Origin of the sequence: Emticicia sp. 21SJ11W-3, assembly GCF_024138715.1 — a bacterium.
Lineage (GTDB): Bacteria > Bacteroidota > Bacteroidia > Cytophagales > Spirosomataceae > Emticicia > Emticicia fluvialis.
Map to the genome: position 1 here is coordinate 1,845,490 of NZ_CP092074.1, position 56,888 is coordinate 1,902,377.

The following is a 56,888-nucleotide window of genomic DNA, read 5'->3' on the forward strand; positions in this document are numbered from 1 at the left end:
AAAGTTTTTCCAGTACATCAGGCTGAAAAAGTACAGGTCTGTTTTGGTGTAGTAGTCGAGATTAACTCTTCTGGAAGCTGTTCGGCGAAAATCCAGCAGGCGTAGATAAGAGTTGAAATTGAGCCAGTAATAACCAACTGTAACCTGATTTCTTTTTTTTCCGAATATAATTCCGGAATTAACACCCCATATATTTACCCGCTGCTGTTTGATAATTGAGTTGCGGGCGTCCCAGTTAAGCGCAAATCCCACACTTTTTCTTGGGGCTTCGGTTGGCTTAACAAGTACCGAATCGGGTAATTCAAGAGTACTTTGTGCAAAAGATTCAGCCATTGGCAGCCATACAGGAATAACAATCATCATGATGCAATTCCTTATAATTTGGCTATTTTTTATGGCAAGGCTGAAGCACATCTACTCACATTACGTACACTTTATATGGCTGTCTTTACTGTCTCGATTTTTTCTTTACATCTTCTTTTTTGTCGATGTAAGCCTTATACTGTTCGGGCGTAAGTATTTTCTCTAACTCTTTGTTCTGTTTTTCGTCAAGTGCAGCCATTTTGGCTTTGGCATCTATTATTTGCTGCGGGGTGGGTTTGGTTTGCCCAAAATCTTTTTTTATCCGCTCATACATATCCTTTCTCTGATAAGCATAGTCTTCATTCAGTGACGATACCAGGACTTCCTGCTCTTCTGTTAATTTTAGCTTTTTTACCATCCATTTGGTTTCTTCTTTGGCCACTTCGTCAGGGTCAAGCGGAGCCTTAGGTTTGGGATTATCAAAATCACTGCCGAATCTGCTAAATCCACCACCATATCCCGAGTTTCGTCCGTACCCCGGATAATACTGTGCTTCAGCATAAGAAGCAGAGAACAATAAAAAAACAACCAGAAAGAGAGCGAAATTTATGGTTTTTGAAGCGCTAGACATCATAGAATAAGGTTTTAAAGAATACAAAATTAAGAGTTTTTAGTAAAACGCAATCTTTAGCCACCGTATTTTATAACAATTGTCCTTTATAAGCTGGTAGTATGTGCAACCTCAGCAGGCAATTGGTACGTCTATCTTGATGCTACGCTTGTTGTGTTTTTTAAAATCCGTACAACCTTAGAATCATAAGGCATGAAATATCTACAATTTACAACGTTATGTCTTTTGCTTTTTTTTTATAAATCTGCCACGGCACAGTTCTCAACCAGAAAAAGCGCATCGAATGCTTTTTATATAGAGGCCCTCGGCATGGGCGGCTATGGGTCAATTAATTATGAGCGGTTACTTCTCAATAAAAAGCAATGGCATGTGGGTGTAAGGCTTGGGGCCGGCACTTACCGCCTCAGAGATTTTGAAACTAATCTGAATCCTGATATCACCATCCCCTTGGCTTTTAATGCCTATTATGGTTATGTGCATCACTTTGAGATAGGTTTGGGTCAGACAATTACAAGTATTGTTAAGGCCAGCCCTGTGAATTTTAAAGTGATGAGAGAGAATTCTGTCAGTTCTAATTTTAATGTCGGATACCGCTACCAGAAAAACGCCGGAGGCCTGGTTTTCAGGGTTAACTATAACCCGATAATTTCAAGAGACAGACTTTTCAAAAACTGGTATGGCGTATCTTTTGGTTATGCTTTCTGACACCCAAACTTAAGGTTATGAAGAAAATCTGCACAATGCTGTTCATGCTGAACCTTGTTTCATGTAAGGACGACAACGTTATTTTTGAAATTGACAACCTGAACCGTGACATGATTACAGTTTTAGGCCACGGAGGAATGGGGATTGGGTCTACTTATCCAATGAATACCTTTGAGTCAATAATTAACTGTATAAATCTGGGGAGTGACGGTTCTGAAATAGATGTGCAAATGACAAGCGACGGAGTATTGGTGGCTTTTCATGATTTTGACTTATCGGTAAAGACTAATCTGCAAGGGGTTGTTAATGCCCATACCTGGGAAGAACTCAGGAATGGATACTATAATGAAACGCCGTATATGAGGTATGCACTGGTGTCGCTCGACCAGATTTTTAGTAACATTGAAATCGTAGAAAATTATAAATTTACATTTGACTGCAAGTTGTACCGAGAAACAACAGCCGATGATGCCTATTTTGCCAGGTTTGCTGATGCCATCATTGCCATTGCCGAAAAGTATGGGTTGCAGCGCAGAATTTGTATTGAGTCGAACGATAAGAACTTTCTTGGAATTCTACAGCAGAAGGCAGTCCGCTACAAGCTGTTTATTTATCCTGACGATTTTAATGAAGGGTTGGCTATTGCCAAATCAATGGGGTTGTATGGTATTACGGTTTCTACCAATCAGATTTCGGCCGAAGACGTGAAAGCAGCGCATGAGGCAGGTGTAAGAGTAGCGGTGTGGGATGCCCGGAGCGAACAGGAAAACCGGGATGCAGTGCAGAAGAATCCGGATTTTATACAGACCGACAACGTAAAGTATCTGGTGAATTTGCTCGGCCCGACAATTGACCTGGCACTGGAAAGAAAAGCCGCCAGACAAGACTCATTACTTAACAGAAAAAAACTGACACCGGCAGATACTTCAAGCCAGATTATCAGCATGCAGCCCATTCTTTAGCCTGCTTTTTTTTCTATAAACTCCTTAAAGGCTTTTCGGTAGGTATCACTAATAGGCAGAAAACTACGGGCAGGGCTGCCTGTCTGGTATAAAACGGGTAGAATCTGCACTTTTTCTTTTTCTATGGCCTCAATGGCATCAAAAGACACAATATATGAATTATGAATACGAATAAACTGGTCGGCAGGTAATTGGCTCTCAAACGATTTCAGCGTTTGAAGCGGTACAATTCGTTTGTCTTTCGTATAAATAATTATATAGTCTTTAAGACCTTCTACATACACAATTTCGCTTAGTTTTATTTTTACCAGTTTGGTTCTGTCTTTAACAAAAATAAACTGCCGGGTAGTGGGTGTATTGTCCGGCACGGTAAGTCTGGCGGTTTGCAGGCGGTTTTCGGCTTTTTCAATTGCCTGCAAAAATCTTTCAAAGGTTACGGGTTTCAGCAGGTAATCCATTACATCAAGCTCATAACCTTCCAGCGCATACTCCGGATACGCCGTCGTGAGTATTATCAACGGTTTTACCGGTAGTACTTTCAAAAGGCTTATGCCGGTCAGCTCCGGCATCTGAATATCAGAAATCAGTAAATCAATGGTATTACCTCTCAAAAAAGCAAGCGCTTCCAGAGGGCTGGCAAAAGACTGCACAAGCTCCAGGTAAGAAATTTTTTGTACATATTGCTCCAGCAAGTGCCGGGCAAGGGGTTCGTCTTCTACTATTATGCACCTAATTGTCATCACAAATCAATCTTTAGCTGAATACTATGCATTTTGTTTTTATTTTCAACACTTAGCTTATGTTTGCCCGGGTAACTCAACTCAAGGCGCCTTCTCAGATTCTGCAGGCCAATGCCAGAACTCTCCTTTATTGTATTAATGGAATGCAGCCTGCTGTTTTCAACGGTATAAATGCAGGTATTCCCTTCAATTTGTAATAATACTTTTACCCATGAGCTCGGGTCGTTGCCGTTTACGCCATGTTTAAAAGCATTTTCAAGAAAAGTAATCAATACCAAAGGTACAATCATAACCTGGCTTGTGTTGCCTTCAACAATAAAATCAATAGGTATCTGCTGGTTTAGCCTGAGTTTTTCAAGGCTGATATAGTTTTCTATATATTCTATTTCTTTGGTGAGCGGCACCTGTGCATGGTTGGAGTCATACAACATATACCGCATCATTTTTGATAATTTAGCTATAACCTCAGTTGTATTAGGCGAATTTGAAAAAGCCAGTGAATAAAGATTATTAAGCGTGTTGAACAAGAAATGAGGGTTGATCTGTGCTTTTAAAAACCTTAGTTCGGTAACCAGTTTTTCATTTTCTACCTCTTTTTTCTGGCCTTCCAGTTTAAACCAGTCTTCCAGAAACTTAAGCATACCAACAAAAATAACTATGAATATGGCGCTGATAAAACTCTTTACAAAAAACTTTGAGCTATTGACTACTTCAATTCTGCGGATGTCGCCGCTATCGGCATAAATTTCTCGTTTAATGTAAATCAGAAAAATATGTAGAAATACAAACGGTATAATAAACTCAATGATATAACGCCAGAAGTTTTTATGTTTCAGAAACCGCGGTAAAAAGTAAAAGTAATTCATATAGCTGGCTGCAGCAATAACCGACACATGCGCTATGGCATCGGCCAGCAGGCGCAGATAACTCCCTTGTTCGTCGTCCTGAAAACTGATCTGGTAAAAGAAAAATGAGAAATAAGCACACCAAAAAGCCAGATGGACTATCAGGATTCGATGACGTTGTACAAAAGACTGAAAGGGCATGTTATTTTGCTAAAATTTAAACGAAATAAATGCTTATTCATTAATTATCAAACGCAATTGCCTGCTTTAGCGCATCCTTTTATATAGTTGAGCCACAATAAACGACCTACTGTAAAAAAAACTCGATAAAATTGCTCACTTGTCGACCAAATCTGCCCAATGGTATAATATGTGTTTGAACATACACTTAATGTTATTTTTTTTGTCCCAGAGTTAAGAGTAAATCAACTTTCAAAAAAATTAAATAGTTATTAAAACTTAATTCAGTTGAAACCTGTTTAAGTATTTTTGCGTCTTTATAAGAAATCAGATGGCGTGGGCCAACTGAGTCTGATACTTTTTAATGAGATTTTCCGTGTCTTTTTCTTAAAAACAGGATAAAGATTTTTAATATAAAATTAGGTTAATAAAAAGGCTTGTTGCTTTGCGACAAGCTTCTTTTTTGTAATTTTGATTACAGTGCTATTGACTTTCTTCCACACGTACCGAATCCGATTGTGATTCAGTTTTTACTTCAGGTTGACTTTATTCAATTCAAAAATTAAACAAAACTTTTATGAATCAGGAGATTATTAATTTGTTTGATGAATACACCCACAAGCCCCTTAGCCGTGAGGTTTTTATGAAGCGCCTGGCAAAACTGACTGGCAGCACTGCCGCGGCTTTGGCCGTATTGCCATTGCTGGAGGTAAACTATGCACACGCTGCCACCGTGAGTGAAAATGAAGAAGATTTAATAATTGAAAATATTACCTACACCGGCGAGGATGCCACTATGAGGGGTTATATGGCAAAACCTAAAGCAACCAATAGTAAGCTAGGTGCCGTGGTGGTTATTCATGAAAACAGAGGGTTGAATCCGCACATAAAAGATGTGGCCCGGCGTGTAGCCAAAGCAGGTTACCTGGCAATGGCTATTGATGCTTTGTCGCCTTTTGGGGGTACTCCGCCCAACGAAGATGAGGCACGGGCATTGTTTGCAAAATTAGATAATCAGAAAAATATTAGTAATTTTTTGAAAGGGCTGGAGTACCTGCGTGCAAGACCTGAAAGCAACGGGAAAGTTGCTTGTGTAGGTTTTTGCTGGGGTGGCGGATTAGCCAATCAACTGGCTGTGCACGACCCAAAGCTGAATGCCGCGGTTGCCTATTACGGCAGGCAGGCTGATGCCGCCGATGTACCTAAAATTAAAGCCAGACTACAGTTGCATTATGGTGGATTGGATGAAAGAGTGAATGCCGGAATACCTGCCTACGAAACTGCTCTGAAAGCAGCGGGTACCCAATATGAGCTTTACGTATATGAAGGGGCGAATCATGCCTTTAATAATGATACCGCACCTACACGGTATAGCCCCGAAGCTGCGAAACTTGCCTGGGAACGAACGCTGAGATTATTTAAAGAGACCTTGTAATGAAATGCCTTACAGGGTTTTGAGCGAAGATTCGCGGATAAGTAATTCAGGGGGGAGTATGATTTTTTCAAATTTTGCTTCCCCATCTTTTTCTACGTTTTGTGTGTTCAGAAAAAGTTGGGCGGCTTCTCTGCCAATTTCGAAACTTGGCTGCGAAATAGTGGTGAGCGAAGGCGTAATATAGGCAGATGAAGGGTCGTTGTCAAAACCAACCACTGCGATATCACCGGGAATTTGTAACCCTACAGAGCGGATTACCGAGATGGCGCCAATAGCCGCACGGTCGTTTACGGCAAAGATGCCATCAGGCCGATTGGGGTTGTCTAATAGCGTTTTTGTTGGAAAAATGGCCCGGTCTGACAGAAAACCTGCCGTTTGTATCAGGTCTTCATCAATGGATATGTTATGGTTTTTTAAGGCGTCAAGATAACCGGCCAGTCTTTTCTCTGAAACCGAGGTGCCACTTGGGCCTTTCAGATGGGCAATTCTTTTACAACCCATTTTTATCAGGTGCTCAACTGCAATGTAGGCGCCTTTGTAATCGTCAATCACAACACGGCTCGACTTAAAACCCTCGTAGTCGCGGTCTATAAAAATCAGACTTTTGTTGGCATTTATGATTTTGTCGAAATGCCCGTAAAAGCCCAGGTTATAGGTCTCCTGGCTCACAGACAGAAAAATGGCATCTACCCGGCTTGCCAGCAACTGCTCAACATTCTGGGCTTCAATTTCATGGCTTTCCTGCGATATAAAAATACTGATGCTATACCCCAGCGGTTGTAATACAGACTGAAGCCCCTCAATAACTGAGGCTTCAAGGTTACTATATTTAAGCGAGGGGATAATAACACCTAAGGAGTAGGTCTTTTTGTTGAGAAGGCTTAGCGAAACCTGATTCCGCTGATAATTCATTTTTTTTGCGTATTCCTGAATGGTTTTACGCGTTTCAATATTGATGGCGTCGTGGTCATTCAGCGCCCTCGACACGGTCGAGGGCGAACATTTGAATTTTCTGGCAATATCTTTAATGGTAATTTGAGACTGTCCACTCATATACCGAGGTTCTTTTTTATGTAATTTCTTGCAATCAGGGCATACTCTAAAGGATTGGCCTTGGCAGGGTCTTGTTCAGCCTCTACTATTGCCCAGCCTTTATAGTTATTCTCTTGCAAGATAGAGAATATTGCCGGAAAATTAATACATCCTTCAATATCTCCCGGCACAGTGAACGCACCGTTTTTAACAGCCGTCAGAAAACTCCACTTTTCATCATGTACCTGCTGCAATACTTTTGGGCGGATGTCTTTCAGGTGCACATGGCCTACACGACCAATATACTTCTTCAGTGCTGTAACCGGGTCTTCACCTGCAAAGTAAAAGTGTCCGCAATCATAATTCAGATGCACGTAGTCAGGATTGGTATTTTCCAGAAATTTATCTGTTTCATCAATTGTCTGGATGATAGTACCCATGTGATGATGAAAAGATAGCTTAAAGCCTCTGTCTGATGCTATCTTGCCCAGCTCGTTCATATTTTCGCCGTATTTTTTCCAGTCGGCTGCCGAATGGAGCATGCCTTTACCTTCAAAAACAGGTACATTTTTACCCTGGCAGCTATTGCCTGTTTCTCCACCACCTACAATGGTGCAACCCATTGCTGCCAGAAAATCGAGCAGTTTATTGAACTCAACCACGTTTTCCTGTAACGATCTGGTGGTGAGTTCATAACTGAACCACTGGTTGGCAATCTGCAGATTACGCAGATTCAGCGCTTTTTTAAGCACTTCTGTATCGCGCGGGTATTTATTGCCGACTTCGCAGCCCTCAAAGCCTGCAAGGGCCATTTCGCTGATACACTGTTCAAATGTATTTTCTGCGCCCAACTCAGGCAAATCGTCGTTGGTCCAGTTAATGGGGGCTACTCCTAATTTTATGTTACTGTTACTCATTGCCTTTACAGATTATTACGTTGAGCTGCAACGTTTAATGGTTTTATAGATAAATTTTCTGGGTCTTTTTGTTGGTTTGGTAGGTCTCATACGCCTTTTGAACGCTTTCAGACTCCGACACCTCTGCAATCGGTACTTCCCACCAGGCGTTATAACCTTTCACGGTTCTGTAAAGGCTGGTTTCAATGTATATAACTGTTACCCTGTCTTGCGTTTTTGAATCTGCCAACGCTTTTTCTAAAGAGGCCTTATCGGTTGCTTTAATAACAACTGCACCCAGGCTTTCTGCATTCTTGGCTAAGTCAACCGGAAGAAAATCACCAGCCAACTGGCCAGAGTGCTCATCACGATAAACATATCTTGTACCGAAGCGCTCGCCACCAATACTTTCAGACAAGCCACCAATACTGGCAAACCCATTATTGTTTAATAATAAAATTGTGAAACGATACCCCTCCTGAATGGCAGTGATAATCTCGTGGTTATTCATCAGATAACCTCCATCGCCGCACAGTACATAAATCTCACGCGAGGTATCGGCCATCTTGGCACCCAAACCAGCGGCAATTTCATAGCCCATAGTTGAGTAACCGTATTCCAGGTGGAAGTTTTTAGGGTCTGTGGCACGCCATAGTTTATGTAAGTCGCCTGGAGCAGAGCCAGAGGCATTAATCATGATGTCGCGGTCTTCCATAAAACTATTCAGAGTGCCTATTACCACTGCCTGATCAATTGGCGGCACAGTACCGTTACCTTCGGCATAAATCTGGGTTACTTCTTCATCCCATGCCTTGTTCATTTGGGCTATGCGCTCTCTATATGTAGCCTCAACTTCGTAATCACCGAGTAAATCTGCCAGTTCTTCCAATGTTACTTTGGCATCGCCTACCAAAGGCAAGGCAGCATGCTTGAAAGCATCAAAATCAGAAATATTTATGTTGATGAAATGTACCTCAGGGTTCTGGAAAATAGATTTAGAAGCCGTGGTGAAGTCGCTGTAACGTGTACCTATACCAATTACAACATCGGCTTCATTGGCTATCTCAATGGCATATTTGGTGCCGGTTGCGCCTAAACCTCCTAATGCGTAAGGAGCATCGTAACGCACTGCCCCTTTGCCTGCAAAGGTTTCGCCTACGGGTATGCCTGTTTTGGTAGCAAACTGGTGCAAAACTGCATTGGCATCGCTGTAAGTAGCACCACCACCAGCCACTATCACTGGGGCTTTGGCATTTTTAATCAGCTCTGCCGCTTTTTGCAAGGCGGTTTTATCTGGTCTTGGGCGTGCAATGTGCCATATCCGCTTTTTGAACAGTTCTTCCTGATAATCGTAGGCGTGCGTCTGAATATCCTGCGGCATAGAAAGGGTAACCGTGCCCATTTCTGCCTGAGAGGTAAGCACACGCATTACTTCAGGTAATGAGTAAATCAATTGCTCTGGTCTGCTGATTCTGTCCCAGTATTTAGAAACCGGTTTAAAACAATCATTAACCGAAATATCCTGCGTGCTGGTGCTTTCTAATTGCTGTAAAACCGGATTTGGTTCGCGGGTTGCAAAGATATCGCCGGGTAATAAAAGCACCGGCAGACGATTGATGGTTGCTAAAGCTGCGCCCGTAAGCATATTGGTAGCGCCCGGCCCGATAGAACTGGTGCAAACCATAGCGCCCAGGCGGTTTTTGACTTTTGCATACGCCACAGCGGTATGCACCATCGATTGCTCGTTTCGACACTGATAATACCTGAAATCAGGATTTTGGTGCAAAGCCTGACCTAATCCGGCTACGTTTCCATGTCCGAAAATGCCGAAACAGCCGCCGAAGTAGGGTTGTTCAACGCCGTCTCTTTCTATGTATTGATTCTTTAAGAATTTTATAGTTGCCTGGGCAACGGTTAGTTTAATAGTATTTGCCATGTCTGTAATTAATTAGTGATTGAGTGAATTAGTGATTGAGTGATTATTTTTTATCGCACAATTATCTAATTCCAAAATCTACACCTTTGCCTGTGGTGCCAAAATCGTCAAATTTATTCAGCATGAATTTTACGTATTCTTCCATTAACACTTTACCCGGTGTTGTAGGAGCAAACTGGTCGGGGGTGTCTCTGAAAAACTCTCTTACTACCCTTGTCCATAGCAAACGGGTATCAGTAGCAATGTTAATTTTACAAACGCCCAACGTTATGGCTTTCTGAATTTCGGCCATTGATACACCCTGTGCATCATCTTTCAGGGCGCCACCAGCATTATTAATACGACGGATTTCATCAGGGTTAACAGAAGAACCACCGTGCAATACCAGCGGAAACTCCGGCAGGCGTCTTTGTATTTCTTCCAGAATATGAAATTGAATGCCTTGTTTGCCTTTAAACTTATAGGCGCCGTGGCTGGTGCCAACCGCAATGGCCAGGCAGTCGCAGTCGGTAGCATTTACAAACCTTTCTACATCGTAAGGGTTGGTGTACGAAGATTTACCGGCTTCAACAATAAGGTCATCTTCAATACCTGCCAATACACCCAACTCTGCTTCTACGCTAATGCCTTTGGCGTGGGCTCTTTCCACTACTGCCTTTGTTCGGGCTACGTTGGTATCAAAATCATCGTGCGAGGCATCTATCATTACAGAAGTGTAGCCTCCGCTGTCAATGGCGTCGTAAATATGGTCTTCCACGCCGTGGTCTACGTGCACGGCATACACTACTTTAGGGTATATTCTGGCTGCGGCCTCTATCATGGCCAGCAACATTTTGGGGTGCGCGTAGTCGCGGGCAAAAGGGGTGGTTTGCACAATAAAAGGCGCATTGGCTTTTTCGGCAGCTGCAAAGAGGCCGTGGACTTCTTCCATAAAAAACACGTTTACGGCCGGAATCCCGTATTTGCCATAGCTCTTCCTGAATATCTCTTTGGTTGTCAGAAGCATTGTAATAATATTTAATTATGGGGCGAACTTTCAGTTCGCCTATTGTAAATAAATCAATCTTACCAGAAAGCCGTGTATAAAGCTGTTAAAACACCGCAAATAATAACACTGTAAATGATAAAGCCAACTGTAAAGTCTGGTTTAGGAATACCTACGTCCATGCCTTTTGAGTTGTCTTTATTTTTAGACATCAGGCTAAGAATAACCATGATGGCTACGAGTATCAGAAATATGATTCCCATGCGGTCAAGGAACGGGATTTCTTCAAACCAGATTTTAGAAGCCAGCGATAAAGGGATAGTCAGCAAAGCAGCAACCAATGCAGCTGTACCGGTGGTGCGTTTCCAGAATAAACCTAAAAAGAAAATGGCAAAAACACCCGGAGTTATAAAGCTGGAATACTCCTGCACAAACTGATAGGCCTGGTCTAGTACCCTGAGTTGGGGCGCAATCAGCACGGCTATGCCCATGGCTACCCAAACTGCTATGCGGCCCACCCGAACCAGGTGTTTATCTGTGGCATCGGGCTTGATATAAATCTTATAAATATCTAAAGAGAAAATGGTTGAAATACTATTGGCTTTACCTGCCAGCGAAGCCACAATGGCAGCGGTAAGAGCCGCAAAGGCAATGCCTTTTAAGCCGGAAGGTAGCAGGTTCAACAATACAGGGTAGGCGTGGTCTGGTTTTACTACGCCTGCTGCATCGAGCATTTCTTTCTGAAAAACGCCGTTCTGGTACAGCACAAATGCGGCAATACCCGGTATTACTACAATTAACGGAATCAGTAATTTCAGAAAGGCGGCAAAGACAATACCCTGACGGGCCGTTTTTAGGTCGGCTCCTAAGGTACGCTGCACAATGTATTGGTTACAGCCCCAGTAATTGAGGTTGTTAATCCACATGGCACCTATAATTACAGTTAAACCCGGAAGATCTTTGTAATAAGGGCTTGATTTGGGCAGAATCATGTGAAAGTGCGAGTCTGCCTGAGTTTTTAAGGTACCAAACGCACTTAAAAGATTGGGTGTGTTGAAATGCTTGGCCACCATATCCATAGCCAGGTAAGTAGTAATTAAACCACCTAGCACCAGCACCACTACCTGAATAACATCTGTATACCCAATTACTTTCATGCCACCAATAGTAATAACAATGGCGAACACTGCCAGTGCAATGATTGACACATTAAAATTAACCCCTGCGGTTACTTCCAACGCCAAAGCACCCAGATAAAGAATTGAGGTAAGGTTTACAAAAACATACAGCAACAACCAGAAAATGGCCATGGTAGTGGCTACCAGTGGATTATATCTCTGGCGCAGAAACTGCGGCATTGTGAATATTTTGTTTTTAAGATACACGGGTAGAAAGAAAACAGCCACTACCAGCAGGGTAGCAGCCGACATCCATTCATAAGAGGAAATGGCGAGGCCAATGGCAAAGCCAGACCCCGACATACCTATAAAGTGTTCTGCAGAAATGTTTGACGCAATCAGCGATGCCCCAATGGCCCAGAACGTGAGCGACCCTTCAGCCAGGAAGTATCCGTTTGCGGTGTTGTTATCAGCGCTTTTTTTACGATACACCCAGTAGCCATAGCCACTTATCAGCACAAAGTAAAAAAAGAAAACCACGTAATCGAGCGTATGCAAGCCGGGAGATTCCATTCGAATAATAGTAAAGGTTTAGGGGTGAATCAGGTGATTGGTGTTCTTCAGAATTAAGCCGTAATGGCGCTTAGTATCTCTTCTATTTTTACGGGTCTGTCTTCCATATAAGATTGCTTGGCAGCCATGGCAATAGCGGTGGCCATCAGGCCATCATGTGCATTAACCGGCACGTTTTCGCCTGCCAAAACGCTAGAAACAAACACATTTATTTCATTTACATAGGCCTCGGCATATCTTTCAAGAAAGAAATTCAACGGCAACGATAAATGACCACCTTTGTCGTTGTAGTATTCGTGGGTATCTGGTGTGTTATTCTTGGTTTGTGTCATACCGCCCGAGCCGAAAACCTCAATACGCTGGTCGTATCCATAAACGGCTTTTCGGCTGTTATCAATAACACCTATTGCCCCATTGGCAAAGGTTAGTGTGGTAATGGCCGTGTCGATATCACCCTCTGCGCCAATGCGTGGGTCTACCAGCACCTTTGCTTTGGCGTAAACCTCGGTCACTTCGCTATTCATTACATAACGGGCCATGTCAAAATCATGAATGGCCATATCAAGAAAAAGTCCGCCCGAAGACTTTACATATTCAATTTGCGGCGGGTTAGGGTCACGGCTGGTTATTTTAAGAATGTGAGGGTCGCCCACCAAACCTTCGTGCACCATTTCTTTTACTTTCAGAAAATTGGCATCAAATCGTCTGTTGAAGCCCAGCATTAACTGAACGTTAGCCAACTCAACGGCCTCTTTTGCTACCAGAATCTGTTCAATGCTCAGGTCAAGCGGTTTTTCACAAAAAATATGCTTGCCGTGTTGTGCTGCCAGTATGGTGTAAGGCACATGGGTAGGGGTAGGTGTACAGATAACCACGGCCTCTACATCCGGATGGGTCAATACATACTCAGGGTTGGTAGATACATTCTCAACGCCATGTCTTCTGGCAAAATCTAACAGACTCTCGGTTATATCGGCAGCAGCAACTACTTCTGCGTTTTTTACCCGGGTGGCAATATTGGCTAAATGGATTTGCCCGATACGACCCAGACCTACGATGCCGATTTTTAAGGTATTCTTCATTCAGTTTTAATAGGTAAGTATATGAATAGTAAAGTTTTATAATATAAAATCAGAATTTACGTGTCCATTCTTTCAGCCATCGTTCAATTACTACCTTGGTTTGGGTAAAGAACTCAACCGAGTGCATACCTTGGCCGTGCAGGTCTCCGAAGAAACTGTCTTTCCAGCCTGAGAACGGAAACTGCGCCATTGGAGCCGCTACGCCAATATTGATACCAATGTTTCCGGCATCTGCATCATGTCTGAATTTTCTGGCACTGGCGCCACTACTGGTAAAGATACAGGCCGCATTGCCGTAGTTGCCGCTATTAATAAACCGGATAGCCTCGTCTACATCATTTATGTGCATTAATGACATAACAGGGCCAAAAATTTCGGTTTGTGCCACATGGCTGGTCAGCGGTATATCTTCAATAATGGTAGGCAAAATAAAGTTACCGTTTTCATAACCGGCCACTTTTGCATGGCTGCCGTCTACCAACAGGCGGCCACCATCCTGCACACTTTGCTGAATCAGCTGTTCAATACGGTTTTTGCTTTCAGGGGTTATAACTGGCCCCATCAGGCTTTTATCATCCAGTCCAAAACCGGTGGTGCGTGCTTTGGCGGCTTCAACCAGGCTTTCTGTAATATCTTTGTGGTCGCCGACAGTAATGATGGTCGACGCCGCCAGGCAGCGTTGGCCTGCACAACCATATACACTGTCGGTAATAATCTGAGTGGTCATTTCAATATCGGCATCAGGCAGTACCAGTACCGGGTTTTTTGCCCCGCCCTGTGCCTGCACTCTTTTGCCATACAAGGCCCCTTGCGAATACACGTAGCGCGCTACATTACTTGAGCCAACAAAGCTGATGGCTCTGATAACCGGATGCTGCAACAGGCCATCTACTACTTCTTTTGTGCCATTTACAAGGTTAACCACTCCGTTCGGCAAGTCCAGCTTTTCCATTAGTTCTACAACTTTGGTCATGGTAAGTGGTACTTTCTCAGAAGGTTTAATGATATAGGTATTACCGCAGGCAATGGCGTAAGGCAGAAACCAGAAAGGAATCATACCCGGAAAATTAAATGGTGCAATACAGGCACAAACCCCTACCGGCTGGCGAATCATGAATTCGTCTACCCCTCTGGCTATATCTTCCGAGAAACTGCCCTGCATCATAGTTGGTATGCCGCAGGCGTTTTCAACGTTTTCAATAGCACGCTGCATTTCTGCTTTGGCTTCGCCGAAAGTCTTGCCACTTTCTAATACTATAGTTCTTGAGATATCGTCAATGTTATCTTCAAGCAGGGTTTTCAGCTTGAACAAATATTGCACGCGACGATGCGCCGGAACGTTTCTCCATTCAGGAAAAGCCTTCGCTGCGGCTTCAGCAGCTTGTTGCACATCCTGCACCGAACCTTGCGGTACTAGCGCTATTACCTCCTGGCTGGCAGGGTTTACTACATTCAGTGTGGCATCTGAGCTGCTGTTTACCCACTGTCCGTTTATATAGTTCCTTAATTTTGTCATTATGTTTTAATAGAATTTTTCTGATTATTATAAACCTCCTTTGCTGTCGGCGAAAGCCATCGCTTCTTCAAGTGTTGCCATAAAGTTGGCGCACCCATGTTTGGTTACCATTATGGCCCCTGTGGCGTTGGCCATACGAACTGCTTTGTACAAACTCCAGCCTTGCAGGTAGCCGTACATAAATCCGGCTGCAAAAGAATCTCCTGCCCCCAGCACATTAATTACCTCAACAGGAAAACCCGGTACTTTCACTTCTTCTTTACCAGGTTCAAAAATAGAAGCGCCATCGGCTCCGCGTTTTACTATCAGGGTTTTTACCCCTTTGTTCAGAATCTCCTGAATGGCGTTGTCTATATTACCTCTGATTTCAGGCGCTGAAATCTGCTGATGTTTAATTTCTAATTGTTTTGGGTCGGTCATAAACGCAGCCAGTATCTCTTCTTCAGTGCCCAATACATAGTCCATGTAAGGCAGTGCGGCTCTGATGGTTACGCCAAAGGCGAGTGGGTCAAACCACTGGTCGGCTCTGAAGTCAATATCCAGTGCAGTTACGGCATTGTTCTTTTTTGCCTCTTCAATAGCATAAAACATGGCTGTGCGGCTGGGGTCTTTGCTAAAGGCGGTACCTGAAAACATTACCGAGCGATATTGTGAAATATCGGCCTGCCGTATATGCTCCAGATTAATGTTGATATCGGCACAATTTTCACGGTAATAAACCAGCGGGAATCTGTCCGGGGGTTCAATACCCAGAATAACTGCCGAACTTCGCGGGCCTGTTAAAGTTGGAATGACGGAGGTATCTATACCTTCTTTTTCCAGAAAATGAAGAATAAATTTACCAACCTGGTCATTACCAACGGCTGTCAGAAAACGGGTTTTCAGGCCGAGCCTCTGGCAACCTACCGCAATATTTAAAGGCGAGCCGCCAACAAATGCACCAAATGAAGTGATATCAACAAAAGGAGAACCAATATCGTTAGAATATAAATCAATTGACGAACGCCCGATTGTCAGAATATCATATTTTTTAATAGTATCTTGCATGTAGAGTTTGGTTAAACGTTCATGTCGGCGGTTACAAGTGGTAGCCTGGTATCCTGTGTTTTCCAGGTGCCGTAAATCCACTCGTGGTCAGGGTCGTTGGTAGCAGTCAGAACCTGGTCGCTTCCTGCCAGAAAATTAAGGTAATAGGCATGGTAGCCATGACACGCAGCCACCGGATGGTAACCCTTCGGAACCAGAACGGCTTCGTTGTTTTTTGCTCTTACAATTTCATCAAGGCTGCGGTCATAGGTATAAACCTGCTGAATAGCGTACGCCTGTGGCGACTGAAACTTGTAAAAATAAATTTCTTCCAGTTCGGCCTCTATTAATTTGCCGTCTGCATCAATAATCCTTTCGTCATGCTTGTGAGCAGGGAAAGAACTCCAGTTGCCTGAAGGGGTGTACACCTCAACACAAACAATTTTATCGCAGGCAAAACCGGGCTGGATAAGACTGTTTATCTGCCGATTGGCGTTATCGCCTCCGCGAAGCTCAATGGCTGCTTCATGCGGTTGTTTCAGGTAAGGCGGAAAATCTCTTTCACTTGCTACCCATGAATAAGCAATATCTAATGTTTCGCTGGTAGCAGTAAGTGTGAATTTAGTATGACGGGATAAGTAAAGCGTATGAGCAATACCACTGAAAACATCTTTGCGCCCGTTGGATATTTCCCAGTTGCCTTTGTCAGATTCAACCCTGAAATTACCGCCAAGCACAACTATGGCCATTTCATGTTCTGTGGTATCAAATTGCCAGGTTTCACCTTTCTGCATCAGGCGGGCACCAAAGTTGAGGTGTTTCCAGCCGGCTTCTTCTGCGGTAAAATTCTGATATACCGGGTTTTGTTGCGGTTTAACTAAAAGGTTGCTGATTTTCATACTCCACACTACAGCTAAGAAAATTTATAAGATTATATTTATAAGAACTTGTATAGACAAGTGGCACTAAATTTAATGTATCTGCCTTGTATAGACAAGCGACTGCACCAGAATAATTGTTGCCATTACAAATGCCCGATGCAATAGTATTATATAAAGACTTAATATAAAAATATTTATTTTTGCAAACGTTTCAAATTGTCATGCAAACGTTTTAAATTGTTAAAAATAAAAGCTCCTCTATTGTTGGTATGTGTCAGATTTCTGGTGGCAGGCTTTTAAACATATCTTTAAAGCCATAATCTTCGTATTATTGAAAAATGCCGAGAAAATTTTGGTTTATGTCTACTCATTTTTTTCTGTCACAGATTGCATTACATATTTGTCTGGCCAAGGGCTTGTTTATTGTTATGTTAATTCAGTAAAAATCCCTTGCAGATAAAATAAATGTATATACATTTGTTATAATCAATTCACTATTATTAATTTAATCATTTAAGACTAATGAAAAAAGCAGTTGTTTTGGTACTATGCCTATTTGTTTCAATAGGTTCATTTGCACAAAAGTGGGTAGCAGACAAAGCCCACGCAAAAGTGAACTTTACTGTAACACACTTAATGTTGTCTGAAGTGGATGGCACTTTCAGAAATTTTGATGCCAGCATTACCTCTTCTAAAGAGGATTTTTCTGATGCAGTATTTGAATTGACAATTGACGCCAAAAGCGTTAATACTAATCAGGATAACAGAGATGCACACTTGCAAAAAGCTGATATGTTTGATACTGAAAAGTACCCGACCATTACCTTTAAAAGCACATCTATTAAAAGTGTAGGGGCTAAAAAATACCAATTGGGTGGTAACCTTACTATGAAAGGTGTAACCAAGCCTGTTACTATTGACCTGACTTTAATTGGAACAACCACTAACCGTCAGGGTAAAAAAGTAGTAGGTTTCAAAGCCGCAGGTACCATCAACCGTACTGACTTTGGTGTGGGCGCTATGCCGTCAGCAGTGGTGAGCGAAGAAGTTGAACTAAGAGCCAGTGGCGAATTTGTAGCTAACTGATACCTATAAATTTTAAAAGAGACTTTCTGAATACCGGAAAGTCTCTTTTTTATTACATTTACTTTTAGAATTATAAATCTATTACAAACATCTATAACAATGAAAAAAACATCTTTACTAGTATCTCTACTGGCAATGCTTGTCTTTAGTTTCAGTAGTGCCTTTGCACTTGATAAAGACCAGATGCTGAAAGAATGGGAGCGGGCCAAAGCCTATACCAAAGTATATCTGGAAACCATGCCGGAAGACGGATACGACTTTAAGGCTTCTCCGGATATCCGTTCTTTTGCACAGCAATTGTTGCACCTGGCCGACGCCAACTATAGTTTTGGCTCTTTGGCCAGTGGCGTAAAAAGCCCGGTAGAAAGAGGCGCCTGCGAAAAAGCAGAAGATAAATCGAAAGCGGCTACTACCAAAATGGTTTTAGACAGCTACGACTTTGTTATCAATGCCCTTAAAGGTATGACAGACGCACAGCTGAAAGAAATGGTAACCTTTGGCAACAGAGGTGAAATGAGCAAAGAACTGGTATTTGCCAAGGCGTTTGAGCACCAGACTCATCATCGCGGACAAACCACCATTTACATCCGTCTGAAAGGTATAAAACCACCAAATGAAATGTTGTTTTAACGATTAGCGAACCCGTTCAGAAACTAGCCTGAACGGGTTTTGTTTTTTTTAAGATGCCCGAATAATTCTAAATATTGCTGAACAAAAACGGCTTTCCGGGCGTTCTGTTATTAGAAAAATACAAAACGGCTTCGGCTATTGATATACTATGGAACCTAATATTCCGGATACTTCTCAGAAACGCATCGTAATTGTAGGCGCTGGTTTTGGAGGCCTGGCATTGGCACAGAAACTCGAAAAAAACGATGTTCAAATCGTATTAATTGACAAAAATAATTACCACCAGTTTCAACCACTCTTTTACCAGGTGGCTATGGCAGGGTTAGAGCCCAGCTCTATATCTTTTCCGCTCCGGAAAATATTCCAGAAGAAAAAAAACATTCATATCCGTATTACAAGCGTAACAAGAGTAGTGCCGTCAGAACAGAAAATAGAAACAGAACTGGGCGATGTGCATTACGATTACCTGGTTTTGGCAATGGGTGCAGGTACCAATTTTTTTGGTATGCAAAACATGATAAACAATGCCATACCCATGAAATCGGTGTCGGAGGCAATCTACTTAAGAAACCGGGTATTGCAGAATTTTGAAGATGCCTTAACCGCCGAAGACGCCGAAACCCGTGAAGGCCTGATGAACATGGTGGTGGTAGGTGGCGGCCCGACAGGTGTGGAGGTATCCGGGACATTGGCAGAAATGAAAAAAATGATTTTGCCAAAAGATTATCCCGAGCTTGATTTCAACATGATGAAAATCTATCTGTTTGAGTCTTCGCCTCATGTATTAGAAGTGATGTCTGACGAGGCCTCGGTTAAAGGAAAAGAATATCTTGAGCGGTTAGGTGTAATTGTAAGGGCTGGTGAAAGAATTGTAGATTTTGACGGGCAATTTGCTTACACGAGTAACAATGAGAAAATCAGAACCCATAATGTGGTTTGGGCTGCGGGTGTAAAAGGCAATACTATTGAAGGTTTTGCTCCGGAAGTGTATGGAAGAGGCGGGAGAATGAAAGTTAATCAGTTTAACCAGGTAGACGGCTATCAGAATATTTTTGCGGTGGGCGATATTGCTTTAATGAGCGGAGATGAGAAATTTCCGAACGGGCACCCACAGGTAGCGCAACCGGCTATTCAACAAGGTAAACTACTGGCAAAGAATATCCTTAACCTGATGAAAGGCGAAGATTTGAAACCATTCAGTTATAAAGACCTGGGTTCAATGGCAACAGTGGGCAGAAACCTGGCGGTGGTAGATTTACCTTTCTGGAAGTTCCAGGGGGCATTTGCCTGGTACGTCTGGATGTTTGTGCATCTGATGTCTATTCTCGGCGTTAAGAACAAAGTGATGGTATTTATTAATTGGGTTTGGAGCTATATTACTTACGATCAGTCGCTGCGATTAATCATCAGGCCTAAAACCAAAGTCAGTAATTAGCGAATCATCAGATATCACAAGGGAGAATGAGAATTCTCTCTTTTTTTATTATAAATTTGCTTTAATCGAAAGGCGCAAGGATGTTAAGGTTTAAGGCATTATGAAAATAAACAGATATTCCATAACTTTCAAACTCATATTCAACTATATAACCTGTCTAAAACTACCTATGATGAAAAAGACGTTTCTACTGCTTTTTCTGAGCGTGTATGTATTCGCTCAGAAAAATACTTCTTTGCCCAGAAGCACCCCTGAAGCTGAAGGGGTTTCAAGCGAGGGCATTATTCAGTTTCTGGAAGCCGCCGGAAAAAGCAAACTTGAGTTTCACAGCTATATGATTCTACGTCATGGGAAAGTGGTGGCTGAGGGCTGGTGGAATCCGTACAGAGCAGACTTAAAACATACTATGTATTCGTGCAGCAAAAGTTTTACAGCCACCGCTGTAGGTTTTGCAGTTGCCGAGAAACGGTTAACGGTTGACGATAAAGTGATTTCCTTCTTCCCGGATGATTTGCCAAAAACAATAAGCGCTAATCTGGCTGAGCTACGCGTAAAAGACCTGCTAAGCATGAGTGCCGGACAAGCCCCAGACCCCACCGGCCCTGTTGCAATTAGCGACAATTGGGTAAAAACTTTTCTCAGTACTCCTATTGTTAATAAGCCCGGTACTAAGTTTCTGTACAACTCTGTAGCAACTTACATGCTCTCAGCTATTGTACAGAAAGTGACAGGGGATAAAATAGTAGATTACCTGAAACCCAGGTTGTTTGACCCACTTGGTATTGAGGGCATAGACTGGGAGGTTGACCCGCACGGAATTAATACCGGTGGTTGGGGATTAAGATTAAAAACTGAAGACATGGCCAAATTCGGCCAGATGTTTCTGCAAAAAGGCAAATGGAAAGGCAAACAAATTTTACCCGCAGCCTGGGTAGAGGAAGCCTCAACCATGAAAATAATGCAAGACCCTGATGCCCCTCAGGCCAAAAAAGATTCAAGCGACTGGCTGCAGGGCTATTGCTATCAGATGTGGCGTTGCCGTAATAATGCGTATCGTGGAGACGGCGCTAATGGTCAGTTTATAATAGTTATGCCTGATCAGGATGCAGTAGTTTTACTAACAGCAGAAGCACCCGATATGCAGTCAGAAATCAACCTGGTCTGGAAATACATTCTTCCGGCATTCAAGCCTGAAAAATTGCCTGCCAATGCCAAAGCGCTTGCAGTGTTAAAAGAAAAATCGAAACAACTGGCATTGCCTATTCCTCAAAAGAATGCAGGTTCAGCTTTAGAATCTAAGATTTCAGGCAGAACTTTTGGCGTAATAGCCAAAGACAAATCACTTGCCAGTGTCGGGTTTGAGTTTAAGAACAATATTTGTTATCTGAGTTTAGAAACTGACTCAGTAACGCACCGGATTCCGTTTGGTGCAGGCAAATGGGAGTATAGCGAAACCACCAAATTTGGGCCCTATCTGGTTGCAAGGGCTAAAGCCAATCGTTCTTATATACCTACTTTTAAAGTGGCAGGCAGCTATACCTGGAATGGCGATGATAACCTGGAATTAACCCTGAGATACATTGAAAGCCCTCATACAGAAACCCTGAAATTTGCCTTTAATGGCGACAATGTGGGTATTGAAATAGCCAGTATTTTCTCTAAGATTAATAAAAAAGGTGTTTTGAGAAACACAATAAGCAATGCACCAAAACTGATTGTGCGAGGTGACGACATGGGCTATTCTCACTCTGGCAATGAGGCATTGATTAAGTGCTATAAAGAAGGAATCGAAACATCTATAGAAGTAATCGCGCCATCGCCCTGGTTCCCGGAGGCGGTAAAATTATTAGACCAAAATAAGAGTATTGACGCAGGTCTGCATTTTGCCATTACCAGCGAATGGGACAATGTAAAGTGGAGACCATTGACGGATGCTCCGAGCTTAAGAGATAAAGACGGCTATTTTTATCCGATGTTATTCCATAATAACAATTACCTGCAACAGGCAGTGATGGACAATGCCTGGAAACTTGCTGATATTGAGAAAGAGCTTCGCGCGCAGATACAGTTAGCGCTGAAATATATTCCCCGGTTAAGCCATATATCAGGCCACATGGGTAGTGTGGCGTTTACGCCTGAGGTAAAAGAAATGGCCAAAAGAGTGGCTAAAGAATATAATCTGGCTTTGGTAGATGCCGATAGTCAGAAAGATTTTGGTATCAGCTACACCGGTTTTGATTTCAGAAATAAAACTACTGCCGAACGAATAGATGCATTTATCAGCATGCTTGATAAATTGGAAGAAGGCAAAACCTATGTGTACGTAGAGCATCCTGGTCTGGATAATGATGAACTGAAAGCCATTCACCACATTGGTTATGAAGATGTTGCACAGGGCCGGCAGGATGTAACCCATATTTTTACCAGCGACAAAGTTAAAGAAGCCATTGAACGCAAAGGCATTAAACTGGTAAGCTACAAAGAGGTTATTCAGCCAAAGAAATAACCATACAGGTTGCAACAATAGCCAATGCTGTTTTCAGTGTTGGCTTTTGTTTTTGATTTATTAGTGCTCTTACATTCGTTTTTTCTGAAATTCAATTAAATTGGTATTCAAATCAATCAACAATACTATTTTGTGCCAATGAAAAAACTTCTACTACCAGCGGCCTGTCTGGCGTCGCTTATGCTTGGTGCTTTTATAACAAAACTGACCGATAACCGCCCCATTACGGTTGCGGCAATTAACGAAGCAGAGAAAATTCTGGGCATTGACTTTACTGAAGCAGAGGCTGACTCCATGATTAGTGATTTGAATGATAACCGAAAAGATTTTGAGAGCATCAGAAAAATTTCGTTAAACAACAGTGTAGCGCCAGCTTTATACTTTAATCCTCTGCCGGTGGGTTTTAAATTTGAGAAGAAATATGAACCGTTCAGGGTCTCACAAATTGGCAACGTCAGCTTACCCGCCAATAGAGAAGAACTGGCTTATTATTCGGTAAGAGCATTGGCAGAGTTAATCAGAACAAAGAAAATCTCTTCTGTTGATCTGACAAAGTTCTTTCTTGACAGGCTCAAAAAATATGATGCCCGACTGCATTGTGCCATAACCATAACCGAGGCGTTGGCCTTGAAGCAGGCCCTACAAGCCGATGCAGAGATAAAAGCTGGTAAATACCGTGGCTTGCTGCATGGCATACCCTATGGCGCCAAAGATTTATTGGCTGTAAAAGGTTATAAAACAACCTGGGGTTCTGTACCATATAAAGAACAGGTTATTGACCAGGATGCTGAGGTTATTAGGAGATTAGAAAAGGCAGGAGCCATTCTTTGTGCTAAACTTACTTTGGGAGAACTAGCCATGGGTGATGTATGGTTTGGTGGTAAAACCCTTAATCCGTGGGATTTGAACCGGGGTTCAAGCGGCTCCTCTGCGGGGTCGGCATCTTCAGTGTCAGCCGGATTATTGCCATTTGCCATCGGTAGTGAAACCCTGGGCTCAATTGTATCGCCTTCTACCGAATGCGGAACAACCGGGCTACGACCCACATTCGGAAGAGTACCACGCACTGGTGCCATGGCTTTAAGTTGGAGCATGGATAAACTTGGACCCATTTGCAGAACTGTGGAAGATTGTGCCATTGTGTTCAATGCCATACAGGGGCCTGATGGGCAAGACTTTACCTGTATGCCGGCACCGTTTAATTATGATGGCGCCAAAGGCTTAAAAGGAATAAGGATAGCCTACCTGAAAAACGACTTTGAGCGAAAATATCCAACCCGAACAATGGATTCGCTTACATTAATAACTCTGAAAAAACTAGGTGCAGAGCTGATACCGATGGAGCTGCCTAACCTTCCATCTAACGATATCAGTTTTTTATTGGGTGTTGAAGCCGCCGCCGCCTTTGATGAACTCACCCTTTCAGGCAGAGACGATTTGATGGTAAGGCAGAACAAAAATGCCTGGCCCAATGCTTTTCGCTCTGCTCGTTTTATACCGGCAGTAGAATACTTACAGGCCAACAGACACAGAACATTGCTTATTCAGGAAATGGAAAATAAACTTAAAGGTATTGATGTATATCTCTCTCCATCTTTTGGCAGAAACCTGACGTTAACCAACCTGACCGGCCACCCTTGTGTGGTATTACCTAACGGTTTCAGAGCTGAGGGCAGGCCAACCAGTATTACATTTATGGGCAAATTATTTGGTGAGGCCAAATTACTTCAAGTAGCAAAGGCTTATCAGGATGCCACCGGTTTCCACAAGAAGCACCCGAACTTATAGCCTATTTTCCTGAGCGTTTCCAACTGAACAGGTACAGGCAACCCATTATCATACAGATTATCAGGAAGTTTGAAATGTTCTTGAAAACTTCCTGATAATTGGTTTGCATCAAAGAGGTATCGAGCCTGTCAATGCCAGCAAATATATCTTCCGATTCGCCCGATTCCTTGTCATGAATGGCTTTCCCCAATACCTTTATTTTTATTTTAGACTTAAGGGTGTCATAAGCCTTGTTTTTGGTATTGAAATATATCCAGTAAAAATATTTATCCAGTGCCTGCTGGCCCGAATCTTTAGGTACTACGCGGTACCTGAATTCTTTTTCCTGCAAGGTAAAGTCGCGGTTATGCTCTTCCTTAACATCAGGCGGGTAGAAATCAAAGAAACTATCATTAGCAGGAGACGCAACATTAATAGTCGAGAAATTGCCTCTGCCAACAATCTTAAAACTATAATTGAAGCTTTTGCCAGTGTTTATCTTTCGGGTTTCAATTTCTTCAACCAAATCAAAATTACCTGCTACTACTTTATCTTTCAGTGGGTGGTCGGGCAGGGCAATTACTTTTACAGTAAATGGTTTACTTATAAAGCCTATGCTTTCTTTGTCTTCACTTTTTCTTTTTTGCTGATCCATTTTTAATTCCACCGATGGAATTACCACCGGCTGTGAATTAAGCGGAAAATAAATGGCCTCAAAAAATTTATAAACCAGAAATTTCTTATCGTCAATTGTTCTGTGTTCTTCAACAATATTGGTAATATTGATTCTTTCTTCCAGGCAGTAGGCCGATTTAATTTTCTTGGCAATGGCATCTACCTGTGCATTCAGATTATCAGGGAAACTTATCTGCATGGTATTGGTTTCGGCAATATAAAACGCCAGCGATACCCTGAAACCCTCACTTACATAAACATTGCTTTTATCGATAGTCAAGGCCAGAAAGGCATTGTCTTTTAAGCTTTCAAAACTGATAACCTCTTTATTTTCTTCCTCATCTTCATCCGGCGCCGCTACTGTAATCATCACAGGTTCAGACTCATAAATTTTGCCATTAATAGTCAGTTCAAAGGAAGATACCCGGTAAGAACCCTCTTTAATGGGCGTATAATTTTGCGTAATGGTATGCTGCTGTCCTTTGGCGTGGGTTATTTTTCTGTCAGTTTTGGTAAAACCCGGTATATCCGGAAAATTGCTTACCACAGATTTGTCGCTTCCTTTAATGATCACATTCACAACCAGGGGTTCGTCAATCATCAGATTCTTCTTCCCGAATTCTATCTTAACATCGTCTTGCGCTGAAGCGAAAAAGCTGATGGAAAAAAAGAAAAGAGTTGAAAGAAATATGTACATTCGTTGCTTCATTTTACAAAAATATACCTCTATTCTGAATGATTGATATGATTAACTCTATTTTTAAGAAAAAACGTTTTTGCCTTTTAATAATTCTATCGGTCAGCACTGCTCAGGCACAATGGGTTAAGCAGAACGCCGGTACAGATGCGTCGTTCCGTTCTATATCTGCTGCAAGCAGCAAAGTTGTTTGGGCTGGTGGCACCAAAGGCACCATACTGAAAACAATTAACGGTGGGGCAGCCTGGCAGGTAATAAAAGTAGCAGGTGCCGAAACCCTCGATTTCAGAGATATACACGGCGTGAATGAAAAAACGGCCTTTGCCATGAGCGCCGGTGAAGCAGATAAAGGCGCAGCAAAAATATTTAAAACCACCGACGGCGGTGCAAACTGGCGCGTTGTTTTTCAGACTACCGAAAAGGGAGCCTTTTTTGATTCTTTTGATTTCTGGAATGATAAAGAGGGAATACTGATTGGTGACCCCGTAGATGATAAACCCTACATATTGCGAACGCTGGATGGCGAAAAATGGGATCGGGTATCGCCTGAAAAACTGCCTGCTATTAAGCCCAAAGAAGCTTCTTTTGCAGCCAGTGGCACTTGTGTAAACACCAGAAACAAAAAACTGGCCTGGATAAACACCCAAAGCAGAGTTTTTTACACTACCGATAAAGGCGAAACCTGGCAGGTGGCTGAAACCCCTTTTAAACAAGGTGAAACCTCAGGTATATTCGGCTTACATTTTTATACCGATAAAGATGGCATTGCTACCGGTGGAGATTACAAAGACGACAAGAAAGCCACAGATAATGTAGCTATTACTCATGATGGCGGAAAAACCTGGACACTGCTTACTCAGGCGAAACCAGATGGACTAAAGGAGTCGGCATGGATGCTGCCAGACAACAGCCTGATAGTGGTGGGTACATCAGGCACAGGGGTATCAGCCGATAACGGAAAAACATGGAAAGCCATCGATACCGAGTCTTTCCACGCTGTTTCGTGTTATAAAAATAGCTGTTGGGCCATTGGTGGCAAAGGTAATTTAGCTAAGTGGACAGGCCGTTAAGGCCCGTCTATATTAACTATTCTTTGTTATTGCGGTCTAGCTGCAATTGTATATAGTAAGATACAAGCAGCCCCAAGCCACCAAAGACTAGAATCAGAGCCGGGTAAAGTGCTTCGGCGTCTTCTTTAACACTATCTATCATATTAGCTATAAAAATACCTAAACCTACACCCATAAACAAACAGCCCCAACGTAAAGCAGAGGCAGGGTTAACTTTGGTGCCTTGCTTTTGGGGTGGTGTAAGGCCTTTTTCAATCATAGCCATTTTTTCGTCGTTGTCAAATTTTCTTAATACAACCAGCAGTCCAACGAGTCCAAGAATGGCTGTTACCGGAATTGCAATGGCAACTAATGCTTTGGCGGAATCCATAATAATGTATGTTTTAAAAGTTAAATAATAATTTGGCAATAGGATGCAGGCAATTTAAGTGAGGTTACAGGCTGATATGAAAATAAAATATTTCAGAACAAGTGTAACGTTTAGCAAAATGGCGCATCAAATGTGCTAGTGAACAACGAACATAAAGATATTACCCTACTGAAGCGTATGCAGGCAGGTGATAGGTTAGCTTATAAAGAGTTAATCAATCGCCATAAAGACTATGCATTTACCGTAGCGTACCGGATTCTGAACAGCAGGGAAGACGCCGAAGAGGTTGCTCAGGATGCCTTTCTGCAGGTATATAAACATATCAATGACTTTAACTATGAATCTAAGTTTACTACCTGGTTTTATAGAATAGTGTTTAATGCTGCTCTAATGCAGAAACGGAAAAACCGTGTCTTTACCGAAGACATTGAGACGTCAACCCAGGCTATGATGGTAAGAGCTCAGGCTGATACCACCGAACATATCAGAAGCCAGGAGCGGAGCAAGGCTATTCACAAGGCCTTGCAGAATCTGTCGTCAGATGATGCCTTACTTATAACTTTGTTTTATCTGAAAGAACAAACTCTTGAAGAAATTGCAGAAATTTTAACAATAAGTGCCGAAACCGCCAAGGTAAAGTTGTTCAGAGCCAGAAAGCGGCTGGCCGATGAAATAAAGAAAAAACTAAAAGAAGAGGTGCGAAGCCTTTTGTAAAAGAATAAATACAAAGCAACTATAAAACGCTTATTTTTACGTTTAGATAAAAAGCAATGTTTGCTTAAACTGGCGTGGAGAGATTGGTTCCACAATAAATATTAAGAATAGAGATGCTGAAAGACGAACAAATATTTGATATTCTGGATGGCACTGCAACTGAAGCTATTTTGCAGCTACATGCCTGCGAGATGAAGCGTTCTGAAAATTACCGGGCGTATTTTATGGAAATGAAAGCCTTGCACCTGGATATGCTGAATATGCCGCTGGAGAAACCATCTGCCAGCTTTACTGAAAGTGTTATGGCTGCAGTTCCTGTTCATCAGCCGGTTTTTGTGGTTGTAAGAAGAAAATCATGGGCAGCCAGGTTACCGCAAGTTATTCTGGGTGTACTTGCCCTGGCAATAATAACTACTATTGCCCTGGCCATGATTTATGCACCAGGCAATAGTGTTAACAATATTGTGGCTATTCCGCGCATGCAGGAGTTACGAGATTTTCTGACGGGAGATTTCATCCGGATTGTTGCCCTGCTGAATCTGATTGTATTGCTGGCAGTTTTTGACAAAAAGGTGCTGAAGCCCTACTTTAATGAGAGAAAAGTAACATTAGGGTAAGTTTATCAGAAAACTGAATCCATGCTTATTGAAACCCAAGGATTCGTAAAACTGGTGAGCCTGTTCTCTGCGAAGGTTGCTTGAGAGCGACATCTTGTAGCAACCTTTTTCTTTGGCATATTGCAGCGCAAATGCCATCATTTTTTTGCCAATGCCTTGCCCCTGAGCTTCAGGCAGAACACCTACATCTTCAATCACAGCCGAAGGGCTGCCCATGTGTGCCATGTTTTCCATTACCAGCAAGGCAAATGTACCAACGGCTGTTCCGTTGTTTTCAGCTACAAAAACGTGGTAGTCAGGGTACTGGCTTTGTTTTATGAAAATCTCTTTGGCAGCCTCTACCGATAGCACCTTATGATTATCTAATGCCTGTGCATAAATATTTAATAGACTGGGTACGTCGTCAATAGTAGCTATGCGGATGACTAATTCCATGGTTTAATGAACGTTTATTTGACCTTTTAAGTTAATCAACCAACAGAATATATCAAAATTGGGAGGTCAGAAAAATAGTAAAGGCAAAACTGTTTCATCTGTGTTTGCAGAAGAAGATTACTATTTTGAAGGTGGATTTATGGTTTTTACCGAAGTTTACCACAAAAAGAGGGGCTATTGTTGCAAAAATGGCTGTAGGCACTGCCCGTTTGGTTTCAAAAAAAGGTAAATTTGTTTTTTTATTTGAGAAATAATTACGAATTTTGCACTCCCGTTTAAGGAATTCCATTTTTTCATAGAAAATATTATAATACAATGGCAAAGGTTTGTCAAATTACTGGTAAGAGAACACAAGTCGGTAACAACGTATCGCACGCTAACAATAAAACAAAGCGTAAATTTTTCCCGAATCTGAAAACCAAGAAATTTTTCCTGGAGTCAGAAGGTGTATGGGTATCATTGAAAGTTTCGACTTCAGCCCTTCGTACTATCAACAAAAAAGGCTTGGAAGCTACTTTGATTGATGCAGCCCGCAAAGGTACATTGGCGTTGTAAGATATATTCTTGTTCGTAGATAAAAAGCATGGCTGTAGCAGTCATGCTTTTTGTTTTTATTTAGTACCTTGCCTATCTAATAAACTTTCATTGGCACATGCTTAACCATATTCAGGAGGCCTCAGATTACATCCAGTCACAGACAGACCACTTCAAACCGCAGTTCGGTATCATTCTCGGAACCGGCCTTGGCAAACTGACCGATGACATGGTTATTGAGTTTTCGCTTAACTATTCTGACATACCTTATTTCCCGATATCCACAGTTGAGTCTCATAAAGGTAAATTGTTGTTCGGAACACTCAATGGCAAAAAGGTGGTTTGTATGCAGGGCAGGTTTCATTATTATGAAGGTTACAGTATGCAGCAGGTTACTTTTCCGGTGCGTGTAATGAAATGGCTGGGCATTGATCGCCTGATAGTATCTAATGCTGCAGGCGGGTTGAATCCGGGATTTAAAGAAAGCGACCTGATGATAATAGAAGACCACATCGGTCTGTTTTTACCTGATAACCCACTGAGAGGAGAAAATATAATGGGCGACAGGTTTCCGGATATGAGCGAACCTTATGAAATAGAAATGATTGAGAAAGCTTTATTATTAGCCACTCAGAATGGGATAGAAGGTTTGCATAAAGGCGTTTATGTAAGTGTGCCGGGGCCGAACCTGGAAACCAGGGCCGAATACAGAATGCTGAGGCTGTCGGGTGCAGATGCCGTAGGGATGAGTACTGTGCCAGAGGTGATTGTAGCCCGCCAGATGGATATACCGGTTTTTGGTATTTCTGTAATTACTGATATGTGCGTGCCGGAGCTTTTGAAAAAAGCTGAACTTCCGAGAATACTGGAAGCCGCCCGCAAAGCAGAACCAACCATGACACTGATCATTAAAGAGTTAATAGGCAGTTTATAGGCAAACACAGCAAGAAACTAAAAACAGAAAGGGGCTTTGTTGCTTAGCAACCAGCCCCTTTACTGATTAAAACTATTATTTTCAGGCAAATACCAGATTCTTCATATAGGCTGCATTAGCTTCGGCAGCTTTCAACGGTGTTGTACCATCAAAACGTTCTTGTTCAACAATAAAATAATTTACGCCGTTCTGAGAAGCCACATTTAACAAATGAGGGAAATCAATTCTGCCACTACCAATGGTTGTTGAGAACGAGAACAACGGGTCTTTTACTTTCTCTTTTTCTGTTATTTCTTTTACTTTAGCCTCGCTCAGAATGTCTTTCACATGCACCAGGCGGAAACGGTTTTTATATTTGGTAAGCCATTCTTCGGGATTTTCTCCGGCCGAAACCACCCAGTATAAGTCGGCTTCAAAATCTACCAATGCAGGGTCTGTGCCTTCAAGCAGAATGGTTTCAGGCATGGTGCCATCTGCAAATTTCTTAAATTCAAAATTATGGTTATGATATGCTACTCGTAGCCCTGCTTTGGCTGCAATTTCTCCCTGACGGTTCAACCCCTCTGCTGCTTTTTTCCATTCGTCAGCTTTGGTAAGGCTTCCCAAAAATGGATTTATCAGGTATTTCATGCCTATGCTTGCGGCGTCGTCAACCAGTTTTTTAAATTCACTTTCAGTCTCTTTTTTCATGGTGTAGTCCGGATTGCAATGTGTGCTCACCAGGTTACTTCCGATATCGTCCATGAGTGTTTTAAATTCTTTGGCAGTCATTCCCCAGAAAACTCCTTTGTCACCCTGAAAACTTTCAATTTGTTTATATCCATAACTTGCCAGTGCTTTCAATACACCTTTCGGGTCTTTGGCTAAGTCTTCCTTCACGGTCCAGAGTTGTATCCCGAATTGTTTAACTGATGGTTCTGCCGTCATGGCGGAAGTGGCAGTTGAATCGGTGGTTTTTTCTTCAGTTTTTGATGATGGAGTGCATGACCATAATTGGTTGGCAAGTAGTGGTGCTGCGGCTAGCAGGCTGGTGTTTCTCAGGAAATTTCGACGGTCTATTTTCATAGTGCGTATTTGAATTTTTAAAAGGGTAAGAATCAAATTAACTATCTATTGAAAGCAAAGTAAAAGTAAATATAAAAATGCAAAAACGTTTTCTTTGGCCTTGTATATTTTCTTATTTTGTATCTGAAACGGAACGAAAAAGAAGATATGTACGCAAAAGTTTTTTTACAGGGCGGAAAAGAGCAGGTAGTGAAGCGGCTGCACCCCTGGGTTTTCTCTGGTGCCATTGCCAGAACAGAAGGGCAGCCACAAGACGGAGACATTGTTGAAGTGTGCGATAAAAAAGGTAATTATCTGGCCACAGGCCATTTTTATAATGGCAGTATTACGATCAAGATTTTTTCGTACGAGCCGGGTATAATTGATGAAGATTTCTGGTTGAAAAAGCTCAGAACAGCTTATGCCATCAGGCAGACAGTGCAAAGTGAAAGTACTACCTGTTACAGGCTTACGCATGGAGAGGGCGACGGGTTTCCAGGATTAATACTTGATTATTATCAACGTGTAATTGTTTTTCAGGCCCATACGATTGGTATGTGGCGCGAGAAAGAAAAAATAGTAAGTGCGCTAAAAAGCATTTATGGCGATGCCCTGATGGCCATTTACGATAAAAGTGCCGAAACATTGCCCGACGAATTTGGCAAAACCATTAAAAACGGATATTTGTTTTCATCAGGCTCTTCAGAAAACCTTTTGCCTCATGAGGTTTTGGAAAACGGAAACAAATTTCTTATTGACTGGGAAACGGGTCAGAAAACAGGTTTCTTTCTTGACCAGCGCGACAACCGCGCCTTGTTAGCCCATTATGCCAAAGACAAAAAGGTTCTGAATGCCTTTTGTTATTCGGGCGGGTTTTCTATTTACGCATTGAGGGCTGGTGCGCAACGCGTAGAATCTGTTGATGTTTCAAAGAAAGCCATAGAACTGGTAAACCAGAATGTGGCTGCCAATTTTGGCGATGTAGACAACCACCAGGCAGTAGCAGAAGATGTAATGAGTTTTTTGAAACAAAACGACCAGATTTATGACCTGATAGTGCTAGACCCGCCAGCCTATGCAAAAAGTATAGCCAAAAGGCATCAGGCAGTACAAGGTTACAAACGGTTGAATATGGAGGGTATTAAGCGGCTGGCCAGTGGGGGTATCTTGTTTACGTTTTCCTGCTCGCAAGTGGTAGACAGAGAACTATTTTATAATACAGTTGTGTCGGCAGCGCTGGAGGTTGGCAGGCAGGTAAGAGTGCTGCATCACCTTACACAAGGGGCAGACCACCCTGTAAATCTGTTTCATCCCGAGGGTAGCTACCTGAAAGGCCTGGTTTTGTATGTTGAATAACAAAAAGAAAGCCTTTTGAAATTTCTCAAAAGGCTTTCCGGTTATATCAACGACCAAAATCATCCTGAACGCGAACGATGTCATCTTCATCAGACGGATTCTCAGCGTCAGTATGTTGCCAGATTTCAGCTATAATGCCCCATTGGCTCAAACCAATCAGGCGGTGTCTTTCACCTTGTTTCAGATTAATTATGTCTCCAAGGTTTAGTGTTTGCAATTCATTTTCCTCATCCGTATCGCTTGTCACAACACCTGCAATTCCTCCCACTACTTTCCAGATTTCAGCTCTACGGAAATGATACTGCCATGAAAGACGTTTCTCTGGTGCAACTACCAGAATTTTCGGGCTCAGCTTGCGGCCAACACCAAAATCATTAATGCTTAAATGCGGAAAATACGTTTCTATAAATTTCGGCGCTTGTGATTCATCAAGAACAAAGAAACCACCCCAAGGGCGTGTCTGGTCCTGATTAGCAATAGTAAATCCTAGGTCGGTTATTACTTTTTCTACTTCTGTAAAAACTGTGCTTTTTTCTGTTTCAGCCGAAAAATTCATGGGAGTAATGTTTTTGAGAAATGTTTTACAATTAGTTTTGCAGGTAAAAATAAATACATATCTACAACAAATAATAATATGATTGGAAAAATCATATAATGTCATGATTCATGTCAAAAAAATAGATACATTTACCGGACATCGGGATTGTATATACGCATTGGAGAGGTCTGGAGAGAACCATCGGTTTTTTTCGGCAGCAGGTGACGGATACGTTGTAAGATGGAATCTTGAAAAACCGGATGTTGGAGAATTAATTGCGAAAGTAAAAAATTCTGTATATTCGCTTGCCTATTTACCTCAGGCCAATCAACTTTGGGTAGCCCAGAACCAGGAGGGTATTCATGTGATTGACCTTGAAACCAAACAAGAACTGCGCTCATTAAAATTATCACCGGCATATTATTTTGATATTCAGTTTTACGACGGAAACGCGTTTATAGCCGACAGCGCCGGAGTCATTTCTGTTATTGATGCCGAAACTATCAGTTTTCGTAAACACATAAAAGCGGCGGGCGTAAGTGTCCGGTGCCTGGCCGTTAACCCGGTAGAACGGGAATTGGCCGCCGGCTACAGCGATAACTCTATTAAGATTTTCGACCTGAAAACCTATGAGTTGAAACGCGTAATAGAGGCTCATAGCAACTCGGTTTTTACTGTCAGGTACGCACCCGACTTTACCAAGCTGATATCGGGCAGCAGAGATGCCCGCCTGAAAGTCTGGAATGTTGAGACCGGCTATAAACTTGAAGAAGAAGTTGCGGCGCATACATTTGCCATTAATCATCTGGCATTTAGCCCTGACGGCCTACAATTTGTTACCGGCAGCATGGATAAGTCTGTAAAAGTATGGGATACCGGGTCGCTCCGGTTATTGAAAGTGATTGACCGCGCCCGACATGCTGGGCATGGTACATCAGTAAACAAGGTTTTGTGGACAAACTACAAAAACCAGATAGTTTCTGGTAGTGATGACCGAACCATTTCGGTATGGGAACTGGATACAGACAACTGAAAATCAAATAAATTATTGATTTTTGAGTTATAAAAAACAGAGGTTAAAATACCTGATAACCTGATGTTTACCACTGGTTGGTGCTCCTGTGCAAATTGAAGAAAATAAATGAAATAGGGAGTACCGACAGTTTTTTTGTTAATTTTGCCATAAAATCTATATAAAAACATTGAAGAAATGAAAATTACACCGCTCGAAATACGCCAGCATGAATTTGAAAAAACTTTCAGAGGCTACAATATCGAAGAAGTTGATAATTTTTTAGCAAATCTCTCGCAGGAATGGGAACGCATATTGAATGAAAGTAAAATGCTTAGAATGCAGCTTGAAATGGCTGAAAAAGAAGCTAGTAAACTTCGGGAGATTGAAATGACCCTCTTTAAAACGCTTAAAACTGCAGAAGATACCAGCACCATGATTACCGAGCAGGCTAATCAACAGGCTGATAAGAACATACAAGATGCCAGACAGAAAAGTCAGGAGATATTACGTGATGCGCAACTTGAAGCTGACAAAGTTATTCAGGAAGCACAAGACCGTGCCAGATACATAAAAGAAGAAGTGCTGGGAGAAGTAAAAGAACTTGAAAAAGATTTCAAGATGATGTATCAGTACAAGACTGACCTGCTGGTTCAGATGCGCAGTTTGTCTATGTCGACCTTAGAGCATGTGCAGAGATTGGAGGAGAAATTTAAGAATGAAAATGTTGATGAGAAAATTCAGGAAGCCTTCAATACTTTTGTAGATGAAAAGAGCGCAATACCTACCTTCAATATTCAGGAAGAACTCTCTTACTTTGAATCTAAAACCGCACAAGTAACAGCAGAAAAGCTTGTATATAATATCAGCAAAGTTGAAGATACAAGCGATCATATCCCTGAGGAGGTTACCGCCATACAGCCTGCCAGCGCAGCGCTAATTTCAGAAACGCCGGCGCCTGAGGCAGCTACACTGGCTGAAGACGAGGAAGGCAGGTCTGATGAACTGGGCATAATTGAGGGTATAGGCCCTAAAATTGCCATGCTGCTTTATGACTCGGGCATATTTACGTTCAGGGGCCTGGCTACAACCCCGGTAGAGCGTATCAAAGAAATACTAGATAATGCCGGGCCTGCCTATGCCATGCATGACCCAACCACCTGGGTAGAACAGGCACTTCTGGCCGCTGAGGGACGATTTGATGAGCTGGAAGAAATGAAGAGCCTGCTTGTTGGTGGCAAAGCAGAAGAAGATGTAGAAGAAAAAGGAATTGATAACAGTGTGTCTATGCCGGAGGCAGCATTGCCAGAAATAACTCAGGAAAAAACCAGTATCCCAGAGCCTGTGGCTACAAAGGCGGCACCGGTTGCAAGTAACCTGGATTCAGTAACCGAAGAAATGCTTGAAAAAGTGAATAAGGTGAAAGAGGCTGTCAGGAAAGCGATGGTAGAAAAAGAAGAAAAAAATATAAAAGATAACACGCCGTTACCAAAAGTAAACGAGATTTTGGCAAAGAACTCTGATATTGGCGGAGGGTCGTTTTTTGATAATATCTGATATCCGGCAAAAGGCTGCTAAATGCTAAAATAATACTCCACAAATATTTTAAGACGATTGACACCCATGGGAATAATCTCACTTGAAGGTTTAGAATTTTTTGCTTATCATGGATATTACGATGAAGAGCAAAAAATTGGAAATAAGTACTCGATTGATATTGCTATCACAGCAGATTTGAATCGGGCAGCGCAGGAAGATAAGTTGAGACTTACCGTCAATTATGAAGTGGTATACACCCTGATAGCCAACGTTATGAAAGAGAAACATCGGCTATTAGAGCATATAGCGTATAAAATTATTGAGGCTGTAAAGCAACAATTTGCTGAAATACAGCAAATTACAGTGAGTGTTTCTAAGTTCAACCCACCAATCGGTGGTGTTTGCGAGCGCTCAAAAGTAACAATTACTTCGCCGTTCAGCCTTCCTCTGGCAGAGGAAGGCTGAGCAGACAGCCATTTAATTGGCTGTCTGGCTACTATATTTTGCAGGTTTCCACAGGTTGTTTTTGGTGTTTACTTCTGGTAATTTTCCGTCAGGGTCAATGCTTACCGACTCAATGGCAGACGTAGACGGATGTTTGAAACTCCAGGTACTGCCTCTTTGCCAGATTTCAACCGGCAACTCCACTCGTTTGGTTGTTCCATTCGATTCTTTAATTTCAACCGTAACTGGCATTGGCATCTTCTCAAGGTTTTCAATGGTAATTACAGCTCCTTTGGTTACGTCCTGCTGTATATAGCTAACCTCTTTTACCCCCTGGTCAATCTTCCAGTCGTTTACATACCAGCCTTTCCAGAACCAACCCAGGTCTTCGCCGGCTGCATCTTCCATCGTTCTGAAAAAATCCAGCGGAGTAGGGTGTTTAAATGCCCAGCGATGAACATATTCTTTAAAGCCGTAGTCAAATCGTTTTTCTCCAAGCACCAGTTCTCTTAGCATCGTTAAGCCAACGCCTGGTTTAAGATAGGCAGCCACCCCCAGATTATTATTCTGTATAACGTCTGGTATGTTCATTATCGGGTCTCTGTCATAAAAATAGGGGGCATACTGGCGTATATTCTCCGGCTGATAATATTCGCCGTTATTAAAGTTCTTTGTTGAAAGCGTATTGATAAATGTATTGAAGCCTTCGTCCATCCAGCCATATTTTCTTTCGTTTGAACCCACAATCATCGGGAACCAGTTATGCCCGAACTCATGGTCTGTTACACCCCAAAGGCTTTCGTTTTTGTCGCTGTAACTACAAAATACAATTCCCGGATACTCCATACCCGCCACAATACCCGCCACGTTGGTAGCCGACGGATAGGTGTATTCAAATATGTATTTAGAATAAAACTCAATGCAGGCTTTAACATATTCAGTTGAGCGGTTCCAGCTGTCATTAGTTGCGCTTTCAACCGGATACACCGATTGCGCCACTGAAGTTTTACCACTAGGCAGGTTAATACGGGCTGCATCCCAAACAAATGCCTTAGAAGAGGCCCAGGCAACATCACGCGCCTGTTTGCATCTGAACTTCCAGGTCAGAGTACCACTCTGGCGGGGTCTGCTTTGGGCATCTGTTACTTCTTCTTTGCCTCTTATTATAACGGTCTTGTCGCTGTTTTTGGCTTCGTTAAATCTTTTAATCTGCTCGGGTGTCATTACTTCGCCCGGGTTCAATAACTCACCCGAACCAGCTACAATGTGGTCCCAAGGCACGGTTATGTTATATTCAAAATCTCCGTATTCAAGGTAAAACTCACCTGCGCCCAGGTAAGGCAGGGTGTTCCAGCCTTCAATGTCATCATAAACTGCCATACGGGGGTACCATTGTGCCATTTCATAAATTATGCCGTTTACAGTTTCCTGTTTGCCAATGCGGTCTGACCCGTATCGCGGAATCTGGAATGAATAGCTGATTTTTATTTTTAACTCTTCTCCGGTAGCCAATGGCTCAGTTAACCGTATCTGCATCCGTGTGTCGTTAATCAGATGTTCGGCATATAACGGGCGATAGGTAACCTTTTTACTGGATACATTTTTTTTCTCAGCACTTACCAATTGAATTTGGTACCCCCCTTCAAAGCCGGTAGAACCAAAACGCCCACCCGAAATTGTGGTTGTTTTAGTGCCTCTTGAATTATCATTAAACTGGTTCTGGTCAAGCTGCAGCCATACAAAAGCCAGTTTTTCCGGGCTGTTATTTTTATAAGTAATTTCGGTTTCTCCGGTCAGTTTATTTGCTGCTTCATCAAGTGTGGCGGCAATTTTGTAATCTGCTCTGTTTTGCCAGTACAAAGGGCCTGGCGAGCCTGACCCACTTCTGTACGCTGTACCCGGCATAAAATTGAACAATGGGTTAAAAGCCTCGCGGTGGTCATATTTTGAAGCCGACGGTACCTGAGCCAACACTGTATTGACTGTGAGTAATAATGCTGCATAAAGCAGTTTTTGAAATTTCATGGTATTGCAATTATTTGAATTTTTAGAACTTTTGCCCCTTTACTTGTACTGATTCTATTGGTTTATATAAATTAAAACAACCTAAGCTGCGATGGGTAAATATACATACATATTAATTTATAAAACAGAAATGTTTAACACACAAACGGTCTTTTTAACAGTTTTTGTGTAATATTGGCAAACAAAATCAACCTATACTATTAACATGACTCAATTTAAAACCCAAATCAGAATATGGTTGGCCGGGGCATTACTGGTTTATACCGGCTTGGCCTGCCAATTAAAAAATAACCAAAAAAAGATGGAAACAACAAAATCGGAGGCTTCAATTACAAAACAAGCATGGGGGCAACTGCCAGACGGACGTAAAGTAGAATTGTATACATTAAGAAATGCCAAAGGCATGGAAATTAAAATAAGTGATTACGGCGGATTGATAACGCATTGGACTGCCCCTGATAAAAACGGAAATTATGAAGACGTAGTATTGGGTTATGATTCACTATCGGGTTATCTGAAGGCCAGTCCTTTCTTCGGAGCTTTAGTGGGTAGGTACGGCAACCGTATAGCCGGAGCCAAGTTTACTTTAGATGGCCAGACTTATAATCTTTTGCAGAATAATGGCCCCAACCACCTGCACGGCGGGAAAGTTGGTTTTGATAAAGTTATCTGGAAAACTGAAGAACTAAAAGACGGCAGAAACGGCTTGAAACTGAATTATGTTAGCAAAGACGGAGAAGAGGGGTATCCCGGGAATCTTGATGCAGAGGTAACTTATGTTTTAACAGATGACAACGCGCTGGAGATTACCTACACCGCCACTACCGATAAACCTACCGTAATTAATCTTACTCAACATTCTTATTTTAATCTGACCGGTGGAAAAACTGACCACCTGGGGCATGAGGTTACAATTAACGCCGACCGATTTGTACCTGTTGATAAAACGCTGATACCCACCGGTGAACTTAAACCCGTTAAAGGTACTGTTTTTGATTTTACCAAACCCATAGCAATAGGCAAGGGAATAGATGATACCACAGATGAGCAAATAAAGCTGGGTGGCGGTTATGACCACTGCTGGGTGCTTAACCAACCAGCAAAAGACACACTTGTATTGGCGGCAACTGCGTATGAGCCAGGTTCAGGCCGCTTCATGGAGGTTTTTACAACAGAGCCCGGTGTACAATTCTATACAGGAAATTTTCTTGATGGCAGCATAACCGGTAAAAATGGTGTCGTTTACAAAAAACGCCACGGATTTTGCTTTGAAACAGAACACTTCCCTGATTCGCCGAACCAGAAGTCTTTCCCAACGGTTGTTCTGAGACCCGGTGAAACCTATAAAACCACTACTATCTATAAATTTTCGGGCAAATAAAGTTTTAAAGCCGGATCTACAGGCCATTACCGGTAATATATAAACGAGAAAACAATATTTAATTCATAATGCGATTAATGTCATTTGTTTTTCAATTATAAATTACCATTTTTGCGCTAGTAGTCTTTCCGGCTATTCTTACTTATTGCACCCTTATCAGATTAACCTCACAGAACCTGAATTGATGGTACAGTTTTTTTACGGGAAATCTGTAAACATCACTTTATTCAAATAATTTACTTTTTTGTTCTTAACGGACAAAGAATTTTCAGACACTTAAAAATTAAAAAAAATGAAAACTTCTTCATTTAGAATTCTTGCGCTTGCGGTAATGATGTTACCAGCAGTTGGGTTTTCTCAACAAAACCCGGCACCTAATCAGCAGTCTTCTCCATGTAATTCTTTGCCTTATAAAGTTTTTCAGGGCAACGCCGACAGAACCCCTGTAGTGCTAAATAGATTAGGGACTAGTCCTCAATTTGGGGAAATACCTAAACACACTGCAAAATCAGCTTTCGACCATCTGAAGAGAGTGTACAAAAAGAACCAGAAAGGCATTAAAAAAGAAATGGACGACATGCTGGCTGCTTTGGGTTACACTGGTATTAACGACCCTGCGTTTACGGTAGGTAGTTTAACGCCTGAAATCCTACCTAAAGGTTCAACCGGTTGGATGGGCGCCTATGCCAAAGGCCACAAATACAGCTGGTCTATTTTGGGCAATAACTTTGAAACCTTTAAACTGAAAGCAAAAACCGGCGATTGTTTCATTTATATTATGAAAAAATGCGGTAACGCTTTTTATATACCTGTTTACATACCAGCAGGGCCGGTTGTAGAACCCACCAGGGTTGTTGACCAGCAGGTAAGTATCAGCGCGAAAGGTGAAATTGCCAGCGGAGACGTAATGAATGTCAGCAAAACAATGGAAATTGTAGCAGTTAATGGTAATAAAGGTGTTTCGCTTGGCACTTATCCGGTTAAATACCGTGCTACTTATGATTACAGCGTAAAAGGTGAAATGGCTTATTCTAAAACCATTCCGGTATGTGTTACTGGTAATGAAACAGTTGCCCCTGTAAATCTGATGTTGCCTTTGGCACTAGATTATAAAATTACCAAATCTGATGTTACCGTTGGTGAAGGTGATAAAATCTACCTGAATGTTGATGAGAAACAATTCAAAAATCTGAGCAAAGCATATAAAACTATGGATGTTACTCCTGCAACATCAGCTACGCCTCAGTCTATTGAAAAGAAAGTTTTATCAGCAACCACAGCAAATGATGCTACTATCGGAACCACAGGCGCGTCTCAATGTGCTGACCAACGCGTTAATTTTATAGGCAAATCTGAAATTCAGGATGGAAGTATCAAAACCGCAAATCCAAATGTAACAATTATTGGTGTTTATAAGAAAACAGGTAAGCTTGCAGTAGGTGAAACTCCAGAAAAATACCTTTGCCTGGGTTCATTCCCGGTTCCGGTTAAGTCTGGCTATGAGGTCGTAACAACGGGCTCAAGCAGCGTTTCTAAAGCGTTCAGAGTGGCTAATGCCAGCGCAACTACATTGCCTGATGTGGATGTTAATATCCCGGTGTCATTAACCTATAGCTTTACCAAACAGGATGTAACTGTTGGAGACTACAACAAAATTTATGTAACCTTGGATGAAGGGCAATACAAGAAACTATTGAAAAAATATAGCCGTTGTTGCAACGATGGCTCTTGTATAATCAAAAAATAATTTTGTTGAATTAAGATTCCTAAATTATTGATGGTATATACTATTAAAACTTCCGGTAACATCTCCGTTGCCGGAAGTTTTTCATTTTGAAATGAATAATCCATATAGCCCTATATAAAGGCTCGTAGAAGTTTTACGAATTTTTTCTTAGACAGAAACCAAATATAAATTTTCAGCTAGGTTTTAAAACAAATATTTACACAAGACTGCGTAAAGCAAGTAAAAAAATAGCTCACCAGCCAATGTAACCTATCGGAGTAATACCGTTTAGCCTTAGATAACAAATGGCTTGTCCGCGATGGTGTATTATATGATTTTCTAAAGCATAAAATAGCCGCCAGACAGGTATTTTATCGCCGGCGTAAGGCTCTAACTGGTTTAGCTTTTCGGGTTTAGTTTCAAAAATTGTTTTTTCAACCCATGCGTAAAAGCCTTTTATCTCGTTTTCCAGCTCAATTTTAGAAAGTTTGGCCCAATATCCGTTTTGCTTTTCTTTTTCGTCATAAGGGTTGGGTATATTCAGTCTTCCGCACAACTGGGCAGTGGTAAACGTAATACAGTGCACAAACTGTGTTCTGAAACTAAAAGACTCAGGCGTATACTTATATTCCATCTTGTCATCCGGCATTTGATTAAAAATTTTGAGTGTATACTCCAAAGAGCTTTTCCAGGCAATGGCAAACTCTTCCTTAAAGCCGGTAAGGTCTTTTTTTTGACTCTCCCCTTTAGCCAGGGCAGGCAGGCCGACTATTGAGCCAAATAAAGATTTCAGCGCGCTTTTTCTTGTTATTTTCATTGTTTTCAGACATTAAAGCCGGGAGCCAGCAGATGTTTGTAAGTTTCGTAGTTTTTACGCATATAAGCCGCCATAAATGGGCATAAAGGCATTATTTTAAGGTTGTTTTCTTCAGCATATTTAAGGGCATTTTTGGCCAGTATGCTGCCAATACCTTTACCTTCCATAGCTTTAGGTACTTCTGTATGCGTAATTACCAGGTCTGTATCGGTTTGAATATATTCCTGAAAAGCCATGTCTTCTTCCAGTTTTATTACAAATAATTTATCTTCTGGAATATGCTTTACTTCTGGTATATCAGCCATTTTATATAATTGTTTATTGAAAAAAAATGTATCAGTAAAAATACAATTTTTCTTTTGATGAAAATGTAAAGAATACAAATTAAAGGTTTTTGATACTATGCTGCTACAATATAGTTTCTGATTATTGGCTGTTCATCCATTTTGTATGCCCCATTTTTTTAAATTTATTGGTGCTTTTTTTCTACATATAGCGGGTTTCTTTCAGTGCTTTTTTACATGGCGGCAATATTACCAGTGGTGGCATAATTATTTTATTATTTAAGTCGGAAATACACTGCGTATTCAACAACATTATAGCTTAAGAAGAATATATGAAAGACATAAATTATACATCCATGAAAACTAACTTTCCTATGAATCCATCATTAACTTTACGCTTCCTGGTAGGGGGTAAGTCTAAGTTTGTACGCCCGGAAGAGGTTATTTTTTTAGAGAGTAAAATCAATTATACCATTTTGTATTTAACCAATGGCAGAACCTACCTGAGTGCCAGAAATTTACAGGTTTATGAGAATAAACTTATGGTATTACCTTATTTTTTCAGGATACATCGCGGTATAATCATCAATATGATGCATATAGAGAAAATTAAACTTGATAAACTTTCAGGGTCTGTTTTGCTGCAGTCAGGCGAAGAGTTATGCATTTCAAGAAGAAGAATAAAAGATTTTGAAGCAAGATATAATGCTATTTAAATAAAAAGGCATTTAAAATGCCTGACAATGCCTCTTTCTATACCATTTATTTTCGGTATTGAAAGAGGCTTTTCTTATTATGTGATGTTTCGTTTGTTATACATCAGCAAGCATCTATTGTGGTATTTTTACCTCTTTAATTTAGTGTTGAAGAAGTTATGAAAATGTGGGGAATTTGCCTTAAACATCATTGGTTTGGGGAATATAGTGTTCATTATGTGGAAATATTTCCCCTTTTTCGAAATTGTGTCAATGTTGTTCAAATCAGGCAGGAAATTAAAATTTATTAATAGTAGAATATAAACCCCATGAATTGCTTCAATTTTTGTGGTATGTGTTTTTTGCAGATAAAGGCATAACTAAATCCTGATTATATCATGAAAAACAAAGGCGTTTTATTAAGTTTGGCCGTTGCCGTAATGTTGGGAATGGCTTCATGTAATTCTGGCAGCACCGACTCCAAAGATTCAACTGAGGCAATAAATAATGAGGCAATAGATGCCACTGCCTCTACTGATTCTATGGCCCGGGCTCAAAAACAAGATGTAGATGATGTAATAGAAATTGCAAGTGCAGGTATGATGGAAGTAGAATTAGCAAAAATTGCTGTAAACAAAGCCACATCGCCGCAAGTGAAAAAATTTGCGCAAATGATGATTGACGACCACACCAAAGCCAATGACGAGCTAAAAAGCCTGGCCGAGAGTAAAAGCATTGTTTTGCCAACGACCCTGATTGACAAACATCAGAAAATGGTAAACGAGGTGTCTGAAGAAACAGGAAAAAAATTCGATAAGAAATATATGGACACCATGGTTGAAGATCATCGGGAAGATGTTGACAAATTTAAAAAGATAGCTGATAATGCCAATGATGCAGAAATTAAGGCTTTTGCAGCCAAGATACTGCCAACTTTAATGCATCATAGAGAAGAAGCAGAAAAACTTGAAAAGATTACCGATAAAATGTAAAGTAAAACTTCAGTAATATGCCCTGGACAAAATCTGATTATCCGCAATCTCTGAAAAACTTTCAGGCACCGGTCAGAAACAAGGCTATTGAAATTGCAAATGCTTTGATTGAAGACGGTAGAGACGAAGGCTCAGCCATTGCCATTGCGACATCAAAAGCAGAGGAGTGGGCAAAAAACAGAGGGAAAAAAGTGAAGAAAAACAACACTTGACTTTTACAAAAGCGAAGAAGGCAGTCTGAATTTGCCTTCTTCGCTTATTTTGTATCAGGTTTTAAGTTTCTTTTTCTTGGCAGCCGGAAACAATAAATTATTTAGAATAAGCCTGTAACCTGCCGATGTTGGATGCAGGTTAAGATCAGTAGGCTCTTCACCTACATAATGTTGGTAATCTTCGGGGTCATGCCCTCCGTAAAATGTCCAGAATCCTTTACCTGCCGTACCATGAATATAACGCGCTTCCCCCAGCGAACGGTTTTCGGCCATAATAATTACATCTGGTTTTATGTATTGTTTCTTAAAGGCCGTGGTTTGGCCCATAAAACCTTTAATAAGATTTACATGATTCTGCGTTAGCATGGTGGGGATGGGGTCCCATTTGGCAGAGAACTGAAACAATGAAAAATAATCGTTGGTTTCGCTTACTCCTCTTTCGTCCTGTTGGCTGTCAATCGTCGAAAACTCCAGTTCATAGGGGTTCAGTACCAGTCTGAAGTTCTGAAAAGCAAAACAATTATCAAAATTCAGTTTTTTATCTGCATTGGCGTCTGCGCCATCGCCGTCATAAGGCGTTTCTACAATGTCTATTCCATCTGCGGCCAGAGCAATATCAAAGGTATCGGTTGCATTACACATGGCAAACATATAACCACCGCCATTTACAAAGTCCCTAATTTTTTTAGAAACGGCCAGTTTCAGCTCTGAGGTTTTCTGAAAATTAAACTTACGGGCTATTGCTTCGGCCTCATGTTTTTGTTCCTGATACCAGGCCTGCCCGCGCATACGTAAAAATTTACCAAACTGCCCTGTAAAATCTTCATGGTGCAAATGTAGCCAGTCGTATTCCGGTAATTTGTTTTCCAGTACCTCTTCATCAAAAACCTTATCGTATGGAATCTCAGCATAAGTAAGCACCAGCGTAACGGCGTCGTCCCAGGGCTGGGTGGTTTTAGGAGAATAAACAGCTATTTTGGGCGCTTTATTTAGTTTTACTGCATCCATATTTGCTTCGGGCGATGCAATTTGTGCTAATATTGATTGTGCCTCTGCGTCTGAAATAACCTCATAACTTACGCCACGTATCACACATTCATTTATAAAATTCTGAGAAGCACTAAACATAAAACTACCGCCCCTGAAATTCAACAGCCATTCAACCTCGGTTTCGTGTTCTTTAAGCAGCCAGAACGTAATACCATAAGCTTTTAAATGGTTCCTCTGGCTTTCGTCCATTGGTATCAATATTTTATTGGCCAATACTTCTGAACACAAAGAAAACGCCAGTACAACTAAAATAAGTAATTTCTTCATAGGTAAAAACCAAATTAATTTCTCATATTTCCTTGCCCAATATACAGTTAACGTAAAAAGCCAAAGTATATTGAAAGGGGCTTCACTCACCATTATAGCAATTTAAAAAAAAATATTCATTGTTTGTCCAATTCTCTCAATCTGATTCGTCAACAGGTTGAAATAAATTTTACAACCATTTAAAACTTAAAAAATCATGGAAAAATTCATGCTTATTTTCCGTAACGAAATTGAAGTTGAACACATGTACCAAAATTTTTCGCCTGAGCAGATGCAGGCAGAACTTGAAAAATGGACTGTCTGGATTGGCGGTATAGCTGCTCAGGGCAAACTGGTAGCTACAGATGCCCTTCAGCCGGTAGGTAAAATTGTAAAAGGCTCGGCCCATTTGGTAACCGATGGCCCTTATACCGAATCTAAGGAGATTGTAAGCGGATTTTTACTTTTAAATGCCGAGTCGATGGAAGAAGCCATTGAGTTATCGAAGGGTTGCCCGATGTATGAGTATGATAGTGTAGTAGAAATAAGACCTATTCAAAACTATCAATAGACTTGTCTGAAGAATCAGGATACGAACAGGTAAACCAATTGGTCAGTCATCTTTTCAGGCACGAGGCTGGAAAGATGACTGCTGTTTTGGCGCGTATGTTCGGTTTCGACCGCATAGAGCTGGCTGAGGATATTGTGCAGGATACGCTTATGAAGGCACTAAGCGAATGGCGCATAAAAATACCTGATAGCCCGGCTGCGTGGTTATACAAAGTAGCAAAAAACCAGGCGCTGGATGTAATAAGAAGAGAAAAACTATTTGCTGAATTAAGCGCCGAACTAGCCTACCTTAAAGAACCGGAAGAAAGACTTGGGCAAATGTTTATGCCCCACGAAATAGAAGACAGCCAGTTGCGGATGCTGTTTGCCTGTTGTCATCCGGCTATTGCGCTGGAGTCTCAGATTACGCTAAGCCTGAAAACACTGGGTGGCTTGCATGCCGCTGAAATAGCCAGAGCGTTTTTAACGTCTGAAGATACCATTAACAAACGACTTTACCGGGCAAAGGAAAAGATAAGAGTAGAGCATGTTAGTCTTGATGTGCCTGTAGCAGAAGAACTAACAACAAGGCTGGATGCAGTGCTTAAGATAATATATCTGATTTTCAGTGAGGGTTATAGTTCGTCGCATCCAAATGAGTTAATCAGAAAAGATTTATGTGAAGAGGCCATCAGGCTGAGCTTGTTATTGACAAAGAACCCGCTCACCAATTTACCCAAAACTAATGCACTGTTGGCGTTGATGTGTTTTCAGACGGCAAGATTTCCGGCCAGGATAGATGTTAACGGCACTATTGTGCTGCTGAAAGACCAGAACCGGAATCTATGGGATAGTTTTATGATATCAAGAGCCTATGAGTTTTTCAGGCAGTCTGCCATTGGAAACGAGATAAGCGAGTATCACCTGGAAGCCGCCATTGCCTCTTATCACGCCTCTGCGCAAAGCTTTGAGAAAACCAACTGGGACGTTATTCTGAGATTATACAATATGCTGGCCGACTTAAAGCCATCGCCGTTTATACAACTGAACAGAGCAATTGTGAAAGGTTATGTAAATGGGCCAGCGGCGGCACTGAAAGATTTGAATGAACTGGAAAGCCTGCGCATGAATTATACTTATCAAACTGCTAAAGGAGATTTGTATGCTGAACTGGCTGATTCCGTAAATGCGATACACTGTTATGAAAAGGCTCTTCAACTGGTGAAATCAGACCCTGAAAAGCGATTAATTGAGAAAAAACTGGCAAAAATAAAGGGTCTCTGATGAAGACCAAAGACCCTTAAAAGATATAAAATATTAATCTAAACCGCCTTTTCTGTTCGGGCTTCGTTTAGCCGGCCAGGCAGAAGGTTCACCTTTTTCGTTCAATGGCAGAACACTTTTTTCGGTTGATGTTCTGGTCGGGTCTTCACTTGCCTGATACGCAAGAATAGCAGCCAGAATAGCGTTGTTACGTACATCATCAAACACTATTTTGTCGTAAGTGTCGCGGTTGGTGTGCCAGGTATAGGTGCCATAAGACCAGTTTAATGAGCTAAGCGAAAAGCCAGGCGCACCAGCAGCTACAAAAGAGGCAAAGTCAGAACCGCCTGCTCCCGGAGCACCCGGAAAACGGGTTTCCAGTCCTTTTTTATACTCGCCAGGTACTTTGGCTAGCCATCTGCCAATATAATCATAAGCATGCAGGTAGCCCTGGCCAGAGATATTAATTACCCGGCCTGTACCGTTATCCTGATTAAACAGCGCCTGCAGATTTGATACAATTTCAGGATGGTCTTCAACAAATGCTCTTGAGCCGTTCAATCCCTGCTCTTCGCTTCCCCAATGGCCAACCAGAATAGTTCTTTTCGGGTTCGGGTAAAACTTCTTCAAGAGGCGCATGGCTTCCATCATTACAATGGTGCCTGTGCCGTTATCGGTTGCACCTGTGCCACCATCCCAAGAGTCAAAGTGGGCAGATAACATGACATACTCGTTAGGTTTTTCTGTGCCTTTAATTTCGGCAATGGTATTGAAGGTCGGCACAACTCCCAGCTCTTTTGAGTCGGCACGGACACTGATTTTAGGTTTAATGCCAGATTCCGTCAAACGATAAAGAAGACCATAATCTTCCAACGAAATATCAACAGTCGGGATAGTTTTTGTATTGGCGCCAAAAATCTTGTTTGCTCCAAAACCTCTTGACCAGTAGCTCATTACAATGCCCGCTGCTCCGGCTTTTTCTAATGCAAGCGGAAGCGCCTTTGCACTTCCGGCAAGACCCGTTTTGCTGATTCGCCTGGCCCAGGCTTCTGTTTGAGCGGTTCGGGCAGCTTTCATTTTTTCAACAGATTCTTTTGTTCCAAATTCTTCCCAGTTATAATCCGGGCGCCCGGTTGGTTGGTTCATGTTTATCAACACAAATTTGCCCTTTACGTTGGGTAGCCATTTTTTGAATTCTACTGAATCGGCCACATCAGGAATGATAATGGTTTCGCCTACTACTGATTGCCCTTTGGTGCTGGGGCTCCAAGCCAGTTGCATACCTTCTAAAGATTTAACCCGTGGATACACCATATCTATATGAGATACACCTCTTTCCCATCCGCGCCATTCGCCCCATTTTTCATTTCGGGCATTAATGCCCCATTGTTTGTATTTTTCAATGGCCCAATCGTGTGCCTGTTTCATTTGAGGTGAGCCTACGAGACGCGGGCCGATACCGTCCATTAATTCGGTTGCTAATTTTTCAAGTTGAGAGTTGTCGTTGGCTTCTTTAATGATACCTGCAACTACGGGGTCTTTTGGGGTATCTTTGGTTTGCGAAAAACCCAGGCCGACAGATAAGGTAAATGCGGCAACAACAAGAAAGGTAGTTTTTTTCATAAACGAGATTTTGTTTGCTGAGGTTAATTGAAAGGTCTAAATTAGACAAATAACAGGTGATGTACCGTAAATTTGATTTAAAAGTAAAAGACCTCAAACTCTTTTGGATAAAAAAGAGACGATTCGTTTAAAAATAATGATAAACGGCTGATTCAGTTATTCCATTGGTTTGCTGGTTTCAAAACTCTTAATGAACTTTGTCATTATAAATTTTGATAGAAATATCTTATACTTCTCTCTGCAAATCAAGCTTTGATTAAATGAATTTACAAGAAAATGTTCGTGAAGGACTCCGGTCTATACAAGGCAATATGCTTCGCACAGTGCTTACAGCGTTAATTATTGCAATTGGTATTACCTCATTAGTGGGTATTCTTACTGCCATAGATGGCATGCAGAGCTCAGTAGACAATAGTTTTGCCGGGCTTGGGGCAAACTCTTTCGATATCATTGGCCCAAGGCCCTGGCGACGCAGAAGCGGCGGGGTAGAGGAGAAGGACGTACCACCAATTGACTACCGGCAGGCCAAATTGTATAAAGAACTTTTTCAGGGTAAAACCTCGGCCACTATCAGTATTTATACAAATGTGGCAGGTGCAGCCCAGTTGAAATATAAATCTATTAAAACAAACCCCAATACCCAGATAAGAGGTATCGACGAAGATTTCTTGACAATAAAAGGTTATAAACTGCAGGCGGGTAGAGATATTAATAAAAATGATATTGATTTTACCAATAACGTTGTGATTCTTGGCAATGAGTTGTCTACTTTATTGTTTCCGAAAGAGAACCCTATTGATAAAGACATAACCCTGATGGGATTAAGATTTAAGGTAATAGGTGTTTTGGAGAAAAAAGGAAGTATAAACGGGGGCGGAGACGACCGCGTAGCACTTGTGCCGCTGGAAACAGGCCGGCAGATTGCCGGAAACAGAACCCTTACTTTTGATATTACAACCTCTGTGCCTAACGTGTCGGATATGGACTACATTATGGGGGAAGCCGAGGCCGTGATGCGACGCGTAAGAAGAGACCCTGTAAGCAAGCCGAAATCTTTTGAGATGGAACGCTCTGATGCACTGGCCAAAGACTTTGAAGAGGTAACCGGGTATTTGCGGGTAGGTGGGTTTGGTATCGGCATTATTACACTTCTTGGTGCATCTATTGCGCTTATGAACATCATGATGGTTTCGGTTACTGAGCGTACCAGGGAGATTGGCATCAGAAAAGCCATTGGTGCCACGCCTTTCAAAATCAGATTACAGTTTTTAATGGAAGCCATTACTATCTGTATTTTAGGTGGGCTTGGCGGTATTGTGCTGGGTATTTCGGTTGGTAATGTAATTGCCAGGGTAATCAGCGATAAGAGCAGCTTTATTGTGCCATGGGGCTGGATGATAATGGGTATTATTGTATGCGTAATTGTAGGTATTATTTCGGGCATTTATCCGGCCTACAAGGCCTCAAAACTAGACCCGATTGAATCATTGAGATACGAATAACGACTATTGTCTGCTACTAGGTCCATATCCGTTTTTAAGACTTTATGTGGGGGTAAACCTTTCGTGTTTCAGTTATAAAAGCAAAATTTTGTTACATTTACTTAGTTGCTGTCAGAGCAGCTAAGTTTTTTTTGTTTATACTCAAACGGCACACCTTATGGCTCGTATTCAGATTATTACTATTGTTATCAATTTTGCATTTCTTCTATCTATTGCCTGGTTGATTTTAAAGGGTAAGCTACGTGAAGAATATGCCATTGTGTGGTTGGTTTGCACGGTTCTATTGGGCGTATTTGCCATTTGGAGAGACGGGCTGGAAGTAATGGCCCGCTTGTTTGGGGTTTATGAAGCGCCTAATCTTGTTTTTACGGGTTTTATATTTCTTATTCTGATTTATCTGTTGCATTTGTCGATAGTCAACTCTAAACTGCAAAAGAACGTAACCAGGTTAGCACAGGAAATAGCGCTTTTAAAACAGGAAAACGAAGAGAAAGCAAACAAAGATCAGAGTAAGGAATAAAGGACGAACATAAAAAAGCCTGACAAGCAAATGCTTATCAGGCTTTTTCAGTACATTAATATGATTATTTCTGCGGTTGAGCAGGTGTTGTATTGGCTGGTGTTGTGTTAGCAGGTGTCTGCGTTGGGGCAGGTGCCGGAGCAGTAGCCGGACGAGACTGGGCTTTCTCAACATTAAGACCGTTGTCTTGTGCATCAGCACCGGTTTTGTCTACAAAAATACCTGAAACAAGGGCTCCTACTATTATAAAAACAAAGAAGCCCCAGGTCAATTGTTCCAAAAGGTCTCCTGTACGTTGTACGCCAAACATTTGTGAACCGGCACCACTAAACTCGCTTGATATGCCACCACCTTTTGGATTTTGAATTAAAATAATTAAAACTAACAGAATGGCAACAATAACCATCAAAACTAAGATTGTAGTGTACATTTTTTCAATTAAAATTAACTATGAACAATGATTTTTATAGGTCAGGCTCCGGTGTCAGAGTCTCTTTTTTTCTAATTCCGTAATTTTTTCTGCAAAGTAAGTATTTTTTCCGGGATTTTTAGCAATAAGTTTTTTATAAACTTCTATGGCTTGTTCAAAACGCCCCTGCCGGGCTAATATTTTGGCGTAGCTTTCTGTCAGAAGCGGGCCCTGAAGGGTCGTACTCACTTCGCTCAGGTCTTCAACTTCTTCGCCGGCTGCCACTGTTCTTATGGGCTGAATACGCGGCTCTTTTTTTATAAATTGCTCAATAATAGCCAGTTGTTCTTCCTGTATGTTTCTTAAGGCAGGCTTGGCGATTGATTCTATCAGCTCTTCTTCCAGTTTTTCACGATTCAGCTCTTCTTCTATTGAATCCTGTGAGAATCTGGCCTCTGCCGGGCTTTCATTGAAACGCATGGAGGAAGTAATGTTCCAGTCCATATCGTTTTCAATTACTTTTCTGAGCGCGTTTCTGCTTAATGCATAAATGGCAGCCTTACGGATGGCGTCATGCGCAATTTCAGGGGCTTTCAGGTAGATACCCTTGGCAATCATGGTATACCCCAACTGAAAATAAGGATACTTTTTGGTGGCATTTTCCAGAAACATGGTATCGTTAAGGCTCAGTGATTGCGGGTTATTAAGTAGGTCTATAAAGTTATTTTTATCAAGCATAGGAATGCACCGTTAGTTATAAACAATCAGGTAGTAAAATTGAACCGGTGTAATCCGGTTTGTTAATCAAATATAAACATAAAACAGCAATTGTTTTTTATTGTGTTTTATAATTCGACCATAGAAAAGAAAATCTCGCAGCGCTATAACTGCGAGATTTCTGAATGTATGCGAAAGCCTTACAACTTTAAGCCATTAGATGCTTAGCGTGCTTAGTACATTATTCATGTTTCTAACGGCATCAGCCGATTTGGCAAATGCAGCTTGTTCTTCTTTGTTCAGGCGGTAGTTGATTATTTTCTCCCAACCATTTCTGCCTAAAACTACTGGTACACCCAGACAGATGTCTTTCTGGCCATACTCACCATTTAATGAAACTGAGGCTGGCACTACGCGTTTTTCGTCACGGATGATGGCCTCAACCATTGAGCAGGCAGCTATACCCGGAGCGTACCAGGCTGAGGTGCCAAGCAGGCCTGTCAGGGTAGCTCCACCCACCATTGTATCGGCTGCAACTTTGGCCAATGCTTCTTTAGACAAAGAGCGGCTTACAGGAATACCATTCCAGGTAGCCAGACGTGTCAACGGAATCATGGTAGTATCACCGTGGCCACCAATTACATTAGCGTGCAGGTCGCCCTGAGAAACACCCATTGCCTGCGACAGGTAATAACGGAAACGAGATGAGTCTAACGCACCGCCCATACCAATTACGCGTTTTTTATTTACCCCTAAAGACTGAGCCACCTGCAAAGCAAGGTAGGTCATGGTATCCATCGGGTTTGAAACAATCAATAAAATTGCTTTTGGCGAGTAAGTAAGAATCTGCGTTACTACGCCTTTCACAATACCGGCATTAATGCCTATCAGTTCTTCGCGGGTCATACCCGGTTTACGTGGTAAGCCGGAGGTAATCACCACCACGTCAGACTTGGCAGTTTTGGCGTAGTCATTAGTTGAGCCTATGATTTTAGTGTCAAATCCTTCCAGAGAAGCGGTTTGCATTAAATCCATAGCTTTTCCTTCGGCTACTCCTTGTTTAATATCTAACAATACTACTTCATCGACAATCTGCTTACGAGCGATGTTATCGGCTGTGGTTGCACCAACAGCGCCTGCTCCAACTACGGTTACTTTCATTTCGGTAATTATACCCCTAAAATGCTCTGTAAAAAAAGCTTGTTTGTTAGAAACATGTCATGCCCAGGGGTGAAATTTAGCAACATGAAGTTTCATAAAATATGTAAAAAAATGAATGTAAATGGTAACCCGTAAAACCCCGATTGAGTGTAAATACATATATTTTGGGGTTATCTGCCCTGCAAGTACAATCAATAAAAGGTAAACAGGAAATTTTGCTCAAATTTATTGGACAAAACTAATATAATACAACGTTTTTAAGTGTTTTTTTTGTATTTTTTCTCAACGCCTTACCTTTTTTGGTATTTATTGCGTTTATTAACCATATAATAGCTATTTAAAACCTGCATGGCATCAGAGACCAACCAATTGATTTCGAAAGTACTGGAATCGGTATTTTATAAAACTGCACTGAGAAGAGCACCAAGACTTGCAAAAAATGCGCACAGTCTGCTTAAACTATTAAGGAATGCGCTTGTCAAAGTACAAAGCCTGGGTGTTGGCACTACCGTTGATATATTGCGCGATAAGGTTGTGTTGCTGGGTGGATTGATAAAGTCGTACGCCACAGGAGAATACAGGAACATCGAGATTCAGAATCTCTTGAAAGTGATAGCGGGGTTTATCTATTTTGTTTCGCCAATAGATATTCTGCCCGATTTTCTGCCTTTTGTCGGGTTAACCGACGACGTTGCTTTGCTGATGTTTATTATCAAAAGCATCAGCGATGAAATCGAGAAATTTGAGCAGTGGAAAAAGAAAGTGCCACAATCTGTGTAATGCATTTTAAGTGCAATTTAATTTTTTAATTGTTCAAATTTCGTTTATATTTGTATTAAATTATTGTAGAAAACTTTAAACTTATTACATCATGTTTGGTCTTGGAACAACTGAGATGGTTTTGATTTTAGTCGTTGTCCTATTCTTCTTCGGAGCGAAAAAACTTCCTGAGTTGGCTCGTGGTTTAGGAAAAGGTATCCGTGAATTCAAAGATGCTTCTCGCGAAGTAAAAGAAAATATCGAAAAGGCTGCAACAGAAGAAAAATAATATTTTTTCCTTCTTTCAGCCCTAAACTATAAAACAATAGCATTCATGTTTATCATGTTATGTTATTGTTTTTTTTGTTTTTAGGATAACCCTCATCCTGATTTTCAAACGCTACATTTTTAGCTCCAGCCTTTTACATTCCTCTTTAGGCTCATTCAGCATTTTCTCTTTCGGTTTATTTTACTGCTTTACAACTTAATCAGTTTTTATTGAGTTTATTATTGCTTGTTTAATTTAGTTGTAAGCCAATAGAACTGAGTTTCTTTAAATAATATTGATAAAGTTATATTTCCTGCGCCGCTGATTTGTGATTCGATTTAACCTTGTTTTTTAGTTTTTTGAATTTTTTGTCTGAAATTTATCTGTTTCGAAACCTAGATTTGCTGATTTGTGAAAATAATTATTGTATTATTCTAATATTAAAAGATACATAATTTAGTCTGTTGTCAGAATTATATTTTGTGATTATCAAGAAATGCAAAATTTATTTAAAAATACTTGACACAGACTTAATAATTATTTTACATTTGTGTACTTAAACAACAAAATCATGAGAAATAACATAGACAAAGAAACTTACACCTGGACAATCAAAGTATTTACTCTTCTTGGAATCCTACTTTTATTGGTAAATGTCTTCCTGTTTTTCTCGCAGAATCCGGCGCATGCTATGGCGTTTAAGTTTTCAAGCGCGGTTATGTTTTTGTTGCTGGCGGTTGTGGTATGGTTAAGGCTGGAGTACCTGAAAGTTTTTAAAGTAGCAGTTTACAAAGCGCGTCGCGTACCTATGTGGGCATCTATTTTTGTATTTGTTGCAGTTGCATTCTCAAGGATCTTCTAACAAACTATAAATCAAATAAGTAAAATTAAGCAAGGCCCTGTGCCTTGCTTTTTTTATACCGTGTTTTTGTAAACAGTGGTTACACTTTCAATCTTCTCTATTTTATTAAGAACCTGATTCAGCAGGGCCTTTCTCACTTCAACAGTAAGTGTGCAACGGTTATCATAAACCTGATTACTGATTTTAAGCGAAAACTCTTTCACTACCTTCATTACATCGTTCATATACTCGAAGTCAAAACTTACTTCGTAAATATCATTCACGTTTTTTTCAATGGTTTCGGCATTGTCCAGGGCTTCTGCCGTGGCCGACTTATAGGCATTTATCAGACCTGGTACACCCAGCAAAGTGCCACCAAAATACCGCACCACCACTACCAGTAAATTGGTAAGGTCTTTAGAAAGCAAAACATTCAGAATGGGTCTTCCGGCCGAGCCGGAAGGTTCGCCATCATCATTAACTCTGAACTGATTGCGGTCGGTACCAATTCGGTAAGCATAGCAATGATGATTAGCCTTTGGGTGAAGGCTACGGAGTGTGTCCAGATGTTTCTTTATTTCCTGCTCGCTCGTGATAGGATACGCAAAAGCCAGAAATTTACTTCCGCGGTCTTTATAAAGCCCCTCGGTTGGTTTAGCAATGGTGGTGTAGGTGTCTTCGAAAAGCATACTGTCAGAATGAGACCTCAAAAATGCTAAAAATCTTAAACATAAATATAAAAGCGGTCGTTTTGTCTTTGTTTGAATTGGGTTATTGGTTGTTTTCTGTCAATTTTTCCGGAAATGCAGGGTCTGCATATTTTTTGTGAATTAAGAATTATACAAAATTTGAAAACAAATGAATTTCAATCAATATACCATAAAGGCACAGGAGGTTATCCAGAAAGCGGTGCAGATAGCCCAGGGAAATATGCAGCAGGCTGTAGAAACCGGGCACTTGTTGAAAGCCATTTTAGAAGAAGATGCCGACACTTCATCTTTTATGCTCAACAAACTGAACGTAAATCAGCAATTGCTTGTCAGTCGTTTAGAGGCCATAGTAAACGGTTATCCGAAAGTAAGTGGGGCACAGGCTTATCTGGGTAATGAGCTTTCTGCCGCATTGGCTAAGTCTCAAAACTATCTGAAAGAATTTAACGACCAGTTTGTGAGCGTAGAATTGCTTTATCTGGGCCTGTTGTCGGGTAAAGACCCGGTTGCTGCCCTGATGAAAGAAGCAGGCTTTAAAGAAAAAGAACTAAAATCCACCATACAGGAATTGAGAGGAAAAAATAATCCAGTGAAAGACCAGAACGCAGAAAACTCTTATCAAGCCCTTGCTCGTTACAGCAAAAATCTGAATGATTTGGCTAGACAAGGCAAAATTGACCCCGTAATTGGCCGTGACGATGAAATCAGGCGTGTGCTTCAGATTTTATCTCGCCGTACCAAAAATAATCCTATACTTTTAGGTGAGCCCGGAGTTGGTAAAACCGCCATTGTTGAAGGCCTGGCGCAAAGAATAGTGTCTGGCGACGTGCCGGAAAACCTGAAATCAAAAACCATAGTATCGCTTGATATGGGTTTACTAATAGCCGGT

Annotated in this window: 58 protein-coding genes (2 of these 58 only partly in view); 31 read left to right on the plus strand and 27 right to left on the minus strand. The window is 41.4% G+C overall.

Going from position 1 to position 56,888, the window contains the following annotated elements; translation table 11 throughout:
• Together MB380_RS07785 and MB380_RS07790 are read right to left on the minus strand one after the other, a co-directional pair.
• Positions 1-363, minus strand: partial view of a hypothetical protein gene (locus MB380_RS07785; RefSeq protein ID WP_253534323.1) — the 5' portion only. 330 nt of this gene lie to the left of the window's left edge; 363 of the gene's 693 nt are visible here — the first part of the coding sequence; the start codon lies at positions 361-363; its stop codon lies beyond the left edge, outside the window.
• Between the two features lie 85 nt (positions 364-448).
• Complete coding sequence (locus MB380_RS07790) at positions 449-937, minus strand: DUF4890 domain-containing protein (protein WP_253534324.1); 489 nt, start codon at positions 935-937, stop codon at positions 449-451.
• A 222-nt stretch (positions 938-1,159) separates the two neighbouring features.
• On the opposite strand from MB380_RS07790, the gene MB380_RS07795 reads away from it, so the two are divergent.
• Both MB380_RS07795 and MB380_RS07800 read left to right on the plus strand, forming a co-directional pair.
• Positions 1,160-1,639 carry a hypothetical protein gene (locus MB380_RS07795; protein WP_253534325.1) on the plus strand — a complete coding sequence of 160 codons (480 nt, stop codon included), beginning with the start codon at positions 1,160-1,162 and terminating at the stop codon, positions 1,637-1,639.
• A gap of 17 nt (positions 1,640-1,656) precedes the next feature.
• Entirely contained in the window at positions 1,657-2,601 is a 945-nt protein-coding gene (locus MB380_RS07800; protein WP_253534326.1) for a glycerophosphodiester phosphodiesterase family protein, read from the plus strand.
• Here MB380_RS07800 and MB380_RS07805 read toward each other — a convergent pair.
• Together MB380_RS07805 and MB380_RS07810 are read right to left on the minus strand one after the other, a co-directional pair.
• Positions 2,598-3,341 (minus strand): LytTR family DNA-binding domain-containing protein, encoded by a 744-nt coding sequence (locus MB380_RS07805; RefSeq protein ID WP_253534327.1) that lies wholly within the window; start codon positions 3,339-3,341, stop codon positions 2,598-2,600. The two genes, MB380_RS07800 and MB380_RS07805, sit on opposite strands and share 4 nt — an antisense overlap.
• Entirely contained in the window at positions 3,341-4,387 is a 1,047-nt protein-coding gene (locus MB380_RS07810; RefSeq protein ID WP_253534329.1) for a sensor histidine kinase, read from the minus strand. Before MB380_RS07810 ends, MB380_RS07805 begins: the two co-directional genes overlap by 1 nt.
• Before the next feature lie 556 nt (positions 4,388-4,943).
• Between MB380_RS07810 and MB380_RS07815 the strand changes: the two genes are divergently transcribed.
• A complete protein-coding gene (locus MB380_RS07815; RefSeq protein WP_253534331.1) occupies positions 4,944-5,801 on the plus strand; it encodes a dienelactone hydrolase family protein in 858 nt (285 codons plus the stop codon).
• A gap of 9 nt (positions 5,802-5,810) precedes the next feature.
• On the opposite strand, the gene MB380_RS07820 is transcribed toward MB380_RS07815, so the two are convergent.
• The 9 genes from MB380_RS07820 to iolB all read right to left on the minus strand — a co-directional run bounded on the left by MB380_RS07820 (position 5,811) and on the right by iolB (position 16,864).
• Complete coding sequence (locus MB380_RS07820) at positions 5,811-6,854, minus strand: LacI family DNA-binding transcriptional regulator (protein WP_253534333.1); 1,044 nt, start codon at positions 6,852-6,854, stop codon at positions 5,811-5,813.
• Entirely contained in the window at positions 6,851-7,750 is a 900-nt protein-coding gene (gene iolE / locus MB380_RS07825) for a myo-inosose-2 dehydratase (RefSeq protein ID WP_253534335.1), read from the minus strand. Before iolE ends, MB380_RS07820 begins: the two co-directional genes overlap by 4 nt.
• Before the next feature lie 43 nt (positions 7,751-7,793).
• Positions 7,794-9,665 carry a 3D-(3,5/4)-trihydroxycyclohexane-1,2-dione acylhydrolase (decyclizing) gene (iolD, locus tag MB380_RS07830; protein WP_253534337.1) on the minus strand — a complete coding sequence of 624 codons (1,872 nt, stop codon included), beginning with the start codon at positions 9,663-9,665 and terminating at the stop codon, positions 7,794-7,796.
• A gap of 61 nt (positions 9,666-9,726) precedes the next feature.
• Entirely contained in the window at positions 9,727-10,671 is a 945-nt protein-coding gene (locus tag MB380_RS07835) for a class II fructose-bisphosphate aldolase (protein WP_253534339.1), read from the minus strand.
• Positions 10,672-10,730: 59 nt separating this feature from the next.
• Positions 10,731-12,341: a sodium/sugar symporter gene (locus MB380_RS07840; protein ID WP_253534340.1), complete on the minus strand. Its 1,611-nt coding sequence runs from the start codon at positions 12,339-12,341 to the stop codon at positions 10,731-10,733.
• 53 nt (positions 12,342-12,394) lie between these two features.
• Positions 12,395-13,423, minus strand: coding sequence for an inositol 2-dehydrogenase (gene iolG, locus MB380_RS07845; RefSeq protein ID WP_253534342.1), 1,029 nt, complete (start codon positions 13,421-13,423; stop codon positions 12,395-12,397).
• Between the two features lie 49 nt (positions 13,424-13,472).
• Entirely contained in the window at positions 13,473-14,939 is a 1,467-nt protein-coding gene (locus MB380_RS07850) for a CoA-acylating methylmalonate-semialdehyde dehydrogenase (protein WP_253534344.1), read from the minus strand.
• 27 nt (positions 14,940-14,966) lie between these two features.
• A complete protein-coding gene (gene iolC / locus MB380_RS07855) occupies positions 14,967-15,986 on the minus strand; it encodes a 5-dehydro-2-deoxygluconokinase (protein WP_253534345.1) in 1,020 nt (339 codons plus the stop codon).
• Positions 15,987-15,997: 11 nt separating this feature from the next.
• Positions 15,998-16,864, minus strand: coding sequence for a 5-deoxy-glucuronate isomerase (iolB, locus tag MB380_RS07860; RefSeq protein ID WP_253534346.1), 867 nt, complete (start codon positions 16,862-16,864; stop codon positions 15,998-16,000).
• A 504-nt stretch (positions 16,865-17,368) separates the two neighbouring features.
• On the opposite strand from iolB, the gene MB380_RS07865 reads away from it, so the two are divergent.
• The 5 genes from MB380_RS07865 to MB380_RS07885 all read left to right on the plus strand — a co-directional run bounded on the left by MB380_RS07865 (position 17,369) and on the right by MB380_RS07885 (position 24,291).
• Positions 17,369-17,932: a YceI family protein gene (locus tag MB380_RS07865; RefSeq protein WP_253534347.1), complete on the plus strand. Its 564-nt coding sequence runs from the start codon at positions 17,369-17,371 to the stop codon at positions 17,930-17,932.
• Positions 17,933-18,031: 99 nt separating this feature from the next.
• Entirely contained in the window at positions 18,032-18,562 is a 531-nt protein-coding gene (locus MB380_RS07870) for a DinB family protein (RefSeq protein ID WP_253534348.1), read from the plus strand.
• Positions 18,563-18,710: 148 nt separating this feature from the next.
• Entirely contained in the window at positions 18,711-19,997 is a 1,287-nt protein-coding gene (locus tag MB380_RS07875) for an NAD(P)/FAD-dependent oxidoreductase (protein WP_253534349.1), read from the plus strand.
• Positions 19,998-20,166: 169 nt separating this feature from the next.
• The gene (locus tag MB380_RS07880) at positions 20,167-22,503 is read left to right on the plus strand and encodes a ChbG/HpnK family deacetylase (RefSeq protein ID WP_253534350.1); all 2,337 of its coding nucleotides are present in this window, start codon (positions 20,167-20,169) and stop codon (positions 22,501-22,503) included.
• 138 nt (positions 22,504-22,641) lie between these two features.
• A complete protein-coding gene (locus MB380_RS07885) occupies positions 22,642-24,291 on the plus strand; it encodes an amidase (RefSeq protein ID WP_253534352.1) in 1,650 nt (549 codons plus the stop codon).
• 1 nt (position 24,292) lies between these two features.
• On the opposite strand, the gene MB380_RS07890 is transcribed toward MB380_RS07885, so the two are convergent.
• Positions 24,293-25,642 carry a BatD family protein gene (locus MB380_RS07890; protein WP_253534354.1) on the minus strand — a complete coding sequence of 450 codons (1,350 nt, stop codon included), beginning with the start codon at positions 25,640-25,642 and terminating at the stop codon, positions 24,293-24,295.
• 38 nt (positions 25,643-25,680) lie between these two features.
• Between MB380_RS07890 and MB380_RS07895 the strand changes: the two genes are divergently transcribed.
• Positions 25,681-26,712 (plus strand): VPS10 domain-containing protein, encoded by a 1,032-nt coding sequence (locus MB380_RS07895; RefSeq protein ID WP_253534356.1) that lies wholly within the window; start codon positions 25,681-25,683, stop codon positions 26,710-26,712.
• A gap of 16 nt (positions 26,713-26,728) precedes the next feature.
• Here MB380_RS07895 and MB380_RS07900 read toward each other — a convergent pair whose 3' ends face one another.
• Entirely contained in the window at positions 26,729-27,082 is a 354-nt protein-coding gene (locus MB380_RS07900) for a DUF6249 domain-containing protein (RefSeq protein ID WP_253534358.1), read from the minus strand.
• A 138-nt stretch (positions 27,083-27,220) separates the two neighbouring features.
• Between MB380_RS07900 and MB380_RS07905 the strand changes: the two genes are divergently transcribed.
• Positions 27,221-27,796, plus strand: coding sequence for an RNA polymerase sigma factor (locus tag MB380_RS07905; RefSeq protein ID WP_253534359.1), 576 nt, complete (start codon positions 27,221-27,223; stop codon positions 27,794-27,796).
• A gap of 113 nt (positions 27,797-27,909) precedes the next feature.
• A complete protein-coding gene (locus tag MB380_RS07910; RefSeq protein ID WP_253534360.1) occupies positions 27,910-28,413 on the plus strand; it encodes a hypothetical protein in 504 nt (167 codons plus the stop codon).
• On the opposite strand, the gene MB380_RS07915 is transcribed toward MB380_RS07910, so the two are convergent.
• Positions 28,405-28,848, minus strand: coding sequence for a GNAT family N-acetyltransferase (locus MB380_RS07915; protein WP_253534361.1), 444 nt, complete (start codon positions 28,846-28,848; stop codon positions 28,405-28,407). The genes MB380_RS07910 and MB380_RS07915 overlap by 9 nt on opposite strands.
• Positions 28,849-28,987: 139 nt before the next feature.
• On the opposite strand from MB380_RS07915, the gene MB380_RS07920 reads away from it, so the two are divergent.
• The 3 genes from MB380_RS07920 to MB380_RS07930 all read left to right on the plus strand — a co-directional run bounded on the left by MB380_RS07920 (position 28,988) and on the right by MB380_RS07930 (position 30,316).
• Positions 28,988-29,077, plus strand: coding sequence for a DUF5522 domain-containing protein (locus MB380_RS07920; protein WP_229236211.1), 90 nt, complete (start codon positions 28,988-28,990; stop codon positions 29,075-29,077).
• 86 nt (positions 29,078-29,163) lie between these two features.
• A complete protein-coding gene (gene rpmB, locus MB380_RS07925; protein WP_101725064.1) occupies positions 29,164-29,403 on the plus strand; it encodes a 50S ribosomal protein L28 in 240 nt (79 codons plus the stop codon).
• Between the two features lie 97 nt (positions 29,404-29,500).
• Positions 29,501-30,316 (plus strand): purine-nucleoside phosphorylase, encoded by an 816-nt coding sequence (locus MB380_RS07930; RefSeq protein WP_253534362.1) that lies wholly within the window; start codon positions 29,501-29,503, stop codon positions 30,314-30,316.
• 81 nt (positions 30,317-30,397) lie between these two features.
• On the opposite strand, the gene MB380_RS07935 is transcribed toward MB380_RS07930, so the two are convergent.
• The gene (locus MB380_RS07935) at positions 30,398-31,381 is read right to left on the minus strand and encodes a sugar phosphate isomerase/epimerase (protein ID WP_253534363.1); all 984 of its coding nucleotides are present in this window, start codon (positions 31,379-31,381) and stop codon (positions 30,398-30,400) included.
• Between the two features lie 147 nt (positions 31,382-31,528).
• Between MB380_RS07935 and MB380_RS07940 the strand changes: the two genes are divergently transcribed.
• Complete coding sequence (locus MB380_RS07940; protein ID WP_253534368.1) at positions 31,529-32,716, plus strand: class I SAM-dependent rRNA methyltransferase; 1,188 nt, start codon at positions 31,529-31,531, stop codon at positions 32,714-32,716.
• Between the two features lie 46 nt (positions 32,717-32,762).
• Here the strand turns inward: MB380_RS07940 and MB380_RS07945 are convergent, their stop codons facing one another.
• Complete coding sequence (locus MB380_RS07945) at positions 32,763-33,272, minus strand: phosphoheptose isomerase (protein WP_253534370.1); 510 nt, start codon at positions 33,270-33,272, stop codon at positions 32,763-32,765.
• 103 nt (positions 33,273-33,375) lie between these two features.
• On the opposite strand from MB380_RS07945, the gene MB380_RS07950 reads away from it, so the two are divergent.
• The 3 genes from MB380_RS07950 to folB all read left to right on the plus strand — a co-directional run bounded on the left by MB380_RS07950 (position 33,376) and on the right by folB (position 36,270).
• Complete coding sequence (locus MB380_RS07950) at positions 33,376-34,287, plus strand: WD40 repeat domain-containing protein (RefSeq protein ID WP_253534372.1); 912 nt, start codon at positions 33,376-33,378, stop codon at positions 34,285-34,287.
• Between the two features lie 177 nt (positions 34,288-34,464).
• Positions 34,465-35,823, plus strand: coding sequence for a DivIVA domain-containing protein (locus MB380_RS07955; RefSeq protein WP_253534374.1), 1,359 nt, complete (start codon positions 34,465-34,467; stop codon positions 35,821-35,823).
• Between the two features lie 66 nt (positions 35,824-35,889).
• Entirely contained in the window at positions 35,890-36,270 is a 381-nt protein-coding gene (folB, locus tag MB380_RS07960; protein WP_253534376.1) for a dihydroneopterin aldolase, read from the plus strand.
• 12 nt (positions 36,271-36,282) lie between these two features.
• Here folB and MB380_RS07965 read toward each other — a convergent pair whose 3' ends face one another.
• Positions 36,283-38,274 carry a M1 family metallopeptidase gene (locus MB380_RS07965; protein ID WP_253534378.1) on the minus strand — a complete coding sequence of 664 codons (1,992 nt, stop codon included), beginning with the start codon at positions 38,272-38,274 and terminating at the stop codon, positions 36,283-36,285.
• Positions 38,275-38,575: 301 nt separating this feature from the next.
• On the opposite strand from MB380_RS07965, the gene MB380_RS07970 reads away from it, so the two are divergent.
• The gene (locus MB380_RS07970) at positions 38,576-39,655 is read left to right on the plus strand and encodes an aldose epimerase family protein (protein ID WP_253534380.1); all 1,080 of its coding nucleotides are present in this window, start codon (positions 38,576-38,578) and stop codon (positions 39,653-39,655) included.
• A 292-nt stretch (positions 39,656-39,947) separates the two neighbouring features.
• Positions 39,948-41,402, plus strand: a complete 1,455-nt coding sequence (locus tag MB380_RS07975) for a hypothetical protein (protein WP_253534382.1) — start codon at positions 39,948-39,950, stop codon at positions 41,400-41,402.
• 232 nt (positions 41,403-41,634) lie between these two features.
• Here MB380_RS07975 and MB380_RS07980 read toward each other — a convergent pair whose 3' ends face one another.
• Positions 41,635-42,198, minus strand: coding sequence for a DinB family protein (locus MB380_RS07980; RefSeq protein WP_253534384.1), 564 nt, complete (start codon positions 42,196-42,198; stop codon positions 41,635-41,637).
• A 5-nt stretch (positions 42,199-42,203) separates the two neighbouring features.
• Complete coding sequence (locus MB380_RS07985) at positions 42,204-42,503, minus strand: GNAT family N-acetyltransferase (protein WP_253534386.1); 300 nt, start codon at positions 42,501-42,503, stop codon at positions 42,204-42,206.
• 335 nt (positions 42,504-42,838) lie between these two features.
• Here MB380_RS07985 and MB380_RS07990 point away from each other — a divergent pair, with 335 nt between their 5' ends.
• The 3 genes from MB380_RS07990 (at position 42,839) to MB380_RS08000 (ending at position 44,381) form a co-directional block, all read left to right on the plus strand.
• Positions 42,839-43,198: a LytTR family DNA-binding domain-containing protein gene (locus MB380_RS07990; protein ID WP_253534388.1), complete on the plus strand. Its 360-nt coding sequence runs from the start codon at positions 42,839-42,841 to the stop codon at positions 43,196-43,198.
• A 377-nt stretch (positions 43,199-43,575) separates the two neighbouring features.
• Positions 43,576-44,169 (plus strand): DUF4142 domain-containing protein, encoded by a 594-nt coding sequence (locus tag MB380_RS07995; RefSeq protein WP_253534393.1) that lies wholly within the window; start codon positions 43,576-43,578, stop codon positions 44,167-44,169.
• 17 nt (positions 44,170-44,186) lie between these two features.
• Positions 44,187-44,381 (plus strand): hypothetical protein, encoded by a 195-nt coding sequence (locus MB380_RS08000; RefSeq protein WP_101725050.1) that lies wholly within the window; start codon positions 44,187-44,189, stop codon positions 44,379-44,381.
• A 54-nt stretch (positions 44,382-44,435) separates the two neighbouring features.
• Here MB380_RS08000 and MB380_RS08005 read toward each other — a convergent pair whose 3' ends face one another.
• Positions 44,436-45,698, minus strand: coding sequence for an asparagine synthetase B (locus tag MB380_RS08005; RefSeq protein ID WP_253534394.1), 1,263 nt, complete (start codon positions 45,696-45,698; stop codon positions 44,436-44,438).
• 196 nt (positions 45,699-45,894) lie between these two features.
• Here MB380_RS08005 and MB380_RS08010 point away from each other — a divergent pair, with 196 nt between their 5' ends.
• Positions 45,895-46,248, plus strand: coding sequence for a YciI family protein (locus MB380_RS08010; protein ID WP_253534395.1), 354 nt, complete (start codon positions 45,895-45,897; stop codon positions 46,246-46,248).
• 2 nt (positions 46,249-46,250) lie between these two features.
• The gene (locus tag MB380_RS08015) at positions 46,251-47,510 is read left to right on the plus strand and encodes an RNA polymerase sigma factor (RefSeq protein WP_253534396.1); all 1,260 of its coding nucleotides are present in this window, start codon (positions 46,251-46,253) and stop codon (positions 47,508-47,510) included.
• A gap of 33 nt (positions 47,511-47,543) precedes the next feature.
• Here MB380_RS08015 and MB380_RS08020 read toward each other — a convergent pair whose 3' ends face one another.
• Positions 47,544-49,112 (minus strand): M20/M25/M40 family metallo-hydrolase, encoded by a 1,569-nt coding sequence (locus tag MB380_RS08020; RefSeq protein WP_253534397.1) that lies wholly within the window; start codon positions 49,110-49,112, stop codon positions 47,544-47,546.
• Between the two features lie 260 nt (positions 49,113-49,372).
• Between MB380_RS08020 and MB380_RS08025 the strand changes: the two genes are divergently transcribed.
• Both MB380_RS08025 and MB380_RS08030 read left to right on the plus strand, forming a co-directional pair.
• The gene (locus MB380_RS08025; protein WP_101728445.1) at positions 49,373-50,614 is read left to right on the plus strand and encodes an ABC transporter permease; all 1,242 of its coding nucleotides are present in this window, start codon (positions 49,373-49,375) and stop codon (positions 50,612-50,614) included.
• Positions 50,615-50,771: 157 nt separating this feature from the next.
• The gene (locus MB380_RS08030; protein WP_253534399.1) at positions 50,772-51,134 is read left to right on the plus strand and encodes a DUF2304 domain-containing protein; all 363 of its coding nucleotides are present in this window, start codon (positions 50,772-50,774) and stop codon (positions 51,132-51,134) included.
• A gap of 64 nt (positions 51,135-51,198) precedes the next feature.
• On the opposite strand, the gene secG is transcribed toward MB380_RS08030, so the two are convergent.
• The 3 genes from secG to MB380_RS08045 form a co-directional block, all read right to left on the minus strand.
• On the minus strand, positions 51,199-51,564 hold the full coding sequence (gene secG / locus MB380_RS08035; RefSeq protein ID WP_101728447.1) for a preprotein translocase subunit SecG: 366 nt from the start codon (positions 51,562-51,564) through the stop codon (positions 51,199-51,201).
• 54 nt (positions 51,565-51,618) lie between these two features.
• Positions 51,619-52,281: a hypothetical protein gene (locus tag MB380_RS08040; RefSeq protein WP_101728448.1), complete on the minus strand. Its 663-nt coding sequence runs from the start codon at positions 52,279-52,281 to the stop codon at positions 51,619-51,621.
• A gap of 195 nt (positions 52,282-52,476) precedes the next feature.
• The gene (locus tag MB380_RS08045; RefSeq protein ID WP_101728449.1) at positions 52,477-53,421 is read right to left on the minus strand and encodes a malate dehydrogenase; all 945 of its coding nucleotides are present in this window, start codon (positions 53,419-53,421) and stop codon (positions 52,477-52,479) included.
• A gap of 348 nt (positions 53,422-53,769) precedes the next feature.
• On the opposite strand from MB380_RS08045, the gene MB380_RS08050 reads away from it, so the two are divergent.
• The 3 genes from MB380_RS08050 to MB380_RS08060 all read left to right on the plus strand — a co-directional run bounded on the left by MB380_RS08050 (position 53,770) and on the right by MB380_RS08060 (position 55,310).
• Positions 53,770-54,201, plus strand: a complete 432-nt coding sequence (locus MB380_RS08050) for a YkvA family protein (protein ID WP_253534401.1) — start codon at positions 53,770-53,772, stop codon at positions 54,199-54,201.
• A gap of 91 nt (positions 54,202-54,292) precedes the next feature.
• Positions 54,293-54,469, plus strand: a complete 177-nt coding sequence (locus MB380_RS08055; RefSeq protein WP_101728451.1) for a twin-arginine translocase TatA/TatE family subunit — start codon at positions 54,293-54,295, stop codon at positions 54,467-54,469.
• A 550-nt stretch (positions 54,470-55,019) separates the two neighbouring features.
• Positions 55,020-55,310: a hypothetical protein gene (locus MB380_RS08060; protein WP_253534403.1), complete on the plus strand. Its 291-nt coding sequence runs from the start codon at positions 55,020-55,022 to the stop codon at positions 55,308-55,310.
• Positions 55,311-55,363: 53 nt separating this feature from the next.
• Here MB380_RS08060 and MB380_RS08065 read toward each other — a convergent pair whose 3' ends face one another.
• Positions 55,364-55,978 carry a YigZ family protein gene (locus MB380_RS08065; RefSeq protein ID WP_253534405.1) on the minus strand — a complete coding sequence of 205 codons (615 nt, stop codon included), beginning with the start codon at positions 55,976-55,978 and terminating at the stop codon, positions 55,364-55,366.
• A gap of 169 nt (positions 55,979-56,147) precedes the next feature.
• Here MB380_RS08065 and clpB point away from each other — a divergent pair, with 169 nt between their 5' ends.
• Positions 56,148-56,888, plus strand: the 5' end (the start) of a protein-coding gene (gene clpB / locus MB380_RS08070) for an ATP-dependent chaperone ClpB (protein WP_253534407.1). It continues 1,878 nt past the right edge of the window; 741 of the gene's 2,619 nt are visible here — the first part of the coding sequence; it begins with the start codon at positions 56,148-56,150; its stop codon lies off the right edge, out of view.

Excerpts from the sequence above, each read along its gene's own strand:
- MB380_RS07935 (WP_253534363.1), bottom strand. The coding sequence starts at position 31,381 with ATGAAAATAGACCGTCGAAATTTCCTGAGAAACACCAGCCTGCTAGCC.
- MB380_RS07945 (WP_253534370.1), bottom strand. The coding sequence starts at position 33,272 with ATGAATTTTTCGGCTGAAACAGAAAAAAGCACAGTTTTTACAGAAGTA.
- MB380_RS08000 (WP_101725050.1), top strand. The coding sequence starts at position 44,187 with ATGCCCTGGACAAAATCTGATTATCCGCAATCTCTGAAAAACTTTCAG.
- MB380_RS08065 (WP_253534405.1), bottom strand. The coding sequence starts at position 55,978 with ATGCTTTTCGAAGACACCTACACCACCATTGCTAAACCAACCGAGGGG.
- MB380_RS08010 (WP_253534395.1), top strand. The coding sequence starts at position 45,895 with ATGGAAAAATTCATGCTTATTTTCCGTAACGAAATTGAAGTTGAACAC.
- MB380_RS07790 (WP_253534324.1), bottom strand. The coding sequence starts at position 937 with ATGATGTCTAGCGCTTCAAAAACCATAAATTTCGCTCTCTTTCTGGTT.
- MB380_RS07920 (WP_229236211.1), top strand. The coding sequence starts at position 28,988 with ATGGTTTTTACCGAAGTTTACCACAAAAAGAGGGGCTATTGTTGCAAA.
- MB380_RS07900 (WP_253534358.1), bottom strand. The coding sequence starts at position 27,082 with ATGGATTCCGCCAAAGCATTAGTTGCCATTGCAATTCCGGTAACAGCC.
- MB380_RS07910 (WP_253534360.1), top strand. The coding sequence starts at position 27,910 with ATGCTGAAAGACGAACAAATATTTGATATTCTGGATGGCACTGCAACT.
- MB380_RS07810 (WP_253534329.1), bottom strand. The coding sequence starts at position 4,387 with ATGCCCTTTCAGTCTTTTGTACAACGTCATCGAATCCTGATAGTCCAT.
- secG (WP_101728447.1), bottom strand. The coding sequence starts at position 51,564 with ATGTACACTACAATCTTAGTTTTGATGGTTATTGTTGCCATTCTGTTA.
- MB380_RS08020 (WP_253534397.1), bottom strand. The coding sequence starts at position 49,112 with ATGAAAAAAACTACCTTTCTTGTTGTTGCCGCATTTACCTTATCTGTC.
- MB380_RS08030 (WP_253534399.1), top strand. The coding sequence starts at position 50,772 with ATGGCTCGTATTCAGATTATTACTATTGTTATCAATTTTGCATTTCTT.
- MB380_RS07930 (WP_253534362.1), top strand. The coding sequence starts at position 29,501 with ATGCTTAACCATATTCAGGAGGCCTCAGATTACATCCAGTCACAGACA.
- MB380_RS08055 (WP_101728451.1), top strand. The coding sequence starts at position 54,293 with ATGTTTGGTCTTGGAACAACTGAGATGGTTTTGATTTTAGTCGTTGTC.
- MB380_RS07850 (WP_253534344.1), bottom strand. The coding sequence starts at position 14,939 with ATGACAAAATTAAGGAACTATATAAACGGACAGTGGGTAAACAGCAGC.
- MB380_RS07980 (WP_253534384.1), bottom strand. The coding sequence starts at position 42,198 with ATGAAAATAACAAGAAAAAGCGCGCTGAAATCTTTATTTGGCTCAATA.
- MB380_RS07800 (WP_253534326.1), top strand. The coding sequence starts at position 1,657 with ATGAAGAAAATCTGCACAATGCTGTTCATGCTGAACCTTGTTTCATGT.
- iolE (WP_253534335.1), bottom strand. The coding sequence starts at position 7,750 with ATGAGTAACAGTAACATAAAATTAGGAGTAGCCCCCATTAACTGGACC.
- MB380_RS07965 (WP_253534378.1), bottom strand. The coding sequence starts at position 38,274 with ATGAAATTTCAAAAACTGCTTTATGCAGCATTATTACTCACAGTCAAT.
- MB380_RS07875 (WP_253534349.1), top strand. The coding sequence starts at position 18,711 with ATGGAACCTAATATTCCGGATACTTCTCAGAAACGCATCGTAATTGTA.
- iolB (WP_253534346.1), bottom strand. The coding sequence starts at position 16,864 with ATGAAAATCAGCAACCTTTTAGTTAAACCGCAACAAAACCCGGTATAT.
- MB380_RS07805 (WP_253534327.1), bottom strand. The coding sequence starts at position 3,341 with ATGACAATTAGGTGCATAATAGTAGAAGACGAACCCCTTGCCCGGCAC.
- MB380_RS08005 (WP_253534394.1), bottom strand. The coding sequence starts at position 45,698 with ATGAAGAAATTACTTATTTTAGTTGTACTGGCGTTTTCTTTGTGTTCA.
- MB380_RS07885 (WP_253534352.1), top strand. The coding sequence starts at position 22,642 with ATGAAAAAACTTCTACTACCAGCGGCCTGTCTGGCGTCGCTTATGCTT.
- iolD (WP_253534337.1), bottom strand. The coding sequence starts at position 9,665 with ATGGCAAATACTATTAAACTAACCGTTGCCCAGGCAACTATAAAATTC.
- iolG (WP_253534342.1), bottom strand. The coding sequence starts at position 13,423 with ATGAAGAATACCTTAAAAATCGGCATCGTAGGTCTGGGTCGTATCGGG.
- MB380_RS08060 (WP_253534403.1), top strand. The coding sequence starts at position 55,020 with ATGAGAAATAACATAGACAAAGAAACTTACACCTGGACAATCAAAGTA.
- MB380_RS08050 (WP_253534401.1), top strand. The coding sequence starts at position 53,770 with ATGGCATCAGAGACCAACCAATTGATTTCGAAAGTACTGGAATCGGTA.
- iolC (WP_253534345.1), bottom strand. The coding sequence starts at position 15,986 with ATGCAAGATACTATTAAAAAATATGATATTCTGACAATCGGGCGTTCG.
- MB380_RS07840 (WP_253534340.1), bottom strand. The coding sequence starts at position 12,341 with ATGGAATCTCCCGGCTTGCATACGCTCGATTACGTGGTTTTCTTTTTT.
- MB380_RS08025 (WP_101728445.1), top strand. The coding sequence starts at position 49,373 with ATGAATTTACAAGAAAATGTTCGTGAAGGACTCCGGTCTATACAAGGC.
- MB380_RS07970 (WP_253534380.1), top strand. The coding sequence starts at position 38,576 with ATGGAAACAACAAAATCGGAGGCTTCAATTACAAAACAAGCATGGGGG.
- MB380_RS08045 (WP_101728449.1), bottom strand. The coding sequence starts at position 53,421 with ATGAAAGTAACCGTAGTTGGAGCAGGCGCTGTTGGTGCAACCACAGCC.
- MB380_RS07815 (WP_253534331.1), top strand. The coding sequence starts at position 4,944 with ATGAATCAGGAGATTATTAATTTGTTTGATGAATACACCCACAAGCCC.
- MB380_RS07890 (WP_253534354.1), bottom strand. The coding sequence starts at position 25,642 with ATGTACATATTTCTTTCAACTCTTTTCTTTTTTTCCATCAGCTTTTTC.
- MB380_RS07950 (WP_253534372.1), top strand. The coding sequence starts at position 33,376 with ATGATTCATGTCAAAAAAATAGATACATTTACCGGACATCGGGATTGT.
- MB380_RS07955 (WP_253534374.1), top strand. The coding sequence starts at position 34,465 with ATGAAAATTACACCGCTCGAAATACGCCAGCATGAATTTGAAAAAACT.
- MB380_RS07915 (WP_253534361.1), bottom strand. The coding sequence starts at position 28,848 with ATGGAATTAGTCATCCGCATAGCTACTATTGACGACGTACCCAGTCTA.
- MB380_RS07835 (WP_253534339.1), bottom strand. The coding sequence starts at position 10,671 with ATGCTTCTGACAACCAAAGAGATATTCAGGAAGAGCTATGGCAAATAC.
- folB (WP_253534376.1), top strand. The coding sequence starts at position 35,890 with ATGGGAATAATCTCACTTGAAGGTTTAGAATTTTTTGCTTATCATGGA.
- MB380_RS07870 (WP_253534348.1), top strand. The coding sequence starts at position 18,032 with ATGAAAAAAACATCTTTACTAGTATCTCTACTGGCAATGCTTGTCTTT.
- MB380_RS07895 (WP_253534356.1), top strand. The coding sequence starts at position 25,681 with ATGATTGATATGATTAACTCTATTTTTAAGAAAAAACGTTTTTGCCTT.
- MB380_RS07865 (WP_253534347.1), top strand. The coding sequence starts at position 17,369 with ATGAAAAAAGCAGTTGTTTTGGTACTATGCCTATTTGTTTCAATAGGT.
- rpmB (WP_101725064.1), top strand. The coding sequence starts at position 29,164 with ATGGCAAAGGTTTGTCAAATTACTGGTAAGAGAACACAAGTCGGTAAC.
- MB380_RS07940 (WP_253534368.1), top strand. The coding sequence starts at position 31,529 with ATGTACGCAAAAGTTTTTTTACAGGGCGGAAAAGAGCAGGTAGTGAAG.
- MB380_RS07880 (WP_253534350.1), top strand. The coding sequence starts at position 20,167 with ATGATGAAAAAGACGTTTCTACTGCTTTTTCTGAGCGTGTATGTATTC.
- MB380_RS07975 (WP_253534382.1), top strand. The coding sequence starts at position 39,948 with ATGAAAACTTCTTCATTTAGAATTCTTGCGCTTGCGGTAATGATGTTA.
- MB380_RS07820 (WP_253534333.1), bottom strand. The coding sequence starts at position 6,854 with ATGAGTGGACAGTCTCAAATTACCATTAAAGATATTGCCAGAAAATTC.
- MB380_RS07985 (WP_253534386.1), bottom strand. The coding sequence starts at position 42,503 with ATGGCTGATATACCAGAAGTAAAGCATATTCCAGAAGATAAATTATTT.
- MB380_RS07990 (WP_253534388.1), top strand. The coding sequence starts at position 42,839 with ATGAAAACTAACTTTCCTATGAATCCATCATTAACTTTACGCTTCCTG.
- MB380_RS07995 (WP_253534393.1), top strand. The coding sequence starts at position 43,576 with ATGAAAAACAAAGGCGTTTTATTAAGTTTGGCCGTTGCCGTAATGTTG.
- MB380_RS08040 (WP_101728448.1), bottom strand. The coding sequence starts at position 52,281 with ATGCTTGATAAAAATAACTTTATAGACCTACTTAATAACCCGCAATCA.